This is a genomic window from Neorhizobium sp. USDA 3394 (genome assembly GCF_056280385.1).
The window spans coordinates 3121596-3179266 of record NZ_JBWCDU010000001.1 but is presented as its reverse complement, the minus strand read 5'-3'; the positions used below and the strand labels follow the sequence as shown (position 1 = coordinate 3179266).

Genomic DNA, 57671 nt, shown 5'->3' with positions numbered 1-57671 from the left:
CACGCCGGGTGCCGACCCCTACCGCCGCAAGACGATCACCTTCGGCTCCGAGTTGGACAAGGCAAGCGGCGTGGACGTGGTCGAGATCAAGAAACTCGGCAACGACAGCTCGAAGTTCATCGAGGAATATGATCCGGACCACCCGGCCGCCGATGCCAGGGGCATGGTCAAGCTGCCCAACGTCAACATGCTGATCGAGATGGGCGACATGCGCGAAGCCAATCGCTCCTACGACGCAAACATCCAGACCATCAAGCAGACGCGCGAACTGATCGCTGCGACGATTGACCTTCTGAAGGCCGGACAATGATCGACAAGATTCAAAACCTTAGCTCTCTCTCGCTGACCAACGGCCTCGACGAGGTCGGCTCCGCAAGCCGTTCCACGCTCGCCGGCGGCATCGCGACGACGCCCGGCCAGAACACCGGCATGGATTTCGGCAGCGTCATGGCCAACATGGCGACGGACACGATGAACAGCCTGAAGGGCGCCGAATCGATGTCCTTCAAGGCCATCCAGGGCAAGGCGAATACCCGTGAAGTCGTCGATGCGGTTCTTGAAGCGCAGCAGTCGCTCCAGACCGCCATGGCGCTGCGCGACAAGATCGTGTCCGCCTATCTCGAAGTCACGAAAATGCAGATCTAGAGTTTGAGGACGAAGACATGAGAGCGCTTTCCGTCGCAGCAACGGGCATGGATGCCCAACAGACCAATCTCGAAGTCATCGCGAACAATATCGCGAACATCAACACGACCGGTTACAAGCGCGCCCGCGCCGAGTTTTCCGATCTTCTCTATCAAAGCGAGCGTGCCCAGGGCGTGCCGAACCGCGCCAACCAGGCGATCGTGCCGGAAGGCGCGAACATCGGTCTCGGCGTGCAGACCTCGGCTGTCCGCAACATCCACACCCAGGGTGAACTGACCCATACCGAGAACGATCTCGACGTGGCGATCGTCGGCCGCGGCTGGTATCAGATCCAGACCCCGGACGGCCAGACGCTCTACAGCCGCGCCGGCGCCTTCAACAAGAACGCCGACGGCCAGCTGGTCACGATCGACGGTTATGCGGTCGTGCCGAACATCACTTTCCCGGCAGACGTCAGCGAAACCAAGATCACCCGGACGGGTCAGGTCATGGTCCGCATCGGCAATTCCCCCGATTTCACCGAGATCGGCCAGCTCACCACCGCCAACTTCGTCAACGAAGCCGGCCTGCAGCCGCTCGGCGACAACCTGTTTGCGCAGACCGCCGCATCCGGCGAGCCGATCGTGGCAGCCCCCGAGGATCCGGGCTTCGGTTATCTGAAGCAGGGTTATCTGGAGAGTTCGAACGTCGACGCCGTCCGCGAGATCACCGACCTGATCTCCGCGCAGCGCGCCTACGAAATGAACTCCAAGGTCATCACCACAGCCGATGAGATGGCTACGATCGTCAGCAAGAACCTGAAATAATAACCAGGAGACGGGCAGACATGAAGTTTCGCCGGAAAAATGCGATTGGCGCCAGGCTGGCCTTGCGGCTCCTGGCAGCTCTTCTTGCCGCAACGGGCTCGCCGGTCCTCGCCGGTATGGGCACGGCCGTTGTGCCGGTCCAGACCATTTATCCCGGCGAAGAGATCACCGAGGGCAGGGTCGAGGAGGTGCAGGTCACCAATCCGAATCTGGGCGGCGACTATGCCCGCAGGACCGAGGAAGTCGTGGGCATGGTGGCAAAGCGCACGCTGTTGGCTGGGCGCACCGTTCCGGTTTCGGCACTTCGCGAAGCCTTCGCGGTCACGCGCGGCAAGTCGGTTCGCCTGACCTTCACCATCGGCGCCATGACCATTTCGGCCTCCGGCGCGCCGCTTGAGAATGCGGCGGTCGGGGATGTCATTCGTGTGCGCAACATCGATTCGGGTGTCACGGTCAGCGGTACCGTCATGGCTGATGGGACGATCCAGGTGATGGCGAAATGAGAACCCGTCTCTTCCTCACAACACTTGCCGTGATCGGCTCCCTCCTGGGCGGCGCGCCGGCATCCGCCGACGGTCCCTATGTCGTCACCGCCCGTATCAAGGACATCGCGTCCCTGCAGGCCGGTCGCGACAACCAGCTGATCGGCTACGGCCTCGTCGTCGGTCTTCAGGGCTCGGGCGACAGCCTGCGCTCGTCTCCCTTCACCGACCAGTCGATGAAGGCGATGCTGCAGAACCTCGGCATTTCGACCCAGGGCAGCCAGTCCAACGCCAAGAACGTCGCGGCCGTCATGGTCACGGCCAACCTGCCGCCCTTCGCCAGCCCCGGCAGCCGCATCGACGTGACGGTCAGCTCGCTCGGCGATGCGACCTCTCTGCGCGGCGGCACGCTGGTCATGACCTCGCTTTCCGGCGCCGACGGCCAGATCTACGCCGTGGCCCAGGGGGCACTGGTCGTGTCCGGCTTCTCGGCCCAGGGCCAGGCAGCCACATTGACCGAAGGTGTGACGACGGCGGCCCGCGTTCCGAACGGCGCGATCGTCGAGCGTGAATTGCCGTCGAAGTTCAAGGACTCGGTAAACCTCGTCCTGCAGCTCCGCAATCCGGACTTCTCGACCGCGGTGCGCGTCTCCGACATCGTCAACAGCTTCGCGGCCCGCCGCTACGGCGGTCCGATCGCAGAACCCCGCGACAGCCAGGAAGTGATCGTTCAAAAGCCGAAGTCCGCCGATCTGACGCGCTTGATGGCCGAGATCGAGAACCTCGTGGTCGAAACCGATACGCCCGCCAAGGTCGTCGTCAATGAGCGGACCGGCACGATCGTCATCGGCGCGGATGTGAAGATCTCGCGCGTTGCGGTGAGCTACGGGACGCTGACGGTGCAGGTCACGGAGACCCCGCAGGTGATCCAGCCCGAACCTTTCTCGCGCGGCGAGACGGAGGTTCAGCCCCAGACGGATATCATGGCGATGAAGGACGGCGGCCAGGTCGCGCTCCTCAACGGTCCGGATTTGCGGACCCTGGTCGCCGGTCTCAACAGCATCGGCGTCAAGCCGGACGGCATCATCGCCATCCTGCAAGGCATCAAGTCCGCCGGCGCCCTTCAAGCGGAGCTCGTCCTGCAATGACCGAGACGCTCTTCACCATTTCCGTATCCAAGACGCTGGCGCGCCGCGTCCTCGCCGCTGCCGCTGTCCTGACGCTGGTTTCCCAGGTCGGAGCACAGCAGCCGGCGCCGGTCACCGAAGCGTCGACCAGCGACGAGATCCAGAAATTCTGCACCAATATCGCCGATGCCGCGCGCGATCAGCGCTATCTCCTGCAGAAGCAGGAGCTTGAAAAGCTGCAGGCGGATGTCGATACCCGCATCAAGGCCCTTCAGGATCGCACCGCCGAATACCAGGACTGGTTGAAGCGCCGCAACGACTTCCTGGCTCGGGCCCAGGCCGGCCTGGTCGATATCTTCAAGACGATGAAGCCGGATGCGGCAGCACCGCAGCTCGGAGAAATGAACATGGAGGTCGCAGCCGCGATCATCATGCAGCTTCCGGCCCGCCAATCGGCCCTTTTCCTCGCGGAAATGGACCCACAGAAGGCCGGCATGATCTCCACGATCATCTCAAGCGCTTCCGACCCCAACACGTCGAAAGCACGCGCTCCCAATGTTCCGAAAGTGCCCTCATGACGAAACGCATTCCCGCCATCATGGCCGTTCTGTTCCTGGCTGGTTGTTCGAGCCAGACGATCAAGGAGATCGGCAATGCGCCGGCGATGAGCCCGATCGGCAGCGGCCTGCAATATGCGCAGGCGCCGCAGATGTCGTCCTATCCGAAGCAGCCGCGGCAGATGGCCAGCGGCTATTCGCTCTGGAGCGACAATCAGGCTGCGCTTTTCAAGGATTCTCGCGCGTTGAACGTCGGCGACATCCTCACGGTCGATATCAAGATCAACGACAAGGCGTCGTTCGACAACGAGACGGAACGCAACCGCACGAATTCGACCAGCCTGACCTGGGGCGCCAACCTCAGCAACCTGTTCGGCTGGACCCCGAAAGCGGGCACGACCGGCGATCTCGGCACCGATTCGAGCACGGATTCGCAGGGCAAGGGAACGACCAAGCGTGCCGAAAGCCTGAAGCTGCTCGTGGCCGCCGTCGTGACCGGCATTCTCGAAAACGGCAATCTCCTGATCAGCGGCTCGCAGGAAGTGCGCGTCAACCACGAAATCCGCATTCTGAACGTTGCCGGTATCGTCCGGCCGCAGGATGTCGATTCCACCAATATGATCTCCTATGACAAGATTGCCGAGGCCCGCATCTCCTACGGTGGCCGCGGCCGCCTGACGGAAGTCCAGCAGCCGCCGGTCGGTCAGCAGGTCGTCGATATGTTCTCGCCCTTCTGACGGACCTGGGCGAAGGTCTCTTGATGTGAAGGTTTGAAGACCATGGCGGATGAAGCACAGGCGGGCGACGCCGGTAAGAAGAAGAACGGCAGCATCATGGTCATCGCGGGCGTCGCGATCCTGACCGTGATCGGCGCCGGTGGCGGCTGGGTCGTCGGCGGCATGATCGCGCCGAAGGATCCGGACGCCGCGCAGAAGCACGAGACGGCGGCAGCCGGCGGCGAACACGGCGAGGCCGGCAAGAAGGAAGAGGGGCTTCCCCATATTTCCACCGAGGCGAACGGCGTCGTTCTCCTCGAGCCGATTACCACCAATCTCGCCTATCCGTCCGAAAACTGGATCCGGCTCGAAGTCGCGCTTGCGTTCAAGGGGCCGCCGGAACTGGCCCTCGCGGAGAATATCCACCAGGACATCCTCGCCTACATGCGCACCGTTTCGCTGCAGCAGATCGAAGGTCCGCGGGGCTTCCAGTATCTCAAGGACGATCTCAAAGAACGCGTCGATCTTCGCTCGCAGGGCAAGGTCGCCAAGGTGATGTTCCGCTCCTTCGTGATCGAGTAGCGGCGGGTTTCAAAGACAACGCACGAAAAAAGCGGCCTAAACGGCCGCTTTTTTATTCGGAGTGGGTCTCCATACGGTCGGCCGCTCCTTCCAGCCTGGGTGGAAGGAGCAGCTTGTTCGGTTAGCGGAGCCGCTTCAGGAAGCCGTCCGGGGCGACGGTGATCAGCAGCTTGTTCTCGATCGACTTGTCGATCTCGAATTCCGGATGGGTCTTCAGATATTCGAAGACGGCCGTTTTCGGATTGTCGCCCGGTCCCCAGGGACGATCGCCGGCCAGTTCCTTCGGAAGGTCCTCGACGACGGTGTCGAACACGATGCAATAGCTGCCGACGCTGGTGAGCGGGGCATAAAGCTTGAGTTCCTCGAGAACGTGCTCGTGCGTATGGTTGCTGTCGAGGCTGATCAGGATGCGCGAATAGCCGGCGGCGACCTTGCGGACCTGGTCCATGATCTCGGGCGCGATGCTGGAGCCCTGGATCATCTCGATCCGGGATGCCATCGGATGGGCCTCGATCGCCTCCTTGTTATGGGCGCGGATGTCGATGTCGATGCCGAGAACCTTGCGCTTCGGCTTGGCCGGATCGACGACTTCGCCCTTTTCCGCAGCTTCCGACAGTTCCAGCAGGGCCAGCATCGAGGCGCTGAGGATGAGGGAGCCACCATGGGCTATACCGGTCTCGATGATCAGGTCGGGCTTCACCGTCCAGATCAGCTCCTGCATGGCGACCATGTCCTGCGGATACTGGATGATCGGCCGGCCGAGCCAGAAGTAGTTGTAGGAATATTGCGAGGCGATCGACGTGCGCATGAACTGCGCGGCGCTGTCGTTCAGCTCCTTGTTTCCAGGGACAGCCGCGACGCGGGCTTCAACTTCCTTGGTGAAATCACTCATTGTCGATCCCCACATAGGTGTAAGCGTTGTGAGACAGCATTCGAATTTCCTCGAGATAATTGGAGTTCATGACGTAGATGGTCGAGCCGTGGGGAAGTTTCGCCAGGGCCTGATCCGGCGATTGCACCATCAGGCCGGTTGCCGGCAGGAATTTGCCCTGCTTGGCGGGATTGATGTCGATCACCATGTCGACCGGCTGCCCCTGACGGGATTTCAGCAGGGAGAAGGTCACGCCCTTCGACGCGCCGCCCCAGATCGCCGAGCTGTCGCCGTCGGCGATTCGGTCGCCCAGCGTGCGGGTGAAATCCGCCGGAAACGCGACGCGATCGGTTTCTTCGCGCACCGGCGGCCGCAATGAATCCAGCTCGGCCACCACATAAAGGTACTGCCCGCCGAAAACGCGACCGCTTTCGATGACATTGCCGAAGATCCGATGGAAATCGGACAGGCGGAAATAATTGACGTGCTCGTAGAACACGTCGAACCAGGCGCGGTGTTCCATGATCCAGTCGAAGCAGGGCACTTCGATATAGATGCGGCCCTTGCCGCCGTTCGCCTTGCAGAGCTCGACGAGGAAGTCATACGGGTCCTGGATATGCTCCAGCACGTGGCGAAGGATCAGCCCCTCGCCCTGGACGTCGACGCCGGCCTCGAAATAATGCCGCTTCACGCGCGGGTTGCTGCCCTCGTAGGTGGGGTCGAAGCCGGTAAGGTCGAAACCCTTTTCGAGCAGCATCTCAAGGAAGAGGCCCTTGCCGCAGCCGACCTCGACCAGGTTCTCACGGCCCATCGTCCGCTCGACGATGCCCGCCACCATTTCCAGATGCTGGTGGAAGTGCCGGCTGACACCCTGTTCGTTATTGTAGTTGCCGTCGTAGTCCATGAGCTTCGGATCGAACGCATCATTGTAGACGAGGCCCGTCTTCAGGTCCTGCACCAGGCGGATATCGCCCTTGGCGCAGGCTTTGGCTTCCGCTGCCGTGGGATAAACGCGGTTCTGGAAGGTCGGCAACTGCGGCTGTTCGTAAAGCAGCAGGGTATCTTTCGTCGTCATGTCATCACCTCGTTAATCCCACAACGCAGGGAGGATCCACCAGATTGTCGGGACGGGCGCCGAATCGCAGGAGATCGCGGCGACCATACTCGTCGGCCAACCGCTCGGCTATCTGCCGCACGGTGACCGGAATTCCGGAACAGATGTTGGCGGCTCCCGTTTTGTCGCCAAGTCCGATATCGGCTATCTGCCTTCCTGCTTCCCGAACGTCCAGGAAGTCGCGGATCTGGTTGCCGCTGGTCAAATCCACCGGTTTGCCTGCGGCGAGCTGCGCGCGAAGGTAGGGAAACAGCCGTCGCTCGTCTTCGCCCTCGCCGAAAAGATAAAAGAGCCTGCACCAGGCAAAGCTGATCCGGTGCAGCGGCAGCCATTGCGACAGGGCCATGAACACCGCAGCTTTTGCGCCGGCATAGGGGCTGATCGGACGCAGCGGCGTGTCGGTGGCCAGCATCCCGACCGAGACGTCGTATTCGAAACAGGTGCCCACGCCGACGAACCGTTTGACGCCCGCAAGAGCAGCGCCCTGCGCCATCCGCAATGTGCCTTCGAGGCAGACGATGTTTTCCGGCGACTGTAGATATTTGCCGGGTTCGGCATACCAGGCGACATGAACGACCGTATCGACGCCTTCGAGTGTCTTCGCCCACCACTCGACCGGCTCGCGGAACAGGTCCGGCGTCCGCACGATGCTCTCGACAGCCGAGAGATCGCCAAGCCGGCTTTCCGATGATCCTTCGCGCAGGATCACCCGGACGCGCGCACCGGATTCGGTCAGCGCCCGCAGTACCTGGCGGCCGACAAAACCTGTTCCTCCGGTGAGCAGGACGAGTGGCGTCATACGATCTTCAATTCCGGCACGGCGGTTACGAACCTGGTGCCCTGATCGGCAAGCGAAGCCAGTTGCTGACGGACTTCGGTGGCGATGTTCCAGGGCAGGATCATCACATAGTCCGGGCGTCGCGCGACGATCTCGTCGGGATGCAGGATCGGGATATGGCTGCCCGGCATGAACTTGTTCTGCTTGGCGGCTGCGGCATCGCAGACATAGGGCAGGAGGTCCGGCTTGACCCCGGCGAAGTTGAGCAGCGTGTTGCCTTTGGCCGCGGCGCCGTAGGCCGCCACCGTCTTGCCCTCGCGCTTTGCGTCCAGCAGGAAGGCGAGCGCATCGTTCTTGACCTTTTCGGCCTTGGCCTGGAAGTCGGCATAGGTCGCCGGTGTCTGAAGGCCGCGGCGCTGTTCTTCGCCGAGAAGGGCGGTAACAGCCTCCGTTGTTCGGCGCGAATCATCCGAATGGCAGCCGTAAACGCGAAGACTGCCGCCATGGGTCGGCAATTCCTCGACGTCGAAGACGCGCAGGCCCGCCGCTTCGAAGATCTTTCCGACCGTGAAGAGGGAGAGGTAGGAGAAGTGCTCGTGATAGACCGTATCGAACTGATTGTGTTCGATGAGCCGCATGACATGAGGGAATTCGAGCGTGACCGTACCGCCGGCCTTCAGCACCGCCTTCAGACCGCGCGTGAAATCGTTGATATCGGGCACGTGCGCATAGACATTGTTGCCGAGGATGAGATCGGCACTCTTGCCTTCGCCGACCAATTGCTTGCCCAGCGTCTCTCCAAAGAACTCCCGGCGGACCGGAATGCCGAGCGCCTCGGCGGCTTCGGCCGTGCTCGCCGTCGGCTCGACGCCGAGGCAGGGTATGCCGGCCTTGACGAAGTTCTTCAGGAGATAACCGTCGTTCGATGCGACCTCGATGACCATGCTGTCTCGGCCGAGACCGAGACGAGCGGTGATCATTTCGACATAGCGGGCCGCGTGGGCAAGCCAGCTCGTCGAGGCGCTGGAGAAATAGGCGTATTCGGCACTGAAGAGTGATTCGGCGGAAGCATAGTCTTCCGTCTGGACCAGCCAGCATTCCTCGCAGACCTGCAGCCTCAAGGGAAAATAGACTTCCGGCTTGGAGAGATCCTCGGCGGTAAGGTAGGCGTTGGACGGCGGCGCGAAGCCGAGGTCGAGGAAATCGCAGCGAAGTGCGGTACCGCAGTGGCGGCAGTTCATGGCGTCAGTCCCGTGAATTGTGATGTCAGGGTGGAATGGCCGCGATCCCGATCCGACATTTCGGTGATCTCCAGCGGCCAGGCGATGTCGAGTGCGGGATCCAGCGCGTTCAGCGCACCTTCCGAACCGGATGCGTAGGGCATCGAATGAAAATAGAGGAGTTCGCAATCGTCGGTCAGCGCCTGGAAGCCGTGCGCGAACCCTTCCGGGATCAGCAGCGATCGGCGGTTCTCGGCAGAAAGTTCCTGGGCATGCCATTTCAGGAAGGTCGGGGACTCTTGTCTGAGATCCACCGCGACATCGAGGACCGCGCCGCGCAGGCAGTTGACCAGTTTCATTTCCGCATGCGGCGGATGCTGGAAATGCATGCCCCGCACGGTGCCTTGCCGCGCCGTCATCGTCAGGTTGATCTGGGCGATCGGCTTTGCCCAACCCGCGGACGCGAGTTCCTCGGCGCAGAACATGCGCGACAGGAAGCCCCGCGAATCACCGAGGTTCTGGCGTTCGACGAGTTTCAGGCCGGCAAGCGGCAGATCGGTGACGGTGAAGCGGCTCAAGGGCGTGCCTCGTATTCGGCGATCTCGGCTTCGCAAAGCGCACGGACATCGGCGCCGTCGTTCTGCGCACGATACCATTTCATCGTCCGGTCGACAGCTTCCGTCAGCGACCAGCGCGGTTCGATGTCGAGCATATGCCGCGCCTTGGCCGTTTCCAAGGCAAGCCAGCCCGCTTCGTGCGGGCCTTCGGTGCCGTCGCCATATTGCACCTCGCCGCGACCGTAGGAGGCGCGGGCGATCTCGATCACCTGGCGCACCGGCGCTGCCTCATGGCTGATGGGACCGAAATTGAAGGCATCCCCAATCGAAGGGTCGCTCCACAGCCGTTCGGCAAGCACGAGATAGGCAGAGAGCGGTTCGAGTACGTGCTGCCAGGGGCGTTTCGCCTCCGGCCGCCGGACGCTGAGCGTATTGCCGGACTGCCAGGCGCGGACCGCATCCGGCAGCAGACGATCGGCCGACCAGTCGCCGCCGCCGATCACATTGCCGGCCCGGGCGCTGGCGACCGCCACGCCTTTTTCGCGCAGAAACGAATCGCGATAGCTCGCAATGACGATCTCGGACGCGGCCTTGCTGGCGCTATACGGATCATGCCCGCCGAGATGGTCGGTCTCCCGGTAAGGGAAGGCATGTTCAAGGTTGCGGTAGACCTTGTCGGTGGTGATCGCGACGACCACGCGCGCCGATGGAACCGAACGGACTGCCTCGAGCAGATTGGCCGTTCCGAGCACGTTGGTCGCAAATGTGCCGAGCGGATCCTGATAGCTCGGGCGTACCAGGGCCTGGGCGCCGAGATGCATGACGATCTCGGGCGATGCGGAGCGTAACAGTTCGGCGAGACGAGCCGCGTCGCGGATATCCTGGAAATGGCTTTCCTTGAGGTCGGGCTGCGCGAGTGCAAAGAGGCTGGGCTGCGTTTCGGGCGGCAGGGCAATGCCGGTGACCTCGGCGCCGAGGCGCCGGAGCCAGATGGAAAGCCACGCTCCCTTGAAGCCGGTATGCCCTGTCAGAACAACGCGTTTACCCGCCCAGAAACCGCGGTCCGGACGAGCCCCGCCGCTCACGGCCAGATTTTCCATGGCGCTTTTCCGGAGGCCCAGAGGTCTTCGAGAAGGTTCTTTTCCCGCAGAGTGTCCATCGGCTGCCAGAAACCTTCGTGCTCGTAAGCCATCAGTTCGCCCATCGTGGCAAGGTTCGCCATCGGCGCAGACTCCCACGGAATGTTGTCGCCCTCGATGAGGTCGATGCATTTCGGCGAAAGCACGAAGAAGCCGCCATTGATCATCCCGCCGTCGCCGCGCGGCTTTTCCACGAATCCGGTAACCTGGTTGCCGGAACGCTCGAGCGCGCCGTAACGGCCCGGCGGATGCACCGCGGTAACCGTCGCATTCCTGCCATGCGAACGATGGAATTTGACGAGCTCGGTGATGTTCACGTCGCTCAAGCCGTCACCGTAGGTGAAGCAGAAACTTTCCTCGTTGCGCAGATATTCCGAAACCCGCTTCAGGCGACCGCCGGTCATCGTCGCTTCGCCGGTATCGATCAGCGTGACTTTCCAGGGCTCGGCGCTGCGGCGATGGACCTGCTTTTCGTTATAGGCCATGTCGAAGGTGACGTCCGACATGTGCAGGAAGTAGTTCGCGAAATACTCCTTGATGACGTAGCCCTTGTATCCGCAGCAGATGATGAACTCGTTCACGCCATGGGCGGAGTAGAGCTTCATGATGTGCCAGAGGATCGGCCGTCCGCCGATTTCGATCATCGGCTTGGGCTTGAGATGCGTCTCCTCAGAGATGCGGGTTCCCAACCCACCGGCGAGAATTACAGCTTTCAATTCCGTCTCTCCGTAACTGACGGCTTATCCATTGAACGACGACCGTCAGCAAACCATGCGTATGGAGCTTCTCCGGCGATCGGGCTAAACGCCTTCGTGCGCTAGAGCAAAATGGTCCTGATCAGATCGTCCTGGGCGAACACGAGGTTGGGCAGATAACCCATCTCAACGAAACGGGCCCGCTCTTCCGGCAAATGCACAAGGATCGCCGTATTGTCGAGTTGCGCGGGCGTAGGTTCCGCCGGCTCGTCGATGATCTCCAGTCGCGAAGGGAGCCTCACCCTTTGGAGCCGTTCCTTGAGGGTTACGATGTCCGGGTATCCGGAGATGACGAGATTCTCGATGCCTGCAGTCACCCCCAACTGCCAAGAAAGGGTCTGCAGCGCCGTTGCGAGCAATCCGCCTTCCTTGAAGGACATGACTTCCGGATGCTCCTCGAAGCCTCCGAAGACCATTCTCGTATAGACTTCGTACGCCTTCACGTATTCGCGCATGCCGACGAGCAGTCGCATCGAGACGGCCATCCGCTGCAGCGTGAAGTTTCTGCAGAGATGCTCCTGGGTCGCGCGTTCGTCGGGCGAGGTACCGACCTTGCCGCGTTTGGATGCGAAGTAGAGGAAGTATTCCAGGCCGCCGCGGTACTGGTCCCATCCGGTTGCCGCGATCTGAGCGCCCCCTTGGACACGATCGCGTTCGACGCCGGATGCGATGACCTGGCGATAGAAGGGCGTTCTCCGGAAGGCGATGTCGCCCTGGTCCAGGAAGTGGGCAAGCATGGGGAACGGGTAGAAGCAGATATCCCTGGGAACCCAGGAGGCCCGGAAAGCGCTGGCGCGGTAGATGCCGATTTCAGGGAAGATGTGGCCCCGGAACATATAGTTGAAAACTTCGGCGAAGCTTTTCTGCGGAAAAACCTTGTCTTCGTTGACGGTGTAGAACAGTCCGCCTTCGACCTCGTTGATGCCGTCATACATCGCCCACGGCGCATGGCAGACCGTGATGTTCGGATTTTCGTCCAGGTAGGCAACGATATTGGCGACTTCCTGTGGGATCAGGCGATCGTCGTCGGCGAGGTAGAGGAGGTATTCGCCGCGTCCCAGCCGCAGGGAGCTGCTCATGTTGGGGATCATCCCCACATTCTCCGCGCCCCTGACGTACCGGATCGGCATTCCCCGCTCGATGAATTCCTTGGCGACCGCGCCGGTATTGTCCGTCGAGGCGTTGTCGGAAATGACGATTTCATAGGGGAAATCGAAACGGAAATCGCGATGGCACCGTTCCAGGCAATCGTGCAGGTGTTTCTCACGGTTGTAGGTGGGGATGCATATGCTGAGTTTGATGGGAGTCACCGAATTTCCTCGACCTGATTTGTTCGAAAACGCCGCGGGTCAGCCGCAAGCAACGGACGCTCAGCGGCAGGGTTCCGAGGCGCTTCCGATCGACGCGAGAGCCAGCACGGGGCTTTCCAGGCTCTGTACGTCCATTAGCTATTCCTGGATTGAGGCTATTCGACCAGACTTGCGCCAAGCTGAATCAAGATCGCGGCGGCGGCCCGGGCTTTGTGGTTCGACCGGTGCGGCGTCCTTTCTGTGTACGAGTTCCCGCACGCGTCCAGCAGCTGTTGACCTGCATTGGTCGGGGTGACTATCGAAGATGACGCAAAGGACCTTCGTGATCGCATGATTCGGCTGATCTACCTGTTCGTCGCTCTGATGGCGGCACCCGGGCTCGCGCTCGCCCAGCAATCGCCGGCGGATCTTCTCAATCTGCCGGTCGATGGTTCCGCAGCTGCGTGGATCATCCGGACCTTCGGGCTGTTGACGGTTCTCTCCGTCGCCCCCGGCATCCTGATCATGGTCACCAGCTTTCCACGGATCGTGATCGCCTTCTCGATCCTGCGCTCGGGCATGGGCCTGTCGACCGCACCGTCGAACATGATCTTGGTCTCGATGGCACTGTTCATGACGTTTTATGTCATGTCGCCCACCTTCGACAGGGCTTGGAACGAGGGCGTCCAGCCGCTTCTTCAGAACCAGGTCACAGAGGCGGAGGCGGTTCAGCGGATCGCGGAGCCGTTCAGGGTGTTCATGTCAGCCAATACGCGCGACAAGGATCTGGAACTTTTCGTGGAAATCGCCCGGGAGCGTAACCAGGCCGTCGGTACGCCGCAGGCCGTCGACTACCGCGTCCTGATCCCCGCCTTCATGCTTTCGGAAATACGGCGCGGTTTCGAAATCGGCTTCCTGATCATCCTGCCGTTCCTGGTCATCGACATGATCGTCGCTGCAATCACCATGGCAATGGGTATGATGATGCTGCCGCCGACATCGATCTCGCTGCCCTTCAAGATCCTTTTCTTTGTCCTGATCGACGGCTGGAACCTGCTGGTCGGGAGCCTGGTTCGTTCTTTCAATTAACTGGCAGCAGAGCTGCTGAAATGGAAACGGCGGGGGATCCCCGCCGTTTCCATTCGCATATCAGCTGTTGCGGAAGCTGAAGGGGCCTTCCCGCGGCGGGAGGGCCGGAACGCTGAAGTGGTCGGGCTTGATCTTGGCCTTGGCCTTCTCGGCCATCATCGTGTAGGCGGTTTCAAGATGCCGGCAATACCGTTCGGCGTCGAACAGCGGGTGCGTGAAGCGGTTAGCCTCCAGCCGTTTCCGGACCTCTTTGAGCTCCTCGCGGTTGTTGTAGTAATGGACCGCGCGGCGAACGAAGTCGTCCTTATCCTCGGCGACCATTTCCGGCAGGCCCAGTGCATTCAGCAGGCTTTCGCTGACCCGGGATGCGAAGTTCTTGCCCTTGTGGGTCAGCATCGGAAGTCCGGCCCAGAGCTTTTCGGAGGTCGTGGTATGGCCGTTGTACGGATAAGTATCGAGACCGAGATCGGTCAGGCCGATACGGTTGATATAGGCCGCATAGTTGTTGACGCGATCGCCGAACATCAGGCGGCTTTCCGGAATGCCCGCTTCCGCAAAGGCCTTGATAAGGTTCTTTCGAGCGCCGAATCTTTCGCGGCAGATCAGGAACAGATAGCTTTCCGGCGTTTCCTTGAGGACGCGTACCCAAAGATCGATGGTCGCGGGCGTGAACTTCCAGTGACTGTGGAAGCACGAGAAGATGAAGGCGTCTTGGGGCATGTCGCAGAGCGACCGATCGATCGGCTGCGGCATCGGGCGGTGAACCGCTTCGTTCGGGAAGAACGTCTCGGGCATCCAGCAGATCTTCTCGTAATAGTGCTGGAAGGAGCTTTCCGGCACCACCGTCTTGTCCGCGATGAGGTAGTCGATGTCGACGTTGACCACGGTGCCCGGATAGCCGAGCCAGGTCGCATGCACCGGTGCGGTCTGGCGGTTCATCACGAATACCCGGTTTTCTGCCGTATGCCCCTGCAGGTCGACGAGGATATCGATGTTCTCGGCCTTGATCGCCTCGGCCGCCTCGTCATCCGTCATGCCCCGGATCCGGACAACCCGGCCCCATTCCTCGCGGATGGCATTGTTGTCGTTGCGTAGCCGCTCGGCAGGAGCGTTGCAGAAGAGCGTGATGTCGAAACGGCTCTTGTCGTGCGATTCCAGTATGCCGCGAAGCGCCTTCATGACGGCGTGTTCCGTCCAAAGGTCGGCCGAAAGATAGCCTATGCGCAGCTTGTTGCCCCAGCGGTGCGGCATGTTGTGCCTTTTCGACGCGGCGTTTTTGGGCTTTCTCTCGCCCATTCTGGAGCCTGCGATGGCGTTCGTCTTTTCGTCGTCGCACCAGCGCAGATTGAAGAGCGACACCTCGTCGGCGACCGCTTCGAATTCGCCCCTGGCGATTTCCTCGAATTGGATAGGCTCGTATTTCCGGATGATATCGTAATCGAGGGCGTCTCTCATGGCTGAGAGATAGAAATTGCGCACGATCCGATCCTCGGGATCTTTCTCGAAGATCTCCAGGATGCACTTGTTTTCTTCGTCGCTGCGATCCTGGAGCCGGATCGAGCGGGCGGCGAGCTGGCGGTGTGTCGGCTCGTCGCTTCTTGCAAGCGTATTGCGGAAAGCTTCGGCGCCTTCCAGTTCCTGGCGCATCAGGGCGCCGGACATCAGGACAGCCATGTCCGGATCGGCAATCGCCTCTTTGAGGTTGCGCGCACCGAGGCGCAGGACGTTGATGTCGTCGTTGTTGGAGAAATGAAGGCGCATGGCTTCGCGCGTGTACTTGAGCTTATGCGGAGATTCCATCTCGCCGGCAATTTGGAAAGCCTGGGCGGCCTCGGTCTTCATCTTGAGCTTCAACAGGGTTGCGCCCAGGAGTGCGTAGTGCCTTGGATCCTTGTGAACATCCAGCAGCTTGTTCAGGATGCCCAATACATCGTGATATTCTTTTTTGTCGAAGTGATTTTGTGCTGCGACGTATTGCCGTTGTATCTTCAGGGGTTTCAAGGCTTCCCGCTCCAGTAAAGTTGTGCCGGCGTCCCGGCAAATCGGCTTCACCGCGCATCGTGGCAAGCCAAGCTTGCATGAAGCCGACCTCCCGGAAGCCGGGCGCTTCGTACACCTTTCGTTAATGATGCCGGCGGAAGGGTTTTCAGGTCGTCGTGCTGTTTAAAGAACTTAGCAAGGATTTGCTGCGAGATTTGGCTCACACGACGGGTTTGGTGTTCCTTCAGATTGAAGAGACCGAGTTGGCATGATGCCGGACCGAAGTGCCGGTAAAATACACAGTCCGGTATGTCCCCCTCCATGTATTTAGTTCAAAGGGACAATCAACTATGGCTAGCATTCTCACTAACGTGTCGGCGATGGCCGCGCTCCAGACGCTGCGCGGCATCAGCAACGACATGGAATCCACGCAGAGCCGCGTTTCTTCCGGTCTGCGCGTCGGCTCTGCTTCCGACAACGCTGCCTATTGGTCGATCGCGACCACCATGCGTTCCGACAAGGGTTCGCTCTCGACGGTTCAGGACGCACTCGGCCTCGGCGCCGCCAAGGTCGACACTGCCTATTCCGCCATGGAATCGGCGATCGACGTCGTCACCGAAATCAAGAACAAGCTGGTTGCCGCTTCCGAGCCGGGCGTCGACAAGTCCAAGGTCCAGGAAGAAATCACCCAACTGCAGAGCCAGCTGAAGAGCATCGCTTCCTCCGCTTCGTTCTCCGGCGAAAACTGGCTCCAGGCCGAAATCGGCGGCACTCAGAACGCCACCACCGGCATCATGCAGGCCGGCACCGAGATCACCAAGCAGCTCATCGGCTCGTTTGTTCGTGACAGCGACGGCAACGTCTCGGTCAAGTCCGTCAACGTCGTTCTGGACGAAACCAACGTCCTGTTCGACTTGAGCGGCGGCCGCGGCGGTCTTCTCGACCAGAACGCCCTCAACGGTTTCCGCGCCATCAAGTTCGACGACGGCACGACGAACCAGAAGGAATACTTCGGCAAGATCAACACGTCTGCGATCTACGCAACCAACGCTGTCTGGAAGGACATCGGCGGCGGCGTGTTCATGAAGGGCGACACCAACGGCGTCTACTCTTCGGGCTCCAACGGCACCTACATGATCAAGGTCGGTGGCGCTTACATCGACGCGGTCTACACGACCAAGGGTTACGACTTCTCGGCTGGTGCGACTGCAACGGCCGGCATCAAGTACGGAGCGGACATCTCGGTTTCCGACCTCGATATCACCAAGCTCGAAGACTATCGCGACTCCAGCGGTGTCAGCTACCTCGGCCTCGGTACCAAAGCCAGCGATGAGGATCTCATGCAGGCGCTGACCTCGTTCGTCGATGGCCAGCTGGAATCGATGGGCAGTGCGGCAGCCAAGCTCGGTGCCGTATCGAAGCGCATCGACATGCAGTCTGACTTCGTCTCCAAGCTCACCGACTCGATCGACAAGGGTGTCGGCCGACTGGTGGATGCGGACATGAACGAAGAGTCGACCAAGCTCAAGGCACTGCAGACCCAGCAGCAGCTGGCGATCCAGTCGCTCTCGATTGCCAACTCCGACTCGCAGAACATTCTGTCGCTCTTCCGTTAATCGAAACAGGGAAAATGGCGCGGAGGCTGACCGCGCCATCGACCTCCAAAAAAGGCCGCGTCCGAATTCGGACGCGGCCTTTTTTATTCTCTGGATCACTTCAATGTTCCTTAATCATATTGCTCCATTCTTAGGTCATCGAAACGGTGAGTTAACCAAGAAAATTAAATGGTTAACAAGCATGAAGCTGACCGCTGTTCCCGGTGACGTCCGGAATGTCCCTTCCTACAATTAGCCATTCAAGGGGCAATCAATATGACTAGTATTCTCACCAACGTTGCAGCTATGTCTGCTCTGCAGACGCTGCGCGGCATCAGCAACGACATGGAATCCACGCAGAGCCGCGTTTCTTCCGGTCTGCGCGTCGGTTCTGCTTCCGACAACGCTGCCTACTGGTCGATCGCGACCACCATGCGTTCCGACAAGGGTTCGCTCGCGACGGTTCAGGACGCCCTCGGCCTCGGCGCCGCCAAGGTCGACACTGCCTATTCCGCCATGGAATCGGCGATCGATGTCGTCACCGAAATCAAGAACAAGCTGGTTGCCGCTTCCGAACCGGGCGTCGACAAGTCCAAGGTCCAGGAAGAAATCACCCAGCTGCAGAGCCAGCTGAAGAGCATCGCTTCCTCCGCTTCGTTCTCCGGCGAAAACTGGCTCCAGGCCGAAATCGGCGGCTCGCAGAGCGCGACCACCGGCATCATCTACGCCTCCAGCGAAATCACCAAGCAGCTCGTCGGTTCGTTCATCCGTGATGCCGACGGCAACGTCGCGGTCAAGACCATCAACGTCCTCCTCGACGAACAGAACGTCCTGTTCGACTTGAGCGGCGGCCACGGCGGTCTTCTCGACAGCAACGCCCTCAACGGTTTCCGCGCCATCAAGTTCGACGACGGCACGACGAACCAGAAGGAATACTTCGGCAAGATCAACACGTCGGCCTATTATGCGACCAACGCTGTCTGGAAGGACATCGGCGGCGGCGTGTTCATGAAGGGCGACACCAACGGCGTCTACTCTTCGGGCTCCAACGGCACCTACATGATCAAGGTCGGCGGCGCTTACATCGACGCAGTCTACACGACCAAGGGTTACGACTTCTCGGCTGGTGCGACTGCAACGGCCGGCATCAAGTACGGGACGGACATCTCGGTTTCCGACCTCGACATCACCAGGCTCGAAGACTATCGCGACTCCAGCGGTGTCAGCTACCTCGGCCTCGGCACCAGAGCCAGCGATGAAGACCTCATGGCGGCACTGACCTCGTTCGTCGATGGCCAGCTGGAATCGATGAACAGTGCGGCATCCAAGCTCGGTGCTGTCTCCAAGCGTCTCGACATGCAGACGGACTTCGTCTCCAAGCTGACGGACTCCTTCGACAAGGGCGTCGGCCGACTGGTGGATGCGGACATGAACGAAGAGTCGACCAGGCTCAAGGCACTGCAGACCCAGCAGCAGCTGGCGATCCAGTCGCTCTCGATTGCCAACTCGGACTCGCAGAACATTCTGTCGCTCTTCCGTTAATCGAAACAGGGAAAATGGCGCGGAGGCTGACCACGCCATGGACTTAAAAAAGGGCCGCGTCCGAATTCGGGCGCGGCTTTTTCAATTTCCTAATCGCTTTTCTCAATTTCCCGATCGGCTTCAATCTTCATTAACCATATTGCGGTTACCTAACAGCATCGAAACAGTGAGTTAACCAAGAAAATTAAATGGTTAACAAGCATGATGCTGCCCGCTGTTCCCGGTGAAATCCGGAATGTCCCTTTTCGTAATCAGCCACTCAAGGGGCACCTAAAATGACAAGCATTCTTACCAACATTGCAGCTATGTCTGCTCTGCAGACGCTGCGCGGCATCGCGACCGACATGGAATCCACGCAGAGCCGCGTTTCTTCCGGTCTGCGCGTCGGGACTGCTTCCGACAACGCTGCCTACTGGTCGATCGCGACCACCATGCGTTCCGACAACGGCGCTCTTTCCGCAGTTCAGGACGCCCTCGGCCTCGGCGCCGCCAAGGTCGACACTGCCTATTCCGCCATGGAATCGGCGATCGACGTCGTCACCGAAATCAAGAACAAGCTGGTTGCCGCTTCCGAACCGGGCGTCGACAAGTCCAAGGTCCAGGAAGAAATCACCCAGCTGCAGAGCCAGCTGAAGAGCATCGCTTCCTCCGCTTCGTTCTCCGGCGAAAACTGGCTCCAGGCCGAAATCGGCGGCTCGCAGAGCGCGACCACCGGCATCATCTACGCCGCCAGCGAACTCACCAAGCAGCTCGTCGGTTCGTTCATTCGTGATGCCGACGGCAATGTCACGGTCAAGTCCATCAATGTCGTTCTCGACGAAACCAACGTCCTGTTCGACTTGAGCGGCGGCCGCGGCGGTCTGCTCGATGCCAACGCCCTCAACGGTTTCCGCGCCATCAAGTACGACGACGGCACGACGAACCAGAAGGAATACTTCGGCAAGATCAACACGTCGGCCTATTATGCGACCAACTCCGTCTGGAAGGACATCGGCGGCGGCGTGTTCATGCGCGGCGACACCAACGGCGTCTACTCTTCGGGCTCCAACGGCACCTACATGATCAAGGTCGGCGGCGCTTACATCGACGCGGTCTACACGACCAAGGGTTACGACTTCTCGGCCGGCGCGACGGCGACGGGCGGCATCAAGTACGCTTCGGACATCTCGGTTTCCGACCTCGACATCACCAGGCTCGAAGATTACCGCGACTCCAGCGGTGTCAGCTACCTCGGCCTCGGTACCAAAGCCACCGATGAGGATCTCATGGCGGCACTGACCTCGTTCGTCGACGGTCAGCTGGAAGCGATGAACAGCGGGGCGGCCAAGCTCGGCGCCGTTGCGAAGCGGCTCGAGATGCAGTCGGACTTCGTCTCCAAGCTCACCGACTCGATCGACAAGGGTGTCGGCCGACTGGTGGATGCGGACATGAACGAAGAGTCGACCAGGCTCAAGGCACTGCAGACCCAGCAGCAGCTGGCGATCCAGTCGCTCTCGATTGCCAACTCCGACTCGCAGAACATCCTGTCGCTCTTCCGTTAACAAGACGCGTCATTCGGCACAAAGAAGCCGCGCCCTTCCGGGGCGCGGCTTTTTTTATGTCCCGATAGTTTTTGTTAACTTTCCTAAATTCCATTTAACCTTTGTTAACCATTTCCACCTTAACTGAGCTCATCGAAACGATGGGTTAACCAAGACGAAGAAACGGTTAACAGGCATCAGGCCAAGCCAACGTTCACCGGTGTAATCCCGGAAATGTCCCTTCCATCTAGCCAATCAAGGGGCAAATCAGATGACCAGCATTCTTACCAATATCGCAGCCATGGCTGCTCTCCAGACTCTCCGCAACATCGACAGCCAGATGCAGACCACCCAGGACCGGGTTTCCTCCGGCCTGCGCGTCGGCACCGCTTCCGACAACGCCGCCTACTGGTCGATCGCGACCACCATGCGTTCCGACAACGGCGCGCTCTCCGCGGTCCAGGACGCCCTCGGTCTCGGCGCCGCCAAGGTTGATACCGCCTATTCCGCAATGGAAAGCGTTGTCGACGTCGTAAAGGAAATCAAGAACAAGCTCGTTACCGCCTCGGAAGCCGGCGTCGACAAGGCGAAGATCCAGGCAGAAATCTCCCAGCTGCAGGATCAGTTGAAGAGCATCACGTCTTCCGCTTCGTTCTCCGGTGAAAACTGGCTGCAGGCCGAAGTCGGCGGTGCCTCCAACCCCACCACGGGCGTGATCTACGCGGCCAGCCCGGTCGTCAAGCAGGTTGTAAGCTCGTTCATCCGCGATCCCGATGGCAACGTCGCCGTCAAGTCGGTGGATGTCATTCTGAACGAAACGAACGTCCTGTTCGACTTGAGCGGCGGTCACGGCGGTCTGCTCGACGGCAATTCCTACAATGGCTTCCGTGCGATCAACTATGATGATGGCACGACAAACCACAAGGATTACTTCGGCAAGATCAACACTGCCGCATTTTATGCTACGGACGCAATCTGGAAGGATGTCGGCGGCGGCGTCTACATGAAGGGCGACACCAACGGCATCTATACGTCGGGCACCGGCGGCACCTATCTCATCAAGGTCGGCGGCGCCTACATCGACGCTGTCTACACCACCAAGGGATACGATTTCTCGGCCGGTGCAACGGCAACCGCAGGCATCAAGTACGCCGCCAACATCTCCATCTCCGAACTGGACATCACCAAGCTCGATGACTATCGCAATTCGAACGGTGTCAGCTATCTCGGGATGGGGACCAAGGCCAACGACGCCGATCTCATGGCCGCTCTCAACTCGTTCGTCGATGGTCAGCTCGAAAAGCTCATCAGCGCAACGGCGAAACTCGGGTCGATCAACAAGCGCATCGACATGCAGGAAGCTTTCGTCTCCAAGCTGACCGACTCCATCGATAGCGGCATCGGCCGACTGGTGGATGCGGACATGAACGAAGAGTCGACCAGGCTCAAGGCCCTGCAGACCCAGCAGCAGCTCGCGATCCAGTCGCTCTCGATCGCCAATACCAGTTCCGAGAATATTCTGTCGCTCTTCCGTCAGTAAGCGGCGCTCTAGGCTAGGAGCGGTTTCGTCCTGCTCTGCTGGCGTGATAGCAAATATTCCGGAAAGAAGACCGCGTCTCGAAAGAGGCGCGGTTTTTCGCGTTTGGCGCGTGGCTTGCGCGAAACCTGCACGGTTGTCGGATAGGCCGTTAAGACTTCATTAACTTCTTGCCAATCCTCGACCGGGTTTGATAACTGTCGATTTAACGATTTGTTAAGAACGACAGACCGCCCGCATCTGTGATGCTGAGTGGCGGTACGCATGATGCCTCTCGTCGTTTCCGGTGAAGTACTCCGGATTTCCAGACCATTTGACCGAGGCACGGCCGATGACCAGCATCCTGACCAATCCCGCCGCTATGGCTGCCCTGCAGACGTTGCGCTCGATCGACCGCAACATGGAAATCACCCAGGCGCGGGTTTCCTCGGGCATGCGGGTTCAGACGGCCGCGGACAATGCCGCCTACTGGTCGATCGCAACCACGATGCGCTCCGACAATCATGCGCTCTCAACCATCCAGGACGCGCTTGGCCTCGGCGCCGCCAAGGTGGACACCGCCTACACGGCGATGGAAAGTGCGATCGACACGGTCGTCGAAATCAAATCCAAGATCGTTGCGGCTTACGGCGTCGGCTCCAATCGCGGCAAGATCCAGGAAGAAATCGCCCAGCTCCAGGAACAGCTGAAGAGCATCTCGGACTCGGCGACCTTCTCCGGCGAGAACTGGCTTCAGGACTATATCAGCGACGGCGGCACCAACGCTCAGGAAAAGCCGGTCGTCAAACAGGTGGTTGCGTCGTTCACCCGCACGGCCTCCGGTGAGGTCGCGGTCAAGACCGTCGACTATACGCTTGATTCCAAGACGGTCCTTTTCGACCTCAACGGCGGCAATCTCGGCATCCTGGACTCGTCCGTGAAGTTCGTTGCCGAGAGCGAAGTCGCCGTGGACATGACCACTTCCAACGGCACGATGGGTTCAACGAACGCGTCCTACGCCGTCTCGGTTCTCGCCGAAAGCCAATTGATGGCGCTGGGACCGGATACGAATACAGTCGACACGAGCATCTACGCAGTCGGCGGCAATTTCTATCTGAAGGTCGGGGAGGGCAAGTGGGCGCAGGTGACGACGACCGATCCGGCTACGGCACCGGCGGTAACGACCCCTGCCCACGACGACGGCACGACCAAATATTATTTCGTTGTGACCGCTGCTAACAATCTCAACAACCGAAAACTTGGCATATCGGTCACCACTGTCGACATCAACAAGCTGAACGACCTCGCCTTAAAGATGAACACGATGGTCCCAGGCTCGGCGCCGAACACTGACGCGGTGCTTGATATGATGGAGCGTTTCCTCGACAAACAGCTTCTGGCGATGACGAGTGCCGCTTCGAGCCTTGGCTCGATCCAGAAGCGCATCGATCTGCAGGAAAGCTTCGTCGCCTCTCTGACCGACGTGATCGACAAGGGTGTCGGCCGACTGGTCGATGCGGACATGAACGAAGAATCGACACGGTTGAAGGCGTTGCAGACCCAGCAGCAGCTCGGCATCCAGTCGCTCCAGATCGCCAACACCAACGCCGAAAACATCCTGCAGTTGTTCCGGCAGGGTTAAGACCGCGCGGCGCTGGTCACCCGGCCGCCGCCTGACGCCCGGTCGAACCTGTCCGCAACGTCCCATGTAATGCGGTATCTTCATCCTCGCGCAAGTTTAACTTCCTACCGTTCCGTTAAAGTCCGGCGAAGTGTCTTGTGTCGCCGGGGGCAAACGAATGGCAACCTTGTCGGGATGATACGATGATCGCAGCGGTGACGATTTGCGCTTTCGGGAGGCTCATGACGAGCCTCGAACGAAAGGCGACGGCAGGACAGGGGGGCGCCCGATGAGTGCTTCGCTCGCCCGCTACCTGAAGGATTTCAGCGAGCCGCAGGCCCCGCCGATGCCCTTGCTGGCCGATGGTTTCGGCGATGGCTTCGAAGACGATCCCGCGTTTCCCGCTGTCGTCGAGGAGCCTGTGGATATCGAAGCCGAACGCGCCGAAGCTTATGCGAAAGGCCACGACACCGCGTCCGAGGAGCTTCAACAGCGTTTTGATGAAGAGCGGCAAGCGCTTCTGACCGCGCATGCGGAAGAGATTGCGGCGCTGCGCGAAAAATATGAAACCGAAGCGGCTGCAATGATCGCGACCGGACTTCAGGACATTGCCGGATTGACGGCGCAGGCGGTCAGCGATCAGACGGCAAGAATCCTGTCGCCTCTCCTGGACGAGGCGCTCGTCGCCAAGGCGATAGCCGACATGGCGGATATCATCCGCAGCGCGATACTCGAGGGCGACGTCGGGACCTTGACCGTCCGCGGCCCGCTGCATCTGTTCGAAAAACTGAAAACTGCGCTTGGAGAGCCCACCCCACTCCTGCGCCACATCGAAGCGCCTGACCTCGATATTGCGGTCGACATCGGCGAGAGCGCCCTTGTGACCCGGATGTCGGCATGGCTGGCGAGTCTGAAGAAGGTATTGGGATGAGCGAAGGCGAAAACCATCACCACGGCAAGAACGAGGTCGTCATCGTCAAGCGACATGGCGGCGGACACGACGATGGCGCCCATGGCGGCGCCTGGAAGATCGCCTATGCCGACTTCATGACCGCGATGATGGCGTTCTTCCTCGTCATGTGGCTGGTCAACGCCGCCAACGAGGAGACGAAAGCCTCGATGGCGAGTTATTTCAACCCGATCAAGCTTTCCGACGAGACCCCGGCCTCGAAGGGATTGGAAAAGCCGGTCGATGCGGCCGAGGGCCAGGAAAACGGCGAGAAATCGAAGGTCAAGGCGGAGGGCAACGTTCAGGGTTCTGCTGCTGCGACCGGGGAGGACATGACCTCGACGTCGGGTGACGAGCCCAACTATTCCGAGGCGGACTTCTTCGAAAACCCCTATTCCGTTCTTGCCGAGATCGCTCAACAGGTGGGCCAGCAGGCGAATGTCAGCGCCAAGGGCGAGGGCGGTGCCAGCGATTCTGGCCCCGCGACCGGTGCCGACGGCGGCCAGGCTTATCGCGACCCCTTCGATCCGGATTTCTGGACCAAGCAGATGCAGATGTCGCGCGCCGAAGGGCCCGAGCAGGCTGTGAAGACCACGGCGAGTGACGATCCGCTCGCCCAGATGGGCCAGGCGCCGCAATACCAGCAGGCGCCGAAATCCACTGAAGCCGACACGCAGCTGCAGCAGACCCAAATGGCTGTCGCCATTCCCATTCCGCGTCCCGACCCCACGCAGATGGATAAGCCGCAGACGGCCTCGGGTGCGCAGGCGGCAAAGCCCGCCAACCTCAACGGACAAAAGCCGGAAGACGGGGCAAAAGCGGAAGAACAGGCGGAACTGAAGGCTGCGGAAGAGTTGAAGAAGGAAATCCAGCAGCAGATTTCCGGTATCGCCGGCAAGCTTGCGGAAGGTCTGGTCGTGACGCCTGCGGAAGGCGGTCTGCTGGTGTCGATCTCCGATCAGGCGGATGATCCGATGTTCAACATCGGTTCGGCCGTGCCGCGCCGCGAAATGGTACTGGCGATGGAAAAGATCGGCCAGATCCTCAAGGATCGAAAGGGCAGCATCGTTCTGCGAGGGCATACGGACGGCCGTCAGTTCAAGGGTACCGAGAACGACAACTGGCGCCTTTCCATGTCCCGTGCTCACAGCGCCTATTACATGCTGGTGCATGGCGGTTTGGCGGAAGATCGCGTCAAGCAGGTTTCCGGCTTCGCCGACAGGCGCCTCCAGGTACCGGCCGATCCGCTCGCAGCTGGAAACCGGCGTATCGAAATCCTGCTCGAGGCGGACGAGGGATAGTGATGGCTGTGGGCATAAAGTCCTTGATTGCGGCCGGCCTCTTTTTCGGGGTCGCATTCGCCCCTGCGGCATCGGCTCAGGATCGTACGGACCTTGCGCCCTATGCGATGCTTCGCTCCCTGCAATTCGTGCAGGATTCCGTCGTGCTCGGCGATCATTCTGCCGCGGAAATGCAGCGCTTCATGCTGGGGACGATCGACCAGCGCCTGCGGACGGCGCCCCCGTCTATCTTCGAAGATCCGCGCAATGTCGATGCGGCGCTGATTTACGCCATGAGCGGCGGCAATCCCGCCACGCTCGAATATCTCGCCTCGCGCGACGTCGCGGGCAATTTCGATAACCGCGTTGCCGACGGGCTGAGAAAATACCTCGGCGGCCGCGGAACTTTGATCGAAAAAAGCCTCAGCGAGATGGCCAAGGAATATCGGGACGAGAAGATCGGTCCCTACCTTTCGCTCGTCAGCGGAAACGTGATGGTCGCCAAGGATCCGAAGGGCGCCCTGGTTTTTTACGACTGGGCGCGCTTGACGGCGCCCGGCACGATCATCGAGGAAGCCGCGCTGCGTCGATCGGTGGCAATCACCGTCGATGCCAATATGGTGGCGCCGGCGCTCTCCTATTCGCGCAAATATGCGCGGCGTTTCATCCATTCGCCCTACGCCAGCCAGTTCGCGGATTTCTTCGTGCAACTGGCCGTCGGTCATTTCGGTGAGATCACGGAGGACGATATCGACGGAGCGCTGGAATTCATGGACGCCGACCGGCGCCGTGAGATTTTCCTGCGCATCGCGCGTTCGGCTGCGATCGCCGGCAAGAACGATCTCGCGCGTCTCGCTTCGGCGAAGGCCGAGGCGCTTGCCAAAACTCCGACGCCAGAGGCGCTTGCGAAGCTTTATGGCGGGTTTGCCAATATCCCGACGAAGGATATCGGGCAGGCCATCCAGGCGATAGCCGACGTTCCCGAGGAAACGCTTTCGCCACGCGACCGTGCCTTGCGGCAGGCGGCAAAAGTGGTGGCGGAGCAAGTCGTTAGCCGGCCTACGACCGACAGCCTCGCACAAGATAAAGCTATCAAAGTGACCAATACAGAAGACGCGAAATCTCCAGTCGCGTTGCCCAGGAATGAGATCGCTGGGCCTGCCTCCGCCACGGAAAGTCCGATGGCCGGCACCGCTGCCAAATTCGATCCGGCCTTCCAGACATTCGTCGATAGCGGTCGTTCGAAATTGAGTGCTATCGACGAAATGCTGAAGGAGGGGAACGCTTCCAAATGATTACTGACATTCTTGGTGGTGGTAAGACTGGCGCAGCCGACGCGGCTTCGTCTACGAAGCAGGGTGTTGCCGGTCGCAAAGGTGCCGACGGCTCATCTGGCGGCTTCTCCGACGCTCTTTCCGGTTTTGACCGCGAGGCGTCTTCGAATGCCGGCGACGTGCCGGACGAGGACGCCCGCGCGTCTTCTGCGGAAGAACGCATGGCTGGCGACGTGAAGCAGGGCAAGCCAAAGCCGATCATCGACATCAAGCCGCAATCCCTTCGCCGCCCGGCCGAGGAGGCGGAAGACTCCGCCGCCCTGAAGCAGGCGCCGGTGAACGACGCCAAAGAAAAGCAGATGACTCCCGCCGAAAGGAAGCTTCGCGAAGCCCTGGAGGCCGCAAAAGCCATTGCGCGGAAATCGGACGAAGTTCAGGGCAAGCGCCCCGGCAAATCCGAAAAGGACGCGCAGGCCGAGACGGAGGGCGGCGAAGATCTCGACGTCTCCATGCTGGTCGCGGACGATGCCAAGATCACCGACATGCTGTCGCTTTTGACGAGCGGTGAGGCAGCCGGCGCCATCAACGCGATGGTCTCGAAGAATGCCTCCGGGCAGCAGAATAAGCGAGCCAAGGGTCAGGATGACGACGGGCGCGAAGTCGATGCCCTCGGCCTGAAGGATGCCAAGCACGCAGGTGCCGGCGGCGCCGAAGGGGACCCGCTTTCGACGCCGGTGGATGCAGACCGGGGCGCTCCCGGCACGCGTGTCTTCCGTTTCAGCAATGCGCGTAACGATCAGCATGTCGATATGGCCGTCGGTGGTCGGGGCGAGCGCAGCACGGCGGAATTCAGATCGTCGTCGGGCGGTGCCGCCGAAAACATCACCGTGCTCGACGCGCGCCGCTTCCTCGGGCTCGCACCGAATTCGAACGGCGCAAATCTCACCGCGATGCTGTCGGGAGATGCCGATTGGGCGGGCGCCATGAGCCCGAGTTCGGCGCTTTCCAATGCCGCGGCGCAGAGCAGCACCGGCACGGTCGTGAATACGCTGAAGCTGCAGTTGAACCCACACGATCTCGGCGCGGTGACGGCCACGCTGCGGCTTCACGGCGAGGAACTCAATGTTCATCTGACCGTCGAGACCCGAGCGGCCTATCGCCAGCTCAGCGAAGACAGCGGCGGCATTCTGGATGCGTTGCGTGCTCAGGGCTTCGCCGTCGACCAGGTGACCATCAGCATCGCGCCGACGGCCGATTCCGACGGTACCAGCAGTCAGCAGGGGCAGCCCGGCCAGACCGGTCAGCAGGCCATGGCCGAGGGCGGGCGTCAGGGCCAGGCTGCCCGTGGCCAACAGCAGAATGGGGAGCGTCAGGCCGCAGATCAGGGAACGAGGAACGCAAATGACGCGGCATCGGACAATGTGGCTGGTACCGCTCCTGGTGGCGCTCGTCCTGGTCAGCTCTACCTCTGACGTCGACGCCGGATCGCTCTTCAGTTCCGGAGGTTGGGGAGGTCAGCAGGGCGCGGCAGCGCCCGCCACGCCTCCCAGCAAGGCTCCCGCGACACCGCGCACGCCCGTCAGAGCTCCCGCCCACAGCGCGGCGCCGAGCACGGGTGCGTCCTTGAGTTCAGGCGTCTGCGAGCGGGAAATACAGGCTGCTGCGGCGAAATACGGCGTACCGGAAGGCATCCTCTATTCGGTCGGTCTCACCGAGACCGGCCGCAAGGGAAGCCTCAGTGCCTATGCCATGAATGTCGAGGGCAAGGCTTATTTCCCTCCCTCGCAGCAGGCGGCGATGACGACCTTTTACGACGCCAAACGGCAGGGCAGGAAGCTCATCGATATCGGCTGCATGCAGATCAATCACCATTTCCACGGTGAAAATTTCTCCTCGCCGGAGGAGATGTTCGAGCCGAAACGCAATGTGGAATACGCGGCAAAGTTCCTCCGGAACCTGCACGACAAACACGAGACCTGGACGATGGCGGTGGCACGATACCACGCGGGACCGAACAACAATCCTGCCCAGAAGCAATATGTCTGCCGGGTGATCAGCAATCTCGTCGCCACAGGCTACGGGGAGTGGACTTCCAACGCTTCCCGGTTCTGTGCCAACTAGGCAATCACCGGTTGAATCGCCGAAATAAAGAATCGCAAAATTGCACCGATTTGCGTTTATGGCGAAAATGGCCATGCAAGCCTTCTTTTACGAGACGTTAATTTTTCCACCGAAAGTTTGTGTCCGAAAATGGTGCACCCACTACATCTAGTGCAAATCGCGGTGCAGTTCTTAATCAACTATTAATTTGTTTGGTTAACTTCACACAGCTTGTCTCGGATTCCGCCGATTCGTACCCATAGACATATTGAAGCACCACAAGTGATTCGGAGGCGGACGAATGATCGTAGTGGTTGATGAGCGTGAGCTCGTGAAAGACGGTTACACATCTCTTTTTGGACGTGAAGGAATTCCTTCCCAGGGGTTCGACCCAAAAGAATTTGGCGAATGGGTGAGTACGGCGGCTGACTCGGATATTGCCGCGGTCGAAGCCTTCCTGATCGGCCAGGGCGAGCGTACGCTCGAACTGCCGCGGGCCATCCGGGACCGGTCCATGGCACCGGTGATCGCAGTCAGCGATCAGCCATCCCTGGAGGCGACCCTCGCCTTCTTCGACAGCGGCGTGGACGACGTGGTGCGCAAGCCCATTCATCCCCGCGAGATCCTAGCGCGTGCCGCTGCGATCCGTCGCCGGCTGAAGGCGATCTCGAATTTCACCGACATCGGTTCGATTCGGGTGTTCTCCGACGGTCGCGATCCGGAAATCGACGGCGACGTCTTCGCGTTGCCGCGCCGCGAGCGCCGCATCCTCGAATACCTGGTCTCCAATCGCGGTCGTCGCGTTTCCAAGACCCAGATCTTCAACGCCATCTACGGCATCTTCGACGAAGAAGTCGAAGAGAACGTCGTCGAAAGCCACATCAGCAAGCTGCGCAAGAAGCTGCGCAAGAAGCTCGGCTTCGATCCCGTCGATTCCAAGCGTTTCCTTGGTTATTGCATCGACTGGAACTGATTTTTTAACAGGGCCTTGCCGCAAATTTTCGGCGGGGAACGTAAGCAGACAGCTTCACGCAAGGCCCACCACCTACTCTCTCCATCAGACAAAACGGAGATTTCCTATGAGTATTTTCGGCACGATGAAAACGGCCGTCTCGGGCATGAACGCTCAGGCAAACCGTCTCGGCACCGTTGGCGATAACATCGCGAATTCGAGCACCGTCGGTTACAAGCGTTCTTCCACGGCGTTCTCCACGCTGGTCCTGCCCTCGACTCAGGGTTCGTATTCTTCCGGTGGTGTCGAAACCAACGTCCGCTACAGCATCGCGGAACAGGGCGGCATCCAGTACACCACGTCGTCGACGGACCTTGCCATCCAGGGCGAAGGCTTCTTCATCGTCAGTGACCCGAACGGCACGCCTTACCTGACCCGTGCCGGTGCCTTCGTGAAAGACGCGACGGGCTTCCTCAAGAACACCGCCGGCTTCAACCTGATGGGTTATCCCTACGGCACCAACCCGCCGGCCGCCGTCGTCAACGGCTTCAACGGTCTCGAGGAAATCAACATCAACGACTTCGGCATGGTGTCCTCGCCGTCGACCAAAGGCAGCTTCCCGGCCAACCTGGACAAGGGGGCGGCCGTGGTTCCTGGCCCAAACCGTCCGGGTCTTAACGCGGCAACTGCTGTCGTCACCAACAAGAGCTCGTTGACCGCTTACGACCACGCCGGTGCCAAGGTGCTCTATGATTTCTATTATACCAAGGCAACTGCCAGCCCCGATACCTGGGAAGTCTCGGTCTATCGCCAGGATCAGGCTACCAATGGTGGTTTTCCTTACACCGCGACAGCGCCTAAGATTCTTGTGCAGCAGACGGTAACGCTTGCTTTTGACCCGAACACCAATAAGTTGACGACGGCTTCACCGAAGGCGATCACCTTCACCGACCCGAACGACGGCGCTACCCCCGCACAGGCGATCACCATCGACCTCTCGGATATGACGCAGTTCGCAGCGGCCTTCACGCCGGGCAAGGGCATCATCGACGGCAACGCGCCGAGCCCGATTACCGACGTCGAAATCGGCGGCGACGGCCTGGTTACGGCAGTCTACCAGGACGGCGGTCGCCGTCCGATCTACCAGGTGGCGCTGGCAACGGTCCCAAGCATCGACAAGCTGCTTCCGCAGAACGGCAACGTCTACCTGCCGACCAACGACTCGGGCGTCGTCACCATCGGCTTCCCGCAGGCCGGCGCCTTCGGCCAGATCTACTCCGGCGCGCTGGAAAGTTCCAACGTCGATATCGCCAGCGAACTGACGGAAATGATCGAATCGCAGCGTGTCTACACCGCGAACTCCAAGGTCTTCCAGACCGGCTCCGACCTGATGGACGTCCTGATCAATCTGAAGAGATAATCGGACCGACGATCGAGAGAATAAGTCTCAAGAGGTTAGTAAAAAATGTCGCTCGCATCAGCATTGTCTACGGCACAGTCGATCTTCACCAACTCCGGTACGCAGTCGGCTGTATCGGCGAAGAACATCGCTAATGCACAGAACCCCGATTACACCCGCCGATCCGCAATGGTCGTGACCGGCGGCAACGGGGCCATTATCGGCGACATTACACGATCCTTCAGCGAGCCGCTGCTGCGCCAGACGATCGCAAGCTCGTCGATCGCCAGCGGCCAGCGGACGGTGCTGGACGGCCTCACCGAGATCAAGAACCTGATGGGGGGGAACGACAACGAGCTCTCCCCCGCCAAGCTGATTGCCGCCTTCCGCAACAATCTCGATGCTTTCGCCGGAAAGGCAAACGATACCGGCATCGGCATCGCCTTCATCTCAAGCGCCCGGGACGTTGCGGCCGGCCTGAACATCGCATCCGACAAGCTTCAGCAGATCCGCAAGGATGCGGACGATCAGATCAAGCAGAACGTCACCGATCTGAATGCGCTGCTTGCAAAGTTCGAGACGGTCAACAACCAGGTCAAGAACGCGGTCTCCACTGGCGCGGATCCGAACGACGCTCTTGATGAGCGCGACGGCCTCGTCAAGAAGATCTCCGAAATCGTCGGGGTCACGTCCTATACCCGCGGCGGCAACGACATGGTGCTCTACACCACGGACGGCACGACGCTGTTCGAGGCGGTACCGCGCAAGGTGACCTTCCAGCATACCGCAGCCTTCGACGCATCGACGACCGGCAACGGCGTCTATATCGACGGCGTGGCGCTCAAGGCCGGGGATTCGGGCAACACGACCGCCAAGGGCTCGCTCCAGGCGCATATGCAGATCCGCGACAAGATCGCGCCGACCTTCCAGAGCCAGCTCGACGAAATCGCCCGAGGCCTGATCACCTCGTTTGCGGAAACCGGACCGACCGGCGCACTGGCTCCGATGACCGGCCTCTTTACATACAAGGACGCCGCCGGCGTGCAGCAGACGGCCATTCCGGCCGCCGGCACGATCGTTCCGGGCCTCGCCTCCAAGATCTTCGTCAATCCGGTGGTGGTCCCTCCGGCAGGCACGCCCGACAAGGTGCGCGACGGTGGCATCAACGGCATTGCCTACGTCGTCAACACGGGCGGTAGCAGCTACGGGGACCTCCTCGACAAGTACAACCAAAACCTGACCGGCCCGATGGCTTTCGATACGGACACGGAAATCGCCGATGCGCCGGACGTCCTCTCTTTTGCCGCGGACTCCATGGGCTGGCTCGAGCAGCTCCGTAGCACGGCGACTGCCGCAGACGAGACGAAGACGGCCATGCTGTCGCGCAGTCTTGAAGCGTTTTCCAGCAACACCGGTGTCAGCCTCGACGAAGAACTGTCGCTGCTTCTCGACATCGAGCAGTCCTACAAGGCCGGCGCCAAGCTCATGTCGACGGTCGACGATATGATGAAAGCCCTTTTGGATATTGCGAGCTGATCATGAAGACCTCTTTCATTTCGACATTATCGATCCAGACCACGATGCGAAATTCCATCTCGAACGTTCAACGCGAGATGGTGAAGGCGAACCAGGAGGCGGTGAGCCAGAAGCACGCCGATCTCGGCGTCACGCTTGGCGCGAATACCTCCCGCGCTATCGATCTTTCCCGCGACATCACCCGCACCGACTCGCTGCTGACCACGGCCGCGCTCGCGACGCAGCGTCTCGAAACAGCCGAGCTCGCGCTCAAGAGCATGAACGAGCAGGGTCTGAAGATTCAGAGCGCGATCCTGACGCTTGGAAGCTCGGCCGACGAGACGAGCCTGGCGACGGCGCGCATGGCCATGTCCGACGCGCTGGACGCGTTCACCAACTTCGCCAACACTGCCGTTCAGGGCGAATATATCTTCTCCGGCATCAATTCCGACGTGAAGCCGCTCGATGATTATTTCGCGCCGGGATCGCCGGCCAAGGCCGCGGTCGCCGCCGAACTGACTCAATACCTTTCGGACAATGCCATTCCGAGCAAGGAGCAGATGACGCAGGCCCAGATGAACGGCTTCCTGGATAAACTGGAAAGCAAGTTCAACGGTTCCTCGCCGCTGACGAACCCGCCGCATCCCGTGGGGGTCGTAGGCCAGGACTTCTGGAAGACCTTTTTCTCGGATGCCAGCGACGAGAACATGAAGAGCCGCATCAGCCCGACGGAAGTGGTCGAAAGCTCGACCAATGCCAATAGCCAGGGCATGCGGAACTTCGCTTTCGCGTCGATCATCTCGATGGAATACCTGCAGACCGGGATGGACAAGGATGCCCGTGCAGCCGTGGCCACGCGTACCACCAGCGTCATCAACAAGGCGATGAACAGCGAGGGCAGCATCAACCAGCAGCGGACGTCGGTCGGTATCTATACCGAACGCGTCTCCAAGGCTGAGGAAAGGTTGCGGGCGCAGAAAGACATTCTGACGACCAGCCTCGGAAGCATGGAAAACGTCGATCCGGCGGAGGCGGCAACCCGTCTCAACACCATGAAGACGCTTCTCGAAACTGCATATACAGTAACGGCAAAGATACAGCAGCTGAGCCTGGCCAACTTCCTTTGATGAATAAAGGAAGGCTCGTGACGAAGGATACATGAATGTACCAATTTTCATATGCCGAGATCATGGAGGACGGCGTTGCCAACGCCAAGGATCGCGAACGGCAGGCCCTGGATCGTTCTATCGATCTTCTGATCGCGGCTCGCGACGAGAAGAACTATACGCGCACCACGGTTGAGGCTTTGTTCTACACCCGGCGTGTCTGGATCCGCTTTGTCGAGGATCTGAAGCATCCGGACAACGAATTGGCCAATGAACTTCGTGCGGATCTGATCTCGATCGCAATCTGGATACTGAAGGAATGCGAAAAGATCAGAAACCGCGAATCGACCAATTTCCAGGGCATTATCGATGTGACCACCATCATCAGGGATGGACTTAAATGAAAAGTACGCTTCGCATCTCTTTGAAATCCGGCGAGCGGATATTTATCAACGGCGCGGTTCTGCGCGTTGATCGCAAGGTCGCGCTGGAATTTCTCAATGACGTCACGTTCCTTCTGGAGAACCATGTTCTTCAGCCGGAAGATGCGACGACGCCGCTTCGGCAGCTCTACTTTATCGCCCAGATGATGCTCATCAACCCGGAAGGCAAGGAACAGTCGACGACATTGTTCCGCAAGTCGGTGGCAATGCTGCTGACCTGCTTTACCGACGATGAGATGCTGGCTGAACTCAAGCGCATCGACGGCATGGTTGCATCCGGCCGGGCCTTCGACGCTCTGAAGGCAATCCGTGCGCTCTACCCCATCGAAGACCGTATCCTCAACAATCGGGAACTCGCGCCGGCAACTGTCGAGCGGATTCGCAAGGAGATCGCACCATGGCGGTAGACCCGATCAACACCAACAACCCTTATGCCTCCGGCAATGGTAAGGCAGCGTCGTCCGACGCGTCTGCCGCGGGCTTGAACTACGACAATTTCCTGCAGCTCCTCATCGCCCAGATGAAGTATCAGGATCCGACCGATCCGATGGATGCGAGCGAGCAGATTGCCCAGCTCGCCACCTTCTCGCAGGTCGAGCAGTCCGTGAAGATGAACTCGAACCTGCAGTCGCTCATCCAGGCGAACTCGTTCTCGCAGGCAGCCGATATGATCGGCAAGTATATCACCAGCGCCGACGACAAGACCACCGGCATCATCAAACAGGTGGAAATCTATTCCGACGGTCTGGTGGCGATCACCGATAAGGGTGATAAGGTTCTCATCCAGCCGGGAATCGTTCTTTCGGATCAGGCGCCAACGAAACCCCCTGCGGCGACTTGAGATCAGACGACGCGGCATGATGCCGAAACATTGAAGCAGACGGAGCCGGCGCAATGAATGAAGCCGATGCCCTTGATATCATGCAGGCGGCGATCTGGACGATCCTGATCGCCTCCGGTCCCGCGGTCCTTGTGGCGATGGTCGTGGGCGTCCTGATCGCTTTTCTCCAGGCTCTGACGCAGATCCAGGAGATGACGCTGACTTTCGTGCCGAAAATCGTCGCCATCATGATCACGATTGGCATTACCGCGCCGTTTATCGGCGGCCAGATCAATCTTTTTGCCAATCTGGTATTTTCGCGGGTGCAATCGGGGTTCTGACCCGGTTGCTGCCCGCCGATCTTTTTCATCTACCCACCTTCGCGCAAGCTTCGCCCTTTAGGCAGGACATGAACTGGCAGGAGTACTTCCTGCCGCCATCTCATGAAGAGACGGGAAAGTCATGGCGCAACCACCTTCACTATCCATTCCGAAAGTAGCCCCGAACGGTCGCGATCTCGGATTTGCGGGCGGCATCGTCGCCATTCTCTGCATCCTCTTCCTGCCGATCCCGCCGTTCCTGATCGACCTTGGCCTTGCCTTCTCGATCGCGTTCTCGGTGCTGATCCTGATGGTGGCGCTGTGGATCCAGCGGCCGCTGGACTTCTCGTCCTTCCCGACCATCCTGCTCATCGCCACCATGGTGCGATTGTCGCTCAACATCGCGACGACGCGCGTGATCCTGTCGCATGGCCACGAGGGCCATGGCGCGGCCGGTAACGTGATCCAGGGCTTCTCGGGCCTCGTCATGTCTGGCGACTTCGTGATCGGCGTGATCGTCTTCATGATCCTCGTGACCGTGAACTTCATCGTCATCACCAAGGGTGCCACCCGTATCGCGGAAGTCGGCGCCCGCTTCACTCTCGACGCCATCCCCGGCAAGCAGATGTCGATCGACGCGGACCTCTCGGCCGGCATCATCGACGAGAAGGAAGCGCAGCGCCGCCGCTCCGAGCTGGAAGAGGAAAGCTCTTTCTTCGGGGCCATGGACGGTGCGTCGAAATTCGTTCGCGGCGATGCGATCGCCGGCCTCATCATCACCGCCATCAACATCTTCGGCGGCATCATCATCGGCTATTTCCGCCATGACATGCAGATCGGCGAAGCCGCCGACGTGTTCGTCAAGCTGTCGGTCGGTGACGGTATCGTCACGCAGATCCCGGCCCTCATCGTTTCGCTCGCCGCCGGCCTTCTGGTCACCCGCGGCGGCACGGCCGGCTCCACCGACAAGGCCGTCGTCGATCAGCTGAGCGGCTATCCGCGCGCCCTTTCGATGTCGGCCGGCCTGATGGCGCTGCTGGCGATCATCCCCGGACTGCCTTTCCTGCCCTTCATGGCACTCGGCGGCCTGATGGGCTTCGGCGCCTGGCTTGTTCCGCGCCGTATCGAGGCTGAGAACAAGGCTCGTCGCGAAGACGAGGAACAGAAGGTCGTCCAGACCAAGGAGATGGAGAAGGACTCCGTCAAGTCGGTTCTCAAGACGTCCGAAATCGAACTCGCTCTCGGCAAGCAGGTCTCCACCCGTCTGCTTGGCGCCCACCAGGAACTGGCTTTCCGCGTCGGCAAGATGCGCAAGAAGTTCGCGACGCAATACGGCTTCGTGGTGCCGGAAATCAAGGTTACCGACGATATCTCGATCCAGGAGAAATCCTATCAGATCCGTATCCATGGCACGACGATCGCATCGAACGCCCTGCGGGTTGGCGACGTCCTCGTGGTCACCGGATCCGGCCGCAAGCCGAGCATCCCGGGCGACGAGATCCGCGAACCCGCTTTCGGCATGCCGGCGGTGTCGATCCTCGAAACCTTCGCCGAAGACTTGAAGCGTGAAGGCTTCCACCCGATCGACAACGTCTCGGTCGTGCTGACCCACTTGTCGGAAGTCATCCGCAACAACCTGCCGCAGCTTCTCTCCTACAAGGACGTGAAGATCCTGATCGAGCGTCTCGATCCCGAATACAAGAAGCTCGCAGACGAGATCTGCTCGTCGCACATGTCCTATTCCGGCCTGCAGGCGGTGCTGAAGCTTCTGCTCGCCGAGCGCGTTTCGATCCGCAACCTGCATCTCATCCTGGAAGCGGTCGCCGAGCTTGCTCCGCATGTGCGCAAGACGGAGCAGATCGTCGAGCACGTGCGTGTTCGCATGTCGCAGCAGCTCTGCGGCGACCTCGCCGACAACGGCGTGCTGCGCGTCCTCCGTCTCGGCAACAAATGGGACATGCTGTTCCACCAAGCGCTCAAGCGCGACGGCAAGGGCGAAGTGGTCGAATTCGACATCGACCCTCGCACGCTTGAAGAATTCAGCGAGCAGGCGACGAAGGTCATCCGCGAATTCATGGATCGCGGCCTGCCCTTCGTGCTCGTCACCTCGCCGGAAACGCGTTCCTACGTCCGCATGATCATCGAGCGGCTGTTCGCGACCCTCCCCGTTCTTTCCCATGTGGAACTCGCCAAGGGCCTCGAAATCAAGATACTGGGCGCCATTTCGTGATAGACTGTCCGCAAAGGACGATTCTCGCATGATTACAGACCCGCAGGGGACCATTCTCGCTCTTTTCCTTGCGTTCTGCCGCATGGGTACGTGCGTGATGGTTCTCCCGGGGTTGGGAAGCGGCCGCGTGCCGGTTCAGGTGCGATTGTTCGTGGCGGTCGCCCTGTCCATGGCCATACTGCCGGTTCTCTGGGACCAGATCTATCCAAGAGCCTCCGACCCGACTGCCACCTATCTTGGCCTGATCTTCACCGAGGCCCTGATCGGCGCGGTTTATGGACTGATAGCCCGGCTCTATACGCTCGGGATGCAATTTGCCGGCACGATCCTGACCATGTCGATCGGTTTCACGGCGCCGGGCGGCCATGACATTTTCGAAGACTCGCAGGAAAACCAGCTGACCATTCTGCTGACGCTGAGCGGCCTGCTGCTCCTGTTCATGATGGATTTCCACCACATCGTGTTCCGCGCGCTGGTCGATTCCTACGCGGCGACCCCGGTCGGCGCGCTGATCGATTCGCAGAAGATACTGATCACGCTGACGGATACGCTGCGCGCGTCGACCATCATCATGTTGCGGCTGGCAAGTCCGTTCCTGATCTTCGGCCTGATGTTCAACGTGGCGATCGGCCTCATCAACAAGATGGCGCCGCAGATCCCGATCTTCTTCATCTCGACGCCTTTCCTGCTGATGGGAGGGCTTTTCCTTCTCTATCTGTCGATCGCCGCCTTTATCCGCCAGTACGCGGATGGTTTCGCGCCGATCTTCAGGTCCTTCTAGGAGATCGCCATGGCAGGCCCAGTCAAGCGGTCGGACAAGCTCAAGCGCCTCGTGGCGGTCCAGCGGCATCTCGAGACGATGGCCGAACACGAGCTTGCTGCGACGACCCGGTACCGTGCCGAGGTCAATCAGTCGATGGAAGACGTCATCGATGCGATCGGCTCGATGAACCCGGTACACCGGCAGTTCTCTCAGCATTATTCGGAGCGCTTCGGCCGCCTCACCACCAAGGAGCGCCAGCTTGCCGGCGTTCAGCAGATCCAGGAAATGAAGGTGCTCAAGGAGCGGACCAAGGCCGACCGCCTGGAAGAGAACATGAAGGACGCCCGTGATCACGAAGACCGCGAAGTGGCCGACGATGCGATCTACGAGCTGATCGATATCACGCTCGCCCTCGAGCAAGTCAAATAGACTGGCCAGCCTCCAGCAAGCTTCGACCTTCATAGTCTCGTCATTGCACTGATTGCCGGTTCGATCGAGGTCGGGCGGGATCATGTGCCATTTCAAATCGTTGCTGCGCTTTTGCACCCTCAGGGATGCGGCTCGCGGCAGTCATGAAGGGAGCTGACGTGGCGATTTCACCTCCGAGCGATCTGGTCATGGACGTCGTCCGCGCTGCGGACCCGACAGCCGTTCAGGAAGCGCAGGCCAAGCTGAAGGCGAACAAGGCGGCCTTTGCCGCGACCAGCCTTGCCGAAGTCGGCAAGGGTTTTGGTGCGGCGATGAAATTCATCGACGCGCCCGGCACGGCGTCGGGTCTCGGCAATCCGGAGGCACCGAAGAAGGTCGCCGAAATGCCGGAGGAATACCGCAAGTTCGAAGCGTCGGTTCTTTCGACATTCGTGAATTCCATGCTCCCGAAGGAGACAGAGGAAGTTTACGGCAAGGGCTCCGCCGGTGAGTTCTGGAAGGGCATGATGGCCGAGAAGATCGCCGACGAAATGTCGCAAAAGGGCGGTGTCGGCATCGCCGAGCAGATGTATTCGCAGGCGCTCGCCCGTGCGGAGCGTCAGGCCTCGGTCAATCCGACCACCGACGAGACTGATCGCAGCCGCGCAATCAGCATGATCACCGATTTCGAGCGACAGGTTCTCGGCGTCGGAAAGAAGAGTGAGGCCTGACATGCATCAGACTGGGGCAGAGAACATGGAAGTTGTTTCGAATGATTATCGCATCAAGACCGTGCTTGGCCGGTTGGAGATGATAATCGACAACGAAAATCAACGGATCGGCCGCGATCCGGAGTTCGACCTGAAAGTGTCGAACGCGCACAAGAGCCGCTGCCTCTACGAATTGACCATGCTGTTCCGTGGCACCGATCCGAAGCAGCTCGCCACCGGCCATATCGATCAGATGCACGGGCTGAAGAGCAAGCTGGCGCTCAATGCCCGCCGGGTTGAGGCGCATCTTCACGCTGTGCGCGCCGTCGCCGATCTCTTGAAGAACGCTGCCCGCGATGCGGACGACGACGGCACCTACACCCAAGAACAGTTCACCTACGGCGAGGCCTGATGGTCAAGCTCCTTCTCACTGGTCTATGGGTCTGCATCGTCACGCTTGGGGCGGTGTATTTCTCCGTGCAGATGTCCGCGGCACCTGCGCCGGTCGACGAAGAGGCCAGGCGGAAGGAGCTTCTCGAATTGGTGCGCGGGGAATCGATCACCATTCCGATGATAGCGGACGGTGCCATCACCGGTTATTTCTTGAGCCGTGTCTCCTTCATGATGGACAAGGAAAAGATCAAGAATACCAAGCTGCCGATCACCGAACTGACGACGGACCAGCTTTTCACGCTGCTGATCGGCAACCAGATGGTCGATCTCAGCAAGCCCGGCGCGTTCAACCTCGAAAAATTCCGCACCAGCATCAAGGACAACTTCAACAAGAAGCTCGGCGATGGACTGGTGGCGGAGGTGCTTGTCGAACAGCTCGACTACCTCTCCAAGGAAGACATTCGAAACAACGCCTCGCGCGGCAACAAGAACCCGAACCCGGGCAAGAAGATTGTCGAGGGCGTGAAGATCGAGGATCCGAAAGCCTCGCCCACGGCCGGCCACTGACGACCGCTACAGCGATAACACAACGAATGTAGGCCGGCCTTGATGGTCGGCCTTTTTGTTGCGAGGGCCTCGGAAATGCGGGCATTGTTCGCATTTTACCGATCGATTTAAAGGCGATTTCAGAGCGCGCTGCTAGAGCTTGGGGACGAATTGGTCTTGCCCCATGGGGAGCGCATCGATGAACGCATCCGGAGACTTCCTGGCAGCCGCATCACAGCGGACCCTGTTCGGCCTGCGCGTCTGCGATCTCGGATGGAGCGCAACGCTCGGCCTCGTGGAAAGCCTGATCACGCTCCGCGGCAACCGTACGACACTCGGCTTTCTGGACGCGCGCACGGCTTTCCGTCAGATGATCGATCCCGCCTACCGCAGTCAGTTGGGCCGCAGGATGCTTCTGCCGGGCGGCGGCCGCGCCTTCAGCATCCTCGCAAAAGCGCGGCATGGAAAACCGACACCGGTGCGGTTTTCGGCAGCGATGTTCGTCCCGGCCCTGTTGAGCTTCCTGGAAAAGGGTCATCGCATCGGCATAGCCGGCGAGGATGCCGCGCGGGTCGAAGCCCTCCGTGAGCATTTCGCCCGCCATGCGCCCTGGCATGATGTAGTGGTTGTCGCGCTCGACCAGGATATGCCGCAGCGTTTCGACCTTGTCCTCGTCGATGCCGCCGGCCTTGGGCAGGAACGGCGGATCGAGCGCCGGCTCGCTTCTGTCCGCACCGGATTGGTGGTCATGACCGGGGCGGGGTTGTCCACCTTCATCGAGGGCAAACCGGCGCCCGCGGCGCCTCAGGCGACAGTCCCGTCCCGGCAACCGTCTTTCGCCTGACAAGTTAACCCTTTCTTTGCCATGAAATTTTAGACTGCGTTAATCAGAGGGCTGCCCGCGGGATGCCGGCGGCCTCAGATTAGCGCGGTCATCCCATGTATCAGTCGGTGAAAATCGAAGACGACCGAAATCCTGACCCGGCAGCAATGCTCGCCGGTCTGCGATCCGCCGCCCTCAAGGTTGGTGCGCTCACGCTGATCGGTGCGCTTTTGCCGTTGCTGTTCGTCGACACGGTTCCGCATCAGTTCGGCGCAGAGACCCGGCTGAAGGTCGAAGCGGCGAGCGAAGGCTCGATCAATACGGCTGCTGCCGCGCTCCGCTCCAGGGCCAGCCTCGACAACGTCATACGCGCGCTGAACCTTGGCCGTGACAGCGAGTTTTCGGTCGACCGCCAGAGCGTCGTCAGGATCGTTTCCGATATCGTTTCCGGTGAGGCGATGACCGTGTCCGAGGCCGAGAGCCGGCTGCGCGAGCGACTTTCCCAGGCGATCGTAACGAGCTACGACCGCCGCGCTGGCGAGGTGACCATCTCCGTCACGGCGGGAGAGCCGGAAGAGGCGGCCCGCATCGCCAACATGCTCGGCGACACTTTTCACGATGAAATTGCCTTCTCCGGTACGAAATCTTCCGCACCGGTCGTGGAGAAGCTGCGCCAGACACTCGAACATGCGCAAGCCGCTCTTTCCGGCTTCGTCGCCGAGACCGACGCGCAGAAGCTTGCCGAACTGCGCCGGACCGAGGGCGACGGGCAGCAGCTCGCTGCAGAAATAAACGAGGCCACGGCGCAGCTTGGCGACCTGAAGCAGAAGGCGGCACAGGCGTCCGGCATGAAGCTCTCGGACGTGCTGAACAAGCCCCTGCCGGACAGTCTCGAATATACCGGCCTCGACTATCAGCGGCAGAGGCATGTCGAGGCAAAGCTTGCCGTCGACCAGCTTTCGAGCGATCTCGGCCCGCGTCACCCACGGCTTGCCGCGGCTCAGGCAGCGCTGGCGGATGTGAAGGACGACATCCAGGACGCGCTGAGACAGCTCGTGACCTCGCTTCGCCAACAGGAGGCCGCCGCCGCCAAACATCTGGCAGAGCTGAAGGCGAGGCAGGCGAAGAAACCCGACGACAAGGAAATAGCCGATTCCGGAGCAAGGCTTGCGGCTCTCGAAGCTGCCGTGGACGAGGCACGGCGAAATTACCTCGAAGCGCTGCAGGGAACCGAAGCCAAGGCATCCACGGGCAAAGTCTCGGTCGTCGTTCCGGCCGTGGCGGCATCGGCGGCGGTGCTGGGTCCTTCATCCGCTGAGCTCTCGGGCATCGGTGGCCTGATCGGGTTCTCCCTCGGCATCGCCCTGGTCTTTCTGAAGCGCCGCACGCCGCGGCCCGCGAGCTGCGCCGACGAAATGGATCAGGCCGACGAGCCCGCGCTGATTGTCGACCGGGACCTGCTGGCGGAGCATCTGGACGAGCAGGATTTCCTCCCCGAGGAGTATGATCCGGCTTACGATCGCCCGGCCTATGAGCCGCAGCCGTCCTGGCGCCCGCGCCATCCGGCGCCCGCCAATGACAGTCCGCTTGCCGATCACATCCGCGAAATGCTGACGATCAATCGCCGTCCGGCCCCGGAGGCGGAGCTCCCGTCCTTGGTCGCGGCCGTCATGGCGGGCCGCCTTGCCGATGGGCCGTCCTACGGTGCACCTCGCCGTCCGGCTCCGTCTCCGGAAGAGCTCCGAAAGGCGGAGGAACTTCGCGAGCTTCGCCGCAACATGGCGGAGTTGCGCGAACGGGTTCAGGTCTATTCCGACCGCCGGAACGCCTCCCGAGGATAAGGGGCCTGCGACATCGAATCCGCTTGCATTTGCTGTCTGCGACCAGCATAGGGCGTTGGTGGGCAAATTCAGAACATGCTCAATGTATACATTGGCGGCGGTTTCAAGCGGGAGGTGCGCATGGCTGTGGTGATCGATGGTAAGGAGGCGGCAGCATCGGTAATCACCGCGGTGACCGAGGCTTCGGGTTCCCTCGAAAGGGAGGCCGGCGTGAAGCCTGGCCTGGCAGTCGTCATCGTCGGCGACGATCCGGCCAGCCACGCCTATGTCAATTCCAAGAGCAAGATGGCCAAGCAGTGCGGGTTCAAATCGGTCCAGCATAGTCTTCCCGAGGACACCACTCAGGAAACGCTTGAGAAGCTGGTGGCCGAGCTCAATGCCGATCCGTCCATCCACGGTATTCTCGTCCAGCTCCCGCTGCCGAAGCACCTGAACGCCGAGCCTGTCATCCTGTCGATCTCACCGAATAAGGACGTGGACGGTCTGCACGTCGTCAATGCCGGCAAGATCGCGACCGGCGACCTTGAGACCGGCTTGATTTCCTGCACCCCCGCTGGGGCCATGCTGCTGGTCAACCGTATACATGGCCGTGACCTTTCGGGTCTCAACGCTGTCGTCATCGGCCGCTCCAACCTGTTCGGCAAGCCGATGGGCCTGCTGCTCTTGGCCGCCAATGCGACGGTCACCATGGCGCATTCCAAGACGAAGGACCTCGGGTCCGTATGCCGCGACGCCGATATCCTGGTTGCCGCCGTCGGCCGGCCGCAGATGGTCAAGGCCGACTGGGTGAAGCCGGGTGCCACCGTGATAGACGTCGGCATCAACCGCGTAGCGGCGCCCGACAAGGGCGAGGGCAAGACCCGGCTGGTCGGCGACGTGGCCTATGCGGAAGCCGCTGAAGTTGCTGGCGCCATCACCCCGGTTCCGGGTGGCGTCGGCCCGATGACGATCGCAATGCTGATGGCCAACACCGTCATCGCGGCCTATCGCACGGCCGGCAAAACCGCACCCAGATTCTGATTCTGCGGGGACAGATTTTTTCATTTGTTCCACGTCGGCTGCGCGGGGGTTGACTCCTCCGCGAGAGCGTTAAATCTCTCCCCATGTTTTGGAACTCCCGGCAAGGTAGAAAAAGCCGGGACAGTGGGAGGATATTTCAATGAAGGCATCATTTTGGATCGGTACGGCGCTCGCAGCGCTTCTTGCCGGTGGCGCGGTCGCCCAGGAGCTGAAGTTCGCGCCCGGCCAGGATTCGAAATTTAACTGGAAGAGCTATGAGGATTTCAAGGCTGCCCACGCCAATCTCAAAGGGCAGAACCTGACGCTCTTCGGCCCCTGGCGCGGCGAGGACGAAGTGCTGTTCAACAGCGTTCTCGCGTATTTCAATGCCGCGACCGGCATCAACGGCCGCTATTCCTCCTCGGAAAATTACGAACAGCAGATCGTCATCGACACGCAGGCCGGTTCTCCGCCGAATATCGCCATCATTCCGCAACCCGGCCTCCTGGCCGATCTTGCCGCCAAGGGGTTCCTGACCTCGCTCGGCCAGGAGAACTCCGACTGGGTCAAGACCAACTATGGCTCGGGCGGGGACTGGATCCGTTACGGCACCTACAAGGGCAAGGACGGCAAGGAGGCGTATTTCGGCTTCCCGTTCAAGGCCGATTTCAAATCCATGGTCTGGTATGTGCCCGAAAACTTCGAAGAAGCGGGTTACGAGGTTCCGAAGACCATGGAGGACCTGATCAAGCTCAGCGACCAGATCGTCGCGGATGGCGGTGTTCCGTGGTGCATCGGTCTCGGCTCCGGCGGCGCGACGGGCTGGCCGGCGACCGACTGGGTCGAGGACATGATGCTGCGCACCCAGAAACCGGAAGTCTACGACAAGTGGGTGAGCAACGAAGTCAAGTTCAACGATCCGGCCGTTGTCGGCGCGATCGATGAATTCGGCAAGTTCGCCAAAAATCCGAAATATGTGAGCGGCGGCGTTGCGGCCGTTTCCTCCACCGACTTCCGGGACAGCCCGAAGGGCCTCTTCGGCATTCCGCCGAAATGCTACCTGCATCACCAGGCATCCTTCGTCCCGTCCTTCTTCCCGCCTGAGACCAAGCTCGGCACCGATGCCGACTTCTTCTACCTGCCCACCTATGCTTCGAAGCCGGAGCTCGGAAAGCCGGTCCTCGGCGCCGGCACGATGTTTGCCATCACAAAGGATTCGCCCGCCGCCAAGGCGTTCGTCGATTTCCTGAAGACGCCGATCGCCCACGAGGTGTGGATGGCGCAGTCGTCGTTCCTGACCCCCTTTAAGGGTGCAAATTCGAATGCCTATGCCAACGAGGTGCTGAAGAAGCAGGGCGAACTTCTGACCACCGCCACGACATTCCGCTTCGACGCCTCGGACCTGATGCCTGGCAAGATCGGCGCCGGGGCGTTCTGGACCGGCATGGTCGACTATGTCGGCGGCAAGGACGCCAAGACCGTGGCGACCGATATCCAGAAGGCGTGGGACGGCCTGAAATAAGCCTCCCCTCAGGCGGCCGCCTTATGACCGCGCCGGATGCCGGCGCGGTCCAATAAAAAGCTACGCATAAAACCGTGAAAAGGGGAGAGCCATGATATCGCAGATCGTTTCAGCCGTCGGCGTCGTGATCGCCGGCGTTTTCGTCTGTGCCTTATATTACTGGCTCTCCGACAGGATCCTGCAGATCGTCTTTCCCGTGCCGGTGGACAATGTCCGCGCCGCCTCCGTCAATCTCAACCGCCGCGCCATGGTGCGTCCCTGGTTGTTTCTCGGCCCGGCGCTGATCCTGCTGGTCGTCTATCTGGTTTACCCGGTCGTCGCGACCTTCATACTTTCCTTTTACGACCGGTCGGGCGGCAACTTCGTCGGCCTCGCGAATTATCGCTGGGCACTCCAGGACGCGCAGTTCCGCCAGTCCATCTTCAACAACATCCTCTGGCTCGCCGTGGTGCCTGCAGCCTGCACCTTCTTTGGCCTCGTCATCGCGGTGCTGACCGACCGCATCTGGTGGGGCAATATCGCCAAAAGCCTGATCTTCATGCCGATGGCGATTTCTTTCGTCGGTGCTTCGGTCATCTGGAAGTTCATCTACGAATATCGCGGCGGCAGTGAAACGCAGATCGGCCTCCTCAATGCCATCGTACAGGCCATTGGCGGCTCGCCGCAGGTATGGATTTCGCTTCCGTTCTGGAACAACTTCTTCCTGATGGCGATCTTGATCTGGATCCAGACGGGCTTTGCAATGGTCATCCTGTCGGCCGCACTCCGCGGCATCCCCGAGGAGACGATCGAGGCGGCGGTGATCGACGGCGCCAGCGGCTGGCAGATCTTCTGGAAGATCATGGTGCCGCAGATCTGGGGAACGATAGCCGTCGTCTGGACGACGATCACCATTCTTGTGCTGAAGGTCTTCGATATCGTGCTGACCATGACCAACGGCCAGTGGAACACCATGGTTCTCGCGAACCTGATGTTCGACTGGATGTTCCGTGGCGGGGGCGACAGCGGCCGAAGCGCAGTCATCGCGCTGATCATCATGGCTGCCGTCACCCCGATCATGATCTGGAACATCCGCCAGGCGAACAAGGAAATGGGAGGCCATTGAGATGAGTGCAGCCGCTAGCCTCCGCCGTATCGGCCTTCCGCGCCTTATCGTCCACGTCTCCGTCCTCATCATCTGCATCATCTGGCTCATCCCGACGCTCGGCATCCTGGTCACCTCCTTCCGGGAAGCGGGCCAGATCACCGCATCGGGCTGGTGGACGGCCTTTACGGGCGCCGCCGAGACGAGTGCCGCCCGCCTCGGTGAGCCTTCAACCGCCAGGCAGGATGGTACGAACTACGTGATTTCCGGTTCGGTCTTCGAGGGAGGGAAGGGCGGCACCGTGCGTGCCTTCGGCACCCGCGTTGCCGCGCCGACGGAGTTTACCGCCGGACAGCCCGCCGATATCGGCAACGGCGAGACGCTGACCGTCAACGCGGACGGCAGCTATACCTATTCCAAGAATGCGCCTTTCGAGGGCCGCGGCAAGCGCGTTTACTTGTCCGTTGCCACTCCGCCATCCTTCACCACCGAGAACTACCGCACGGTGCTGACCTCCCAAGGTATCGGCCAGTCCTTCGTCAACTCGCTGACGGTCGCGGTTCCCGCAACCATCATTCCGATCCTGATCGCAGCCTTTGCGGCCTACGCTCTGTCCTGGATGGAATTTCCCGGACGCGCCCTCATCATCGCCCTGGTGGTCGGGCTGATCGTCGTTCCGTTGCAGATGTCGCTCATCCCGCTTCTGAAGATGTATAACGAGATCGGCAATTTCTTCGGGGTATCGTCTCGCAGTTATGCGGGTATCTGGCTTGCGCACTCCGCCTTCGGCATGCCGCTCGCGATCTATCTCCTGCGCAACTACATTTCCGGGCTGCCGCGGGAAATCATCGAATCCGCGCGCGTCGACGGCGCCAGCGATTTCGAAATCTTCGTCAAGATCATCCTGCCGCTGTCATTTCCGGCGCTCGCGTCCTTCTCGATCTTCCAGTTCCTCTGGACATGGAACGACCTCCTCGTCGCCATGGTCTTCCTCGGCACCGGCAAGGACCAGTTGGTCCTGACCGGCGCCCTGAATGCACTTCTGGGCTCAATGGGGGGAAAGTGGGAAATCCTGACAGCTTCAGCCTTCATAACAATCGTCGTGCCGATTATCGTCTTTTTTCGCCTTGCAACGGTATTTGGTTCGCGGCCTGCTCGCCGGCTCCGTCAAGGGCGGCTGATCAACATCGAACGACAACAGGATTTTTGAATGAGCGTTTCCGCAGAAGCTCCCGTAGCACCGGACAAGGACTGGTGGCGTGGGGCCGTTATTTATCAGATTTACCCGCGCTCCTATCAGGACTCGAACGGCGACGGCATCGGCGATCTGAAGGGCATCACCGCCCGCCTGCCGCATGTGGCAGCGCTCGGCGCGGACGCCATCTGGATTTCGCCGTTCTTCCCGTCGCCGATGCGGGATTTCGGTTACGACGTCTCGAACTACACGGATGTCGATCCGATGTTCGGCTCGCTGTCGGATTTCGACGGTCTGATCGCCGAAGCGCACCGGCTCGGCATCAAGGTGATGATCGACCTCGTCATGTCGCACAGCTCCGACCAGCACGCCTGGTTCATCGAGAGCCGGTCCAGCCGCTTCAATCCCAAGGCCGACTGGTATGTCTGGGCCGATGCCAAGCCGGACGGCACGCCGCCGAACAACTGGCTGTCGATCTTCGGCGGATCGGCTTGGGCTTGGGATCCGACCCGCATGCAGTACTACATGCACAATTTCCTGACCTCGCAGCCGGACCTCAACCTGCACAATGCGGAGGTCCAGGACGCGCTGCTCGACATGACCCGCTTCTGGCTGAAGCGCGGCGTCGACGGTTTCCGTCTCGACACCATCAACTTCTATTTCCACGACAAGGAACTGCGCGACAACCCGGCACTCGATCCCTCGCGCCGCAACGCCTCCACCGCGCCGGCCGTGAACCCCTATAACTTCCAGGAACATCTCTACGACAAGAACCGGCCGGAGAACCTGGAATTCCTGAGGCGTTTCCGCGCCGTGCTCGACGAGTTCCCGGCGATCGCCGCCGTCGGCGAAGTCGGCGACAGCCAGCGCGGCCTGGAAATCGTCGGCGAATACACGTCCGGCAACGACAAGATGCAGATGTGCTACGCGTTCGAGTTCCTGGCGCCCGATCCGCTGACGCCGGCGCGGGTGTCCGAGGTGCAGAAAGCGTTCTCGGTGGCTGCACCGGACGGCTGGGCTTGCTGGGCCTTTTCCAACCACGATGTGGTGCGCCATGTCAGCCGCTGGGGCCACGACGTTCTCGATCGCGACGGCTACGCCAAGATGGCATCCGCTATCCTGATGTCCCAGCGCGGCTCGGTCTGCATCTATCAGGGCGAAGAGCTCGGCTTGACCGAAGCCGATATCGCCTATGCCGACCTGCAGGATCCATACGGCATCCAGTTCTGGCCGGAATTCAAGGGCCGAGACGGTTGCCGCACCCCGATGGTCTGGGACAGCCAGGCACTGCAGGCGGGCTTCTCCACGGCGGAAAAAACCTGGCTGCCGATCCCGGTCGAACATCAGCTTCGGGCTGTCGGCGCTCAATATGGCGACCCGGCCTCGGTGCTCGAGCAGTACCGGCGTTTCCTCGCCTTCCGCAAGCAGCACCCGGCCTTTGCCAAGGGTGACATCGAGTTCCTGGCCGAAGACGGCGCCGTTCTCGGTTACAAGCGCCAATACGGCAACGAGACGGTGCTCTGCCTGTTCAACATGAGCGCGGCGGAAACGGCAACCGAGCTGCCGGCCGGCGACTGGGAAGTGCTGACCGGCCACGGCTTCGAGAGTGGGCTGGAAGGCAGGCGAGTGGAATTACCGGCCTGGGGGGCGTTCTTCGCCCATAACGCATAACGATAAAGGGGAGGAATCATGGCTGGCGTCATTCTGAAGGATATCCGCAAGGCCTATGGCCAGGTAAAGGTACTGCATGGCATCGACCTGGAGATCACCCAGGGCGAGTTCGTGGTCTTCGTCGGCCCGTCCGGCTGCGGCAAGTCCACGCTGCTGCGGATGATCTCCGGCCTGGAAAGCATCACCAGCGGCGAGATGTTCATCGACGGCCAGCTCGTCAATGACGTGCCGCCGTCGCGGCGCGGCATCGCGATGGTCTTCCAGTCCTACGCGCTCTATCCGCATATGACGGTCTACGACAACATGGCCTTCGGCATGCGGATCGCCAAGGAAAGCCGGGATGAGATCGACCGCCGGGTGCGTGCGGCGGCCGATATCCTCCAGCTCACGCCCTATCTCGACCGCTTGCCGAAGGCCCTGTCCGGCGGCCAGCGCCAGCGCGTCGCCATCGGCCGCGCCATCTGCCGCGATCCCAAGGTCTTCCTATTTGATGAGCCGCTTTCCAATCTCGACGCGGCCTTGCGCGTCGCAACCCGCATCGAGATTGCCAAGCTGAAGGATTCGATGCCGGACACCACGATGGTCTATGTGACGCACGACCAGGTGGAGGCGATGACGCTCGCCGACCGCATCGTCGTGCTTTCGGCCGGCCGGATCGAACAGGTGGGCGCCCCGCTCGAACTCTATGAGCGGCCGCAGAACCTCTTCGTCGCCCGCTTCATAGGCTCGCCGGCGATGAATATCATCCCGGCCACCGTGACGGAGACCGGCGAGACGACCACGGTGTCGCTGAAGGGTGGAAAATCGGTGCGTGTGCCGGTGCCGACCGCGGCTTCTGAAAAGGGCAAGACCGCCAGTTTCGGGGTGCGGCCGGAAGATTTGTCGATTGCCTCAGGCGAGGACTACCTCTTCGAAGGCCAGATCGGAATCATCGAGGCGCTCGGCGAGGTGACGCTGCTTTATATCGAAGGCTTGGTTGATCAAGAGCCGATCATTGCCAAGATCCCAGGCATTCTGCAGGTGAAGAAAGGCGAGACAATGCGCTTCTCGGCGGATCTCAAGAAACTGCACCTTTTCGATGCGGAAGGTAAGGCCTATCGCCTCTAGGAGTAACCATCCGTTTACTGTGATTTTGCGATCTGCATTTGGAGTTGTTCTGATTTGGGACTTCAAAACGCTCTGTTAAATTTCGCCGGCTAGGCTTCCTCCATAAGCAATGGAGGGATGTCGTGAGCGCGACTCCAAGTAACAGAAATCACTTTTTGAACAAGGAAGAGTCTTTCATGTACGACCGGGAAGCCCGGTTCAAAATGGAAGACACGATGAATGCGGCGCGTATCGAGTATACGGAAAATGGCGTGATGAACATGGCGCAGCGCCGCTGTGACGTCATCCGTATCTCGATGAGCGGCGCGGTCCTCGGCATCCTGACCCAGTATAATCTGCCGAAGCAGTTTTATCTCGACATTCCCGACGCGCGCATCTCCAAGGTCGGCTGCCTGCTGATGCGCACCAACGCCAACAACACGATCGAGGTGCGTTTCCTGTCGCTGCTCAAGCAGAAGGAACTGGACCGCATCTTCATCTTCTCCACCCATCCGAACCATCGCGACCGGACGCTGGATATCCGCTCCTGGTAACCCGTTCTGATGACTTGAAATGGCAACGGCGGCTCCACGGCCGCCGTTCTCGTTTCTGCAGATGACAATCGCCTGTTTACGAAAACACGCTGGCGCCCATGTCGGCGGTGCCGACATGGCGGCGGAAGGGGGCGAAGAGTTCGCGGCCCATGCCGAACTCGTTGTCGGAAAGATCCACGACGACGGGGGTGCGGGCTGCAAATTCCGCGGCGTCCACCAGCACTTCCAGCGTACCGGCGACAGCATCAAGGCGGATCATGTCGCCGTCCTTGATCCTGGCGATCGGTCCGCCGTCGCAGGCTTCGGGCGTGATATGGATCGCCGCCGGCACCTTCCCGGAAGCGCCCGACATGCGTCCGTCGGTGACCAAGGCCACCTTGAAGCCGCGGTCCTGGAGAACGCCGAGCGGCGGGGTGAGGCGGTGCAGTTCCGGCATGCCGTTCGCCTTCGGTCCCTGGAAGCGCACGACGGCGATAAAGTCCTTGTTGAGCTCGCCGCGCTTGAAGGCTTCCTGCAGCCCATGCTGGTCATGGAAGACGATCGCCGGCGCTTCGATGATATGGCGTTCCGGCTTGACGGCGGAAATCTTGATGACCGCCTTGCCGAGATTGCCCTTCAGCATCTTCAAGCCGCCATTCGACTGGAACGGCGTCTCGATCGATGCGAGCACCTTGGCATCGCCGCTCTGGTCCGGGACGGCCTCGCGCACGACGGCCCCGTTGGCGTCGAGTTTCGCCTCGACCGTATAGGCTTCCAATCCATGGCCGAAGACGGTGCGCACGTCGTCATGCACCATGCCCGTCTTTAGGAGCTGTTTGATCAGGAACCCCATGCCGCCAGCCGCGTGGAAATGGTTCACGTCGGCAAGCCCGTTCGGATAGACGCGAGCAAGCAGCGGCACGACATCGGAAAGCTCCGAAATATCCTGCCAGGTGAGCAGTATGCCGGCCGCGCGCGCCATGGCGACGAGGTGGAGCGTATGGTTGGTCGAACCGCCGGTCGCGTGCAGGCCGACGACGCCGTTGACCACCGAGCGCTCGTCGATCATCTCGCCGGCGGGGGTGAACTCGTTGCCGAGAGCGGTGATCGCCAGCGCCCGCTTGGCGGCCTCGCGGGTCAGCGCTTCGCGCAGCGGCGTGCCCGGATTGACGAATGACGCGCCGGGCATGTGAAAGCCCATGATCTCCATCAGCATCTGGTTGGAATTGGCGGTGCCGTAGAAGGTGCAGGTGCCGGGGCCGTGATAGGACTTCGATTCCGCTTCGAGCAGTTCGGCGCGGCCGACCTTGCCTTCCGCATAAAGCTGGCGGATGCGCGACTTCTCGTCGTTCGGAAGTCCCGTGGTCATCGGGCCGGCGGGAATGAAGACGGAGGGCAGGTGGCCGAAGCTCAGCGCCGCGATGACCAGGCCCGGCACGATCTTGTCGCAGATGCCGAGGAAGACCGCTGCGTCGAACATGTTGTGCGACAGGCCGATGCCGGCCGCCATGGCGATCGCGTCGCGAGAGAACAGCGACAGCTCCATGCCCGGCTGCCCTTGCGTGACGCCGTCGCACATGGCCGGCACGCCGCCGGCGACCTGGGCTATGCCGCCGGCTTCCCGCGCCGCCTCGCGGATGATCGGCGGGAAGGTCTCATAGGGCTGATGCGCCGAGAGCATGTCGTTATAGGCGGTGATGATGCCGAGGTTCGCAACGACGTCTCCTGCGAGCGCGTCCTTCTCGGCGGGGGAACAGACCGCAAATCCATGGGCGAGATTGCCGCAGGAGAGCGTCGATCTGTGCGGACCCCGGGTGGCCGCCCGCCGCACACGGTCGAGATAGGCTTCACGATGGGGCTTCGAGCGTTCGACGATACGGGCGGTGATTGCCTCGATGCTGGAATGAGCGGCCATGATCTTGTCCTCTTGTGCTCAACCCCGGCTTGGGAGGGCAGGACCTTCGGAAAGGCCCTAAGCCACCGGGATTGCTCGCGTTGAAAGTCGGCGCTTTAAGGCGCCCAGAAAATCTGCAGCGGCGATGCGGCGCGGGTAAGCACGGCGCGGATCGGCATGTCTGTTTCGTCGGAGCCGGCCTTTGCCGTTTCGAGCACGTCCTTCTTGCCCTGGCCTTCGATATGCAGCACCAGGAAACGGGCGTCCGAAAGGCTCGCGAACGAGAAGGTCAGCCGCTCTTCGCCCGCACCTTCCGCCTGCATGGTCAGCACGCCGCGGGGGCCGGAAAGGTCGAGCGCCCGAGCGAGGTTGTTCCCGTGCGGAAAGAACGAAGCGGTATGGCCGTCGCCGCCCATGCCGAGGATCGCCACGTCGAAGGGCTGGCCGATGCCGGACGTCTTGTCCGTCGCGATGACGGCCGCTTCATCGATCGACGGTGCTTCGTAGTAGAGCGGGATGAACTTCGCCGCCGCGGCCTTGTCCTTTAGGAGATGCGTCGACACCAGAAGGTGGTTGGAGCGCGGGCTGTCTGCCGGCACAAACCGTTCGTCGACCAGCGTCACGGTCACCTTGCTCCAGTCGATATCGCGGGTCGCCAGCGCCTCGAAGAACTTCTTCGGGGTAGAGCCGCCCGAGACCGCGATCGAGGCGGTGCCCCGGTCGCGGATCGCGGTTTCAAGCTGTGCCGCGACCTCGTCCGCCAGGCTGGCGGCGAGGTCTGCGGCATCGGCGAATTCATGCATATTCACGGTCATGACCTTCAACCTTCATGCCATGTGCGGCCGTCGCGCTCGATGAGGGCGATGGCCTGGCTCGGACCCCAGGTGCCGGCGGTATAACCCTGCACCTGCTGGCCGGCCGCTTCCCAGCCTTTGAGGATCGGATCGACCCAGTGCCATGCGGCTTCCACTTCGTCACGGCGCATGAACAGCGTCTGATTGGAGCGGATCGTGTCGGTCAGCAGCCGCTCGTAGGCATCCGGATTGCGCACCGAGAAGGCTTCCGCAAAGCTCATGTCGAGCGATACATTGCGCAGCCGCATACCACCCGGACCAGGGTCCTTGATCATCAGCGACTGCTTGACGCCTTCGTCCGGCTGCAGGCGGATGATCAGCTGGTTGGCTGATATGCGACCGGCGGCGGCGTCGAAGATATTGTGCGGGATCGGCTTGAAGGTGATGACGATCTCCGACATGCGGGCTGCCAGCCGCTTGCCGGTGCGGATGTAGAAGGGAACGCCGGCCCAGCGCCAGTTGCCGATCTCGGCCTTGATGGCGACGAAGGTCTCGGTGTTGGAAACGCCGCCTTCCAGCTCGTCGAGATAACCCTTGACCGGACCGCCCGCGGATGCGCCGGCGCGGTACTGGCCGCGCACCGTCATCTGTTCGCAATTGGCCTCGGTGATCGGCTTCAGGGCGCGCAGCACCTTGAGCTTTTCGTCGCGCACCGCTTCCGAATTCATGGAGGAGGGCACTTCCATGGCGACAAGGCAGAGGAGCTGCAGGATGTGGTTCTGGACCATGTCGCGCAGCGCACCCGCCGTGTCGTAATAACCGGCGCGGCCTTCCAGTCCGACCGCTTCGGCGACCGTGATCTGCACGTGGTCGATATGGTCGGCATTCCACAGCGGCTCGTAGAGCGCGTTGGCGAAGCGCAGCGCCATCAGGTTCTGCACCGTCTCCTTGCCGAGATAGTGGTCGATGCGGAAGATCTGGTCTTCGTGGAAGGCCTTGCCGATCATGTCGTTGAGCTGCAACGCCGACGCGAGGTCACGGCCGATCGGCTTTTCGACGACGATGCGCGTCGACTTGGTGATCAGCTTGTAGTCGCGGATCTTTTCCGAGATTGCACCGAAAATGCCCGGCGCCACGGCCAGATAGAAGACGCGGATGCGCTCCTTGCCGTCGTCGAGCAGTTTCTTGAGTTCGGTCCAGCCTCCTTCGGCCTTTGCATCGACCGAGACGTAATAGAGCCGCTGGAGGAATTTGTGGACTTCCGCCTCGTCGTATTCGCCCTTTTTCAGGTGCTCTTTCAGGGCATCCTGGGCGAACTTGCGGTAATCCTCATGCGAAAGCGCACTGCGCGAAGCGCCGATGATGCGGGTTGGCTCGGTGAACTGGCCCTCGATCTGCCGGTGGTAGAGGGCCGGAAGGAGCTTGCGTTCCGCAAGGTCGCCGGTGCCGCCGAATACGATACAATCAAAGGGTTCAACTGGGATGATCTGGCTGCTCATCGCTGTTCTTTCGTCCTGCATGGTTGGGGGCATACTTATTCTAATCGATTTAAAAACGCTAGCCCGAATTGGCTTCCGAAGTGTGTTAGGGGCTACTTGTCAGAGCCTGTCGCGCAGCGCAAACCACGTGAGGGCAAGGAAAAGCAGCGGAGTCCGCATGTGACGCCCGCCGGGGAAGGCAGGAATTTTGAGTGCGGCAAGGTGGTCGAGATCCGTTGCCTTGCCGCCGACCATATCAGCATAAAGTTTGCCACAATAGTTTGACAGCATCACGCCATGACCGGAATAGCCGCCGATTGACGTGACCCCGGGCATGACTTCGCGCACGAAAGGCTGGCGCGGCATGGTGATCCCGACATTTCCGCCCCAGGCATGGGTGATTTCAACGTCTTTCAGCGCCGGATAGGTGTCGACGATCTGCTTGCGGATGGCGTTGGCCGTGTCCGCCGGGTTGCTGGAGGTGTAGACCTCGCGACCACCGAACAGTAGCCGGTTGTCGCGGCTCTTACGGAAATAACGCACCACGAACCGCGAATCAGCAACGGCCTCTCCACCGGGGAGGATACCGGGAAAATCGTCGAGCGGCGTGGTCGCCGCGATGAAGGAGCCGATCGGCATGATATGCGCTGATGTAACCGGTTCGAGATCGCCGATATAGGCATTGGTGGCGATCAGCACCCGATCGGCAGTCAGCGTGGCCCTGGGCGTCCGGACCAGGATCTTGCCGCCCGGTCCGTTTCTCGTTTTCTCGATGCCCGTCGCGCGGGTCATCTCGAAAATCTGCGCACCGGCGGCCTGCGCCACCCTGGCGAGCCCGACCAGCAGCTTCAGCGGATGGATGTGGCCGGTGCCGGTATCGCGCACTCCGCAATAATAGTCTTTCGTGCCGAGCCGCTCGGCGGTCTCCCTGCCATCCATGAAGGAGATGTGGGGATACCCGTAACGTTCCGCCGCGATCTCGGCAGTCGTCCGATAATCCTTCTCTTGGCCCCGTTTGTGGGAAACGTTCATCTGTCCCGGCATGTACTCCATGTCGATGCCGTGGGTCTCGGCAAAGTCGAGGAGATGCCGCTTGGCGTCTTCGGCCATGTCGAACAGCGCCTTGGAGCGCTCGTAGCCGATCTCCTTTTCAAGATCCTCCGGCCACCAGCGCTGCCCGGTACCCATCTGTCCGCCATTGCGGCCGGAGGCACCGTCGCCGAACCGGCTGGCCTCGATCAGCGCGACGGAGATACCAGCCTTTGCAAGATTGTACGCCGCCTGCAGGCCGGTATAGCCGCCGCCGATGATCGCCACGTCGACCGATCTGGATCCGTCGAGTGCCGGATAGGTCGGCCGCTCGCTAAGGGTTGCCTGATACCAGGAAATTCCCGGGGCGATCGGGCTCTGCCATGCATCCAAGACACAGCCCTCACACGTTGAGAAGCAGGAATTCCCGCTCCCAGGGGCTGATCACCTGCATGAAGGTCTCGAACTCCCCGCGCTTGACGCCCGCATAGAGGCCGATGAATTCCGGGCTGAAGACGCCGGCCAGCGCCGGATCGGATTCGAGCAGCGACACGGCTTCGAGCAGGCCGCGCGGCAGTTCGATCGACCCCTCGTTGGCGGTGTCTTCGGTCGCCGGACCCGGCTCGATCGCGTTCATGATGCCGAGCAGGCCGCAACCGAGCGACGCGGCGAGCGCCAGATACGGATTGGAGTCCGAACTCGGCAATCGGTTCTCGACGCGGCGGGCGGCGGCATCCGAGACCGGCACGCGGAAGGCGGTCGTGCGGTTGTCGTAACCCCAGGCATTGTTGACGGGCGCCGACATATCGGGCGTCAGGCGGCGGTAGGAATTCACATAGGGCGCCATCATCGCCAGCGTTTTCGGCACATATGTCTGCATGCCGCCGATGAAGTGGAAAAACTCCTTGGAGGCCGAACCGTCCGGATTCGAGAAGACGTTCTTGCCGGTCTTGATGTCGACCACCGACTGGTGGATGTGCATCGCCGAACCCGCCTGGCCCTGCATCGGCTTG

General features: G+C 60.7%; 55 protein-coding genes and 1 pseudogene (2 of these 56 cut by a window edge). 42 read left to right on the top strand and 14 right to left on the bottom strand.

The window, feature by feature from the left end; translation table 11 throughout:
• The 8 genes in view from flgC to ACZ9EJ_RS15635 are tightly spaced (at most 42 nt apart) and all read left to right on the top strand, a layout consistent with a single transcriptional unit that may run on beyond the window.
• Window positions 1-310: the 3' portion of a flagellar basal body rod protein FlgC gene (gene flgC / locus ACZ9EJ_RS15670; RefSeq protein ID WP_046628189.1), read on the top strand. 110 nt of this gene lie to the left of the window's left edge; the window shows 310 of its 420 coding nt (coding positions 111-420); the start codon falls outside the window, past its left edge; its stop codon occupies window positions 308-310.
• Window positions 307-645, top strand: a complete 339-nt coding sequence (gene fliE / locus ACZ9EJ_RS15665; protein ID WP_046628191.1) for a flagellar hook-basal body complex protein FliE — start codon at window positions 307-309, stop codon at window positions 643-645. The genes flgC and fliE overlap by 4 nt, the downstream gene beginning before the upstream one ends.
• A 17-nt stretch (window positions 646-662) precedes the next feature.
• On the top strand, window positions 663-1451 hold the full coding sequence (flgG, locus tag ACZ9EJ_RS15660) for a flagellar basal-body rod protein FlgG (protein ID WP_037087082.1): 789 nt from the start codon (window positions 663-665) through the stop codon (window positions 1449-1451).
• A 20-nt stretch (window positions 1452-1471) separates the two neighbouring features.
• Entirely contained in the window at window positions 1472-1954 is a 483-nt protein-coding gene (flgA, locus tag ACZ9EJ_RS15655; protein ID WP_052753458.1) for a flagellar basal body P-ring formation chaperone FlgA, read from the top strand.
• Window positions 1951-3081 carry a flagellar basal body P-ring protein FlgI gene (locus ACZ9EJ_RS15650; RefSeq protein WP_046628193.1) on the top strand — a complete coding sequence of 377 codons (1131 nt, stop codon included), beginning with the start codon at window positions 1951-1953 and terminating at the stop codon, window positions 3079-3081. The genes flgA and ACZ9EJ_RS15650 overlap by 4 nt, the downstream gene beginning before the upstream one ends.
• Complete coding sequence (locus ACZ9EJ_RS15645) at window positions 3078-3638, top strand: MotE family protein (RefSeq protein ID WP_046641985.1); 561 nt, start codon at window positions 3078-3080, stop codon at window positions 3636-3638. Before ACZ9EJ_RS15650 ends, ACZ9EJ_RS15645 begins: the two co-directional genes overlap by 4 nt.
• Window positions 3635-4354, top strand: a complete 720-nt coding sequence (gene flgH, locus ACZ9EJ_RS15640; RefSeq protein ID WP_037087079.1) for a flagellar basal body L-ring protein FlgH — start codon at window positions 3635-3637, stop codon at window positions 4352-4354. Before ACZ9EJ_RS15645 ends, flgH begins: the two co-directional genes overlap by 4 nt.
• A gap of 42 nt (window positions 4355-4396) precedes the next feature.
• A complete protein-coding gene (locus tag ACZ9EJ_RS15635) occupies window positions 4397-4915 on the top strand; it encodes a flagellar basal body-associated FliL family protein (protein ID WP_046628559.1) in 519 nt (172 codons plus the stop codon).
• Window positions 4916-5036: 121 nt separating this feature from the next.
• Here ACZ9EJ_RS15635 and ACZ9EJ_RS15630 read toward each other — a convergent pair whose 3' ends face one another.
• The 8 genes from ACZ9EJ_RS15630 to ACZ9EJ_RS15595 form a co-directional block, all read right to left on the bottom strand.
• The gene (locus ACZ9EJ_RS15630; RefSeq protein ID WP_046628197.1) at window positions 5037-5807 is read right to left on the bottom strand and encodes a cephalosporin hydroxylase family protein; all 771 of its coding nucleotides are present in this window, start codon (window positions 5805-5807) and stop codon (window positions 5037-5039) included.
• Window positions 5800-6861, bottom strand: coding sequence for a class I SAM-dependent methyltransferase (locus ACZ9EJ_RS15625; protein WP_046641986.1), 1062 nt, complete (start codon window positions 6859-6861; stop codon window positions 5800-5802). Before ACZ9EJ_RS15625 ends, ACZ9EJ_RS15630 begins: the two co-directional genes overlap by 8 nt.
• A 4-nt stretch (window positions 6862-6865) precedes the next feature.
• Complete coding sequence (locus ACZ9EJ_RS15620; RefSeq protein ID WP_046641987.1) at window positions 6866-7699, bottom strand: NAD-dependent epimerase/dehydratase family protein; 834 nt, start codon at window positions 7697-7699, stop codon at window positions 6866-6868.
• Window positions 7696-8919: a class I SAM-dependent methyltransferase gene (locus ACZ9EJ_RS15615; RefSeq protein ID WP_255742856.1), complete on the bottom strand. Its 1224-nt coding sequence runs from the start codon at window positions 8917-8919 to the stop codon at window positions 7696-7698. Before ACZ9EJ_RS15615 ends, ACZ9EJ_RS15620 begins: the two co-directional genes overlap by 4 nt.
• Window positions 8916-9476, bottom strand: a complete 561-nt coding sequence (locus tag ACZ9EJ_RS15610; protein ID WP_046641988.1) for a dTDP-4-dehydrorhamnose 3,5-epimerase family protein — start codon at window positions 9474-9476, stop codon at window positions 8916-8918. Before ACZ9EJ_RS15610 ends, ACZ9EJ_RS15615 begins: the two co-directional genes overlap by 4 nt.
• Window positions 9473-10555 (bottom strand): CDP-glucose 4,6-dehydratase, encoded by a 1083-nt coding sequence (gene rfbG, locus ACZ9EJ_RS15605; protein ID WP_046641990.1) that lies wholly within the window; start codon window positions 10553-10555, stop codon window positions 9473-9475. The genes ACZ9EJ_RS15610 and rfbG overlap by 4 nt, the downstream gene beginning before the upstream one ends.
• Window positions 10537-11310 carry a glucose-1-phosphate cytidylyltransferase gene (gene rfbF, locus ACZ9EJ_RS15600; RefSeq protein WP_037087070.1) on the bottom strand — a complete coding sequence of 258 codons (774 nt, stop codon included), beginning with the start codon at window positions 11308-11310 and terminating at the stop codon, window positions 10537-10539. Before rfbF ends, rfbG begins: the two co-directional genes overlap by 19 nt.
• Window positions 11311-11411: 101 nt before the next feature.
• Window positions 11412-12659 carry a glycosyltransferase family 2 protein gene (locus ACZ9EJ_RS15595; RefSeq protein ID WP_046628210.1) on the bottom strand — a complete coding sequence of 416 codons (1248 nt, stop codon included), beginning with the start codon at window positions 12657-12659 and terminating at the stop codon, window positions 11412-11414.
• Between the two features lie 330 nt (window positions 12660-12989).
• Between ACZ9EJ_RS15595 and fliP the strand changes: the two genes are divergently transcribed.
• Entirely contained in the window at window positions 12990-13727 is a 738-nt protein-coding gene (gene fliP / locus ACZ9EJ_RS15590) for a flagellar type III secretion system pore protein FliP (protein WP_046628212.1), read from the top strand.
• Between the two features lie 60 nt (window positions 13728-13787).
• Here the strand turns inward: fliP and ACZ9EJ_RS15585 are convergent, their stop codons facing one another.
• Window positions 13788-15728, bottom strand: coding sequence for an O-linked N-acetylglucosamine transferase, SPINDLY family protein (locus ACZ9EJ_RS15585; protein ID WP_476099365.1), 1941 nt, complete (start codon window positions 15726-15728; stop codon window positions 13788-13790).
• Between the two features lie 329 nt (window positions 15729-16057).
• Between ACZ9EJ_RS15585 and ACZ9EJ_RS15580 the strand changes: the two genes are divergently transcribed.
• The 33 genes and pseudogenes from ACZ9EJ_RS15580 to ACZ9EJ_RS15420 all read left to right on the top strand — a co-directional run bounded on the left by ACZ9EJ_RS15580 (window position 16058) and on the right by ACZ9EJ_RS15420 (window position 51484).
• Window positions 16058-17323, top strand: coding sequence for a flagellin N-terminal helical domain-containing protein (locus tag ACZ9EJ_RS15580; protein WP_046628215.1), 1266 nt, complete (start codon window positions 16058-16060; stop codon window positions 17321-17323).
• Window positions 17324-17578: 255 nt separating this feature from the next.
• On the top strand, window positions 17579-18844 hold the full coding sequence (locus tag ACZ9EJ_RS15575) for a flagellin N-terminal helical domain-containing protein (protein WP_285229797.1): 1266 nt from the start codon (window positions 17579-17581) through the stop codon (window positions 18842-18844).
• Between the two features lie 275 nt (window positions 18845-19119).
• Complete coding sequence (locus ACZ9EJ_RS15570; protein WP_046628219.1) at window positions 19120-20385, top strand: flagellin N-terminal helical domain-containing protein; 1266 nt, start codon at window positions 19120-19122, stop codon at window positions 20383-20385.
• 250 nt (window positions 20386-20635) lie between these two features.
• Entirely contained in the window at window positions 20636-21904 is a 1269-nt protein-coding gene (locus ACZ9EJ_RS15565; protein WP_046628221.1) for a flagellin N-terminal helical domain-containing protein, read from the top strand.
• 328 nt (window positions 21905-22232) lie between these two features.
• Window positions 22233-23522, top strand: coding sequence for a flagellin N-terminal helical domain-containing protein (locus tag ACZ9EJ_RS15560; RefSeq protein ID WP_046628562.1), 1290 nt, complete (start codon window positions 22233-22235; stop codon window positions 23520-23522).
• A gap of 268 nt (window positions 23523-23790) precedes the next feature.
• On the top strand, window positions 23791-24432 hold the full coding sequence (locus ACZ9EJ_RS15555) for a hypothetical protein (protein ID WP_046640916.1): 642 nt from the start codon (window positions 23791-23793) through the stop codon (window positions 24430-24432).
• A complete protein-coding gene (locus ACZ9EJ_RS15550; protein WP_046640917.1) occupies window positions 24429-25751 on the top strand; it encodes a MotB family protein in 1323 nt (440 codons plus the stop codon). Before ACZ9EJ_RS15555 ends, ACZ9EJ_RS15550 begins: the two co-directional genes overlap by 4 nt.
• Before the next feature lie 2 nt (window positions 25752-25753).
• On the top strand, window positions 25754-27025 hold the full coding sequence (gene motC, locus ACZ9EJ_RS15545; protein WP_251089463.1) for a chemotaxis protein MotC: 1272 nt from the start codon (window positions 25754-25756) through the stop codon (window positions 27023-27025).
• The gene (gene fliK, locus ACZ9EJ_RS15540; protein WP_052764624.1) at window positions 27022-28476 is read left to right on the top strand and encodes a flagellar hook-length control protein FliK; all 1455 of its coding nucleotides are present in this window, start codon (window positions 27022-27024) and stop codon (window positions 28474-28476) included. The genes motC and fliK overlap by 4 nt, the downstream gene beginning before the upstream one ends.
• 151 nt (window positions 28477-28627) lie before the next feature.
• The gene (locus tag ACZ9EJ_RS15535; RefSeq protein ID WP_046628229.1) at window positions 28628-29125 is read left to right on the top strand and encodes a transglycosylase SLT domain-containing protein; all 498 of its coding nucleotides are present in this window, start codon (window positions 28628-28630) and stop codon (window positions 29123-29125) included.
• Between the two features lie 280 nt (window positions 29126-29405).
• Window positions 29406-30077, top strand: a complete 672-nt coding sequence (rem, locus tag ACZ9EJ_RS15530; RefSeq protein ID WP_037085198.1) for a transcriptional activator Rem — start codon at window positions 29406-29408, stop codon at window positions 30075-30077.
• A 106-nt stretch (window positions 30078-30183) separates the two neighbouring features.
• Entirely contained in the window at window positions 30184-31476 is a 1293-nt protein-coding gene (locus ACZ9EJ_RS15525) for a flagellar hook protein FlgE (RefSeq protein WP_046640918.1), read from the top strand.
• A gap of 45 nt (window positions 31477-31521) precedes the next feature.
• Window positions 31522-32991 (top strand): flagellar hook-associated protein FlgK, encoded by a 1470-nt coding sequence (gene flgK, locus ACZ9EJ_RS15520; RefSeq protein WP_046628234.1) that lies wholly within the window; start codon window positions 31522-31524, stop codon window positions 32989-32991.
• Between the two features lie 2 nt (window positions 32992-32993).
• A complete protein-coding gene (locus ACZ9EJ_RS15515; RefSeq protein ID WP_037085207.1) occupies window positions 32994-34097 on the top strand; it encodes a flagellar hook-associated family protein in 1104 nt (367 codons plus the stop codon).
• Window positions 34098-34132: 35 nt separating this feature from the next.
• A complete protein-coding gene (gene flaF / locus ACZ9EJ_RS15510; RefSeq protein ID WP_037085209.1) occupies window positions 34133-34480 on the top strand; it encodes a flagellar biosynthesis regulator FlaF in 348 nt (115 codons plus the stop codon).
• A complete protein-coding gene (flbT, locus tag ACZ9EJ_RS15505; protein ID WP_046628237.1) occupies window positions 34477-34926 on the top strand; it encodes a flagellar biosynthesis repressor FlbT in 450 nt (149 codons plus the stop codon). Before flaF ends, flbT begins: the two co-directional genes overlap by 4 nt.
• Window positions 34917-35360 carry a flagellar hook assembly protein FlgD gene (gene flgD, locus ACZ9EJ_RS15500; RefSeq protein ID WP_046603259.1) on the top strand — a complete coding sequence of 148 codons (444 nt, stop codon included), beginning with the start codon at window positions 34917-34919 and terminating at the stop codon, window positions 35358-35360. The genes flbT and flgD overlap by 10 nt, the downstream gene beginning before the upstream one ends.
• Window positions 35361-35413: 53 nt before the next feature.
• Entirely contained in the window at window positions 35414-35680 is a 267-nt protein-coding gene (gene fliQ, locus ACZ9EJ_RS15495; protein WP_037085216.1) for a flagellar biosynthesis protein FliQ, read from the top strand.
• Window positions 35681-35801: 121 nt separating this feature from the next.
• A complete protein-coding gene (flhA, locus tag ACZ9EJ_RS15490; protein WP_037085218.1) occupies window positions 35802-37889 on the top strand; it encodes a flagellar biosynthesis protein FlhA in 2088 nt (695 codons plus the stop codon).
• Window positions 37890-37917: 28 nt separating this feature from the next.
• The gene (gene fliR, locus ACZ9EJ_RS15485; protein ID WP_046628241.1) at window positions 37918-38670 is read left to right on the top strand and encodes a flagellar biosynthetic protein FliR; all 753 of its coding nucleotides are present in this window, start codon (window positions 37918-37920) and stop codon (window positions 38668-38670) included.
• A 9-nt stretch (window positions 38671-38679) separates the two neighbouring features.
• The gene (locus ACZ9EJ_RS15480; protein ID WP_046628243.1) at window positions 38680-39081 is read left to right on the top strand and encodes a hypothetical protein; all 402 of its coding nucleotides are present in this window, start codon (window positions 38680-38682) and stop codon (window positions 39079-39081) included.
• A gap of 158 nt (window positions 39082-39239) precedes the next feature.
• A complete protein-coding gene (locus tag ACZ9EJ_RS15475) occupies window positions 39240-39791 on the top strand; it encodes a rod-binding protein (protein ID WP_046628566.1) in 552 nt (183 codons plus the stop codon).
• A 25-nt stretch (window positions 39792-39816) separates the two neighbouring features.
• Window positions 39817-40182: a hypothetical protein gene (locus tag ACZ9EJ_RS15470; RefSeq protein ID WP_037085524.1), complete on the top strand. Its 366-nt coding sequence runs from the start codon at window positions 39817-39819 to the stop codon at window positions 40180-40182.
• The gene (locus tag ACZ9EJ_RS15465; protein WP_046640919.1) at window positions 40182-40730 is read left to right on the top strand and encodes a hypothetical protein; all 549 of its coding nucleotides are present in this window, start codon (window positions 40182-40184) and stop codon (window positions 40728-40730) included. The genes ACZ9EJ_RS15470 and ACZ9EJ_RS15465 overlap by 1 nt, the downstream gene beginning before the upstream one ends.
• Window positions 40731-40908: 178 nt before the next feature.
• Window positions 40909-41553 carry a hypothetical protein gene (locus ACZ9EJ_RS15460; protein WP_052764625.1) on the top strand — a complete coding sequence of 215 codons (645 nt, stop codon included), beginning with the start codon at window positions 40909-40911 and terminating at the stop codon, window positions 41551-41553.
• Between the two features lie 107 nt (window positions 41554-41660).
• Window positions 41661-43373, top strand: coding sequence for a GumC domain-containing protein (locus ACZ9EJ_RS15455; RefSeq protein WP_255742857.1), 1713 nt, complete (start codon window positions 41661-41663; stop codon window positions 43371-43373).
• A 120-nt stretch (window positions 43374-43493) separates the two neighbouring features.
• Window positions 43494-44393 carry a bifunctional methylenetetrahydrofolate dehydrogenase/methenyltetrahydrofolate cyclohydrolase FolD gene (gene folD, locus ACZ9EJ_RS15450; protein WP_046640990.1) on the top strand — a complete coding sequence of 300 codons (900 nt, stop codon included), beginning with the start codon at window positions 43494-43496 and terminating at the stop codon, window positions 44391-44393.
• Window positions 44394-44532: 139 nt separating this feature from the next.
• Complete coding sequence (locus ACZ9EJ_RS15445; protein WP_046640921.1) at window positions 44533-45894, top strand: ABC transporter substrate-binding protein; 1362 nt, start codon at window positions 44533-44535, stop codon at window positions 45892-45894.
• 91 nt (window positions 45895-45985) lie between these two features.
• Window positions 45986-46999, top strand: coding sequence for a carbohydrate ABC transporter permease (locus tag ACZ9EJ_RS15440; RefSeq protein ID WP_046640922.1), 1014 nt, complete (start codon window positions 45986-45988; stop codon window positions 46997-46999).
• Window position 47000: 1 nt separating this feature from the next.
• A pseudogene (locus ACZ9EJ_RS15435) lies at window positions 47001-48159 on the top strand (carbohydrate ABC transporter permease).
• Window positions 48160-48188: 29 nt separating this feature from the next.
• A complete protein-coding gene (gene bglA, locus ACZ9EJ_RS15430) occupies window positions 48189-49844 on the top strand; it encodes a beta-galactosidase BglA (protein WP_046640924.1) in 1656 nt (551 codons plus the stop codon).
• Window positions 49845-49862: 18 nt separating this feature from the next.
• Window positions 49863-50951: an ABC transporter ATP-binding protein gene (locus tag ACZ9EJ_RS15425; RefSeq protein WP_046640925.1), complete on the top strand. Its 1089-nt coding sequence runs from the start codon at window positions 49863-49865 to the stop codon at window positions 50949-50951.
• Window positions 50952-51127: 176 nt separating this feature from the next.
• Window positions 51128-51484, top strand: a complete 357-nt coding sequence (locus ACZ9EJ_RS15420) for a hypothetical protein (RefSeq protein WP_046611702.1) — start codon at window positions 51128-51130, stop codon at window positions 51482-51484.
• 76 nt (window positions 51485-51560) lie between these two features.
• Here ACZ9EJ_RS15420 and edd read toward each other — a convergent pair whose 3' ends face one another.
• From edd to ACZ9EJ_RS15395, 5 genes are all read right to left on the bottom strand, one after another.
• Entirely contained in the window at window positions 51561-53378 is a 1818-nt protein-coding gene (gene edd / locus ACZ9EJ_RS15415) for a phosphogluconate dehydratase (protein ID WP_046640926.1), read from the bottom strand.
• 95 nt (window positions 53379-53473) lie between these two features.
• Entirely contained in the window at window positions 53474-54172 is a 699-nt protein-coding gene (pgl, locus tag ACZ9EJ_RS15410) for a 6-phosphogluconolactonase (protein ID WP_046640927.1), read from the bottom strand.
• Window positions 54173-54177: 5 nt separating this feature from the next.
• A complete protein-coding gene (gene zwf, locus ACZ9EJ_RS15405; protein WP_046640928.1) occupies window positions 54178-55650 on the bottom strand; it encodes a glucose-6-phosphate dehydrogenase in 1473 nt (490 codons plus the stop codon).
• A gap of 99 nt (window positions 55651-55749) precedes the next feature.
• On the bottom strand, window positions 55750-57051 hold the full coding sequence (locus ACZ9EJ_RS15400; protein ID WP_046640929.1) for an NAD(P)/FAD-dependent oxidoreductase: 1302 nt from the start codon (window positions 57049-57051) through the stop codon (window positions 55750-55752).
• Between the two features lie 10 nt (window positions 57052-57061).
• Window positions 57062-57671 carry the 3' end of a glutamine synthetase family protein gene (locus ACZ9EJ_RS15395; RefSeq protein ID WP_046640930.1) on the bottom strand. 830 nt of this gene lie beyond the right edge of the window, so 610 of the gene's 1440 nt are visible here — the last part of the coding sequence; its start codon lies beyond the right edge, outside the window — the gene reads right to left on this strand; the stop codon is at window positions 57062-57064.

Coding starts and splice junctions, on each gene's coding strand:
- fliE (WP_046628191.1), top strand. CDS start 307: ATGATCGACAAGATTCAAAACCTTAGCTCTCTCTCGCTGACCAACGGC.
- flgG (WP_037087082.1), top strand. CDS start 663: ATGAGAGCGCTTTCCGTCGCAGCAACGGGCATGGATGCCCAACAGACC.
- flgA (WP_052753458.1), top strand. CDS start 1,472: ATGAAGTTTCGCCGGAAAAATGCGATTGGCGCCAGGCTGGCCTTGCGG.
- ACZ9EJ_RS15650 (WP_046628193.1), top strand. CDS start 1,951: ATGAGAACCCGTCTCTTCCTCACAACACTTGCCGTGATCGGCTCCCTC.
- ACZ9EJ_RS15645 (WP_046641985.1), top strand. CDS start 3,078: ATGACCGAGACGCTCTTCACCATTTCCGTATCCAAGACGCTGGCGCGC.
- flgH (WP_037087079.1), top strand. CDS start 3,635: ATGACGAAACGCATTCCCGCCATCATGGCCGTTCTGTTCCTGGCTGGT.
- ACZ9EJ_RS15635 (WP_046628559.1), top strand. CDS start 4,397: ATGGCGGATGAAGCACAGGCGGGCGACGCCGGTAAGAAGAAGAACGGC.
- ACZ9EJ_RS15630 (WP_046628197.1), bottom strand. CDS start 5,807: ATGAGTGATTTCACCAAGGAAGTTGAAGCCCGCGTCGCGGCTGTCCCT.
- ACZ9EJ_RS15625 (WP_046641986.1), bottom strand. CDS start 6,861: ATGACGACGAAAGATACCCTGCTGCTTTACGAACAGCCGCAGTTGCCG.
- ACZ9EJ_RS15620 (WP_046641987.1), bottom strand. CDS start 7,699: ATGACGCCACTCGTCCTGCTCACCGGAGGAACAGGTTTTGTCGGCCGC.
- ACZ9EJ_RS15615 (WP_255742856.1), bottom strand. CDS start 8,919: ATGAACTGCCGCCACTGCGGTACCGCACTTCGCTGCGATTTCCTCGAC.
- rfbG (WP_046641990.1), bottom strand. CDS start 10,555: ATGGAAAATCTGGCCGTGAGCGGCGGGGCTCGTCCGGACCGCGGTTTC.
- fliP (WP_046628212.1), top strand. CDS start 12,990: ATGATTCGGCTGATCTACCTGTTCGTCGCTCTGATGGCGGCACCCGGG.
- ACZ9EJ_RS15580 (WP_046628215.1), top strand. CDS start 16,058: ATGGCTAGCATTCTCACTAACGTGTCGGCGATGGCCGCGCTCCAGACG.
- ACZ9EJ_RS15575 (WP_285229797.1), top strand. CDS start 17,579: ATGACTAGTATTCTCACCAACGTTGCAGCTATGTCTGCTCTGCAGACG.
- ACZ9EJ_RS15570 (WP_046628219.1), top strand. CDS start 19,120: ATGACAAGCATTCTTACCAACATTGCAGCTATGTCTGCTCTGCAGACG.
- ACZ9EJ_RS15565 (WP_046628221.1), top strand. CDS start 20,636: ATGACCAGCATTCTTACCAATATCGCAGCCATGGCTGCTCTCCAGACT.
- ACZ9EJ_RS15560 (WP_046628562.1), top strand. CDS start 22,233: ATGACCAGCATCCTGACCAATCCCGCCGCTATGGCTGCCCTGCAGACG.
- ACZ9EJ_RS15555 (WP_046640916.1), top strand. CDS start 23,791: ATGAGTGCTTCGCTCGCCCGCTACCTGAAGGATTTCAGCGAGCCGCAG.
- ACZ9EJ_RS15550 (WP_046640917.1), top strand. CDS start 24,429: ATGAGCGAAGGCGAAAACCATCACCACGGCAAGAACGAGGTCGTCATC.
- motC (WP_251089463.1), top strand. CDS start 25,754: ATGGCTGTGGGCATAAAGTCCTTGATTGCGGCCGGCCTCTTTTTCGGG.
- fliK (WP_052764624.1), top strand. CDS start 27,022: ATGATTACTGACATTCTTGGTGGTGGTAAGACTGGCGCAGCCGACGCG.
- rem (WP_037085198.1), top strand. CDS start 29,406: ATGATCGTAGTGGTTGATGAGCGTGAGCTCGTGAAAGACGGTTACACA.
- ACZ9EJ_RS15525 (WP_046640918.1), top strand. CDS start 30,184: ATGAGTATTTTCGGCACGATGAAAACGGCCGTCTCGGGCATGAACGCT.
- flgK (WP_046628234.1), top strand. CDS start 31,522: ATGTCGCTCGCATCAGCATTGTCTACGGCACAGTCGATCTTCACCAAC.
- ACZ9EJ_RS15515 (WP_037085207.1), top strand. CDS start 32,994: ATGAAGACCTCTTTCATTTCGACATTATCGATCCAGACCACGATGCGA.
- flaF (WP_037085209.1), top strand. CDS start 34,133: ATGTACCAATTTTCATATGCCGAGATCATGGAGGACGGCGTTGCCAAC.
- flbT (WP_046628237.1), top strand. CDS start 34,477: ATGAAAAGTACGCTTCGCATCTCTTTGAAATCCGGCGAGCGGATATTT.
- flgD (WP_046603259.1), top strand. CDS start 34,917: ATGGCGGTAGACCCGATCAACACCAACAACCCTTATGCCTCCGGCAAT.
- fliQ (WP_037085216.1), top strand. CDS start 35,414: ATGAATGAAGCCGATGCCCTTGATATCATGCAGGCGGCGATCTGGACG.
- flhA (WP_037085218.1), top strand. CDS start 35,802: ATGGCGCAACCACCTTCACTATCCATTCCGAAAGTAGCCCCGAACGGT.
- fliR (WP_046628241.1), top strand. CDS start 37,918: ATGATTACAGACCCGCAGGGGACCATTCTCGCTCTTTTCCTTGCGTTC.
- ACZ9EJ_RS15480 (WP_046628243.1), top strand. CDS start 38,680: ATGGCAGGCCCAGTCAAGCGGTCGGACAAGCTCAAGCGCCTCGTGGCG.
- ACZ9EJ_RS15470 (WP_037085524.1), top strand. CDS start 39,817: ATGGAAGTTGTTTCGAATGATTATCGCATCAAGACCGTGCTTGGCCGG.
- ACZ9EJ_RS15465 (WP_046640919.1), top strand. CDS start 40,182: ATGGTCAAGCTCCTTCTCACTGGTCTATGGGTCTGCATCGTCACGCTT.
- ACZ9EJ_RS15460 (WP_052764625.1), top strand. CDS start 40,909: ATGAACGCATCCGGAGACTTCCTGGCAGCCGCATCACAGCGGACCCTG.
- folD (WP_046640990.1), top strand. CDS start 43,494: ATGGCTGTGGTGATCGATGGTAAGGAGGCGGCAGCATCGGTAATCACC.
- ACZ9EJ_RS15445 (WP_046640921.1), top strand. CDS start 44,533: ATGAAGGCATCATTTTGGATCGGTACGGCGCTCGCAGCGCTTCTTGCC.
- ACZ9EJ_RS15440 (WP_046640922.1), top strand. CDS start 45,986: ATGATATCGCAGATCGTTTCAGCCGTCGGCGTCGTGATCGCCGGCGTT.
- bglA (WP_046640924.1), top strand. CDS start 48,189: ATGAGCGTTTCCGCAGAAGCTCCCGTAGCACCGGACAAGGACTGGTGG.
- ACZ9EJ_RS15425 (WP_046640925.1), top strand. CDS start 49,863: ATGGCTGGCGTCATTCTGAAGGATATCCGCAAGGCCTATGGCCAGGTA.
- ACZ9EJ_RS15420 (WP_046611702.1), top strand. CDS start 51,128: ATGTACGACCGGGAAGCCCGGTTCAAAATGGAAGACACGATGAATGCG.
- edd (WP_046640926.1), bottom strand. CDS start 53,378: ATGGCCGCTCATTCCAGCATCGAGGCAATCACCGCCCGTATCGTCGAA.
- pgl (WP_046640927.1), bottom strand. CDS start 54,172: ATGACCGTGAATATGCATGAATTCGCCGATGCCGCAGACCTCGCCGCC.
- zwf (WP_046640928.1), bottom strand. CDS start 55,650: ATGAGCAGCCAGATCATCCCAGTTGAACCCTTTGATTGTATCGTATTC.